We start from the raw sequence: 57,671 nt of genomic DNA, 5'->3' as shown, positions 1-57,671 counted from the left end.
GCATCTCACTGGTTCCCTCGTAGGTCAGCACCGATTCCAGATTGGTGGCGTGCCTGAGCGGCGAGTACTCGAGGGTTATTCCGCTGGCACCGAGGATGGTCCGGCATTCACGGGCGATGCCGATGGCCTCGCGGACACTGTTGAGTTTGCCGAGGCTGATCTGCTCGGGCCGCAGCTGCCCGGCGTCTTTGAGTCGGCCGAGACGCAGGGCGAGCAGCATGCCTTTGCCCAGTTCGAGTGTCATGTCGGCCAGCTTGGCCTGGGTGAGCTGGTAACTCGCCAGCGAGCGATCGAACACCTCGCGCGTGCTCGCGTACTCGATGGCGGTTTCCAGGCTGTCGCGGGCGGCGCCGAGCGCACCGAAGACGATGCCGAAGCGGGCTTCGTTCAGGCAGGACAGCGGTGCGCTCAGCGAATTCGCCTGGGGCAGTTGGGCCGACGCGGGCAGGCGAACGTCGTCCAGGATCAGTTCCGAAGTGATCGAGGCGCGCAACGAGAGTTTCTTCGCGATGTCGCGGGTCTCGAAGCCGGGTGTGCCGCGCGGGACGAGGAACCCACGGACGCCGTCGTCGGTCTGGGCCCACACCGTGGCGATATCGGCCAGGCCACCGTTGGTGATCCACATCTTGGTGCCGGTGAGAATCCAGTCGGTGCCGTCGCGCCGGGCCCGGGTCCGCATGCCCGCCGGGTTGGAGCCGAAATCGGGTTCCGTGAGACCGAAACAGCCGATCGCCTCGCCGGAAGCCAACCGGGGCAGCCATTCGTTCTTCTGTTCCTCGGAGCCGTAGCGATGGATCGAGAACATCGACAGCGAGCCCTGCACGGAAACGAAACTGCGGAAACCACTGTCGGCCGCCTCGAGTTCGAGGCATGCGAGGCCATAGCTGACCGCGTTCGTTCCCGCGCAGCCGTAGCCGTCCAGGTGCATACCGAGCACGCCGAGTCGCCCGAATTCGCGGGCGATCTCGCGGGGCAGGGTGGCCGATTCGAAGTAGTCGCCGATGTTCGGCCGCAGGTGTTCGCGGACGAATTCCCGCACGGTCACCTGGATGTCGCGCTCCTCGTCATCCAGCATCTCGTCGATGCCGAACAGCCCGAGCGGCGTGCTGCGGGCAGCCACGGTGGTCATGTCGAGTCTCCTGGTAGTTCTGCAACAAGGGAATGTAGTTCTGCGACAGGGCAAATGCCGTCAGCCGGTCGCGCGGATAAGACTCCACACGACCGGCAGACCACGGATTATGTGTGCCGCAGCGGTCCGGTTCGGTCGAATACGGACTCGGGGGCGGGGTCAGCCGAGGCTGAAGGGCTGTCCCCACAGCGTCACCCAGCTGGTGACGCTCTCGGTGACGATCTCGACACTGACGAAGGCCCTGGCTTGGGCGTAGCCGCCGCAGCCGGTCAAGCCGATCGTCTGATCGGCCCAGGCGACCGAGCCACTTCCGCCGGAGAACACGTTGTAGACCTTGTGCGACTCGTTGCCGAAGTCGTCGGCCTTTTCCCGATCGAGGATGTAGAACGACTTCGCCTGCCCCGGCCCGAGCGACAGTTCCCCACCGGTGCTCGCACCGACGCTGGCGTTACCTTCCCAGTCCGAGGCGCCTTCCACACCACCACCGGCGCCGCCACCGGCGATATTGACCTGGCAACCCACGGTATAGCCGGGCATGATGAGCCCGCCCGCTTCCGCGCCGGTGCCCGCGAGTTCGACCTGGGCGGTGCCCGAGACCCACGCATTGCGGTGCACGGGTGTGGCGCCCAGCGACGGATTGATGTTGGCGGACTCACCGACGAGCCGGACGGTCACCACGGTGCCGTCGGAGAGAGTCTTGACCATCTCCCCGCCCGGCAGCGGCACAAAGGTGTCGGCTCCGGCCGGAGTGGTGGCGAGAATGCCGAACGCCAGCGTGGCGACAGCGCCGGAACTCACACGTGCGAGATTCTTTCGGTTGAACATCGGGAAATACCTTCGGATTCGGGTTCGCAGACGCGAAGGAAAAAGGGATTCGAATGGGGCGATGGTCAGCCGATGCTGAACGGCGCGCCGTAGAGGGTGGTCTTGGAGTAGTGGTCGCCGATGATCTCGACGACCGTGTAGGCGCGGGCCTGGGCGTATCCCGCGCAGCCCTGGATCTCGATCTCCGCGTCCTGATACTCCACCGAATACCGGCCCGGCTTCAGAATGTCCTTGTAATCGATCTGGACGAATTTCACCTCGCCGGGACCGAGATTCACGCCGATCGAACCGCCCGCGCTCACCCCGCCGGTCGAGATGCCACCGGAAACTCCCGCACCGATCGCGTCATCGGCGATGCTCACCTGGCAACCGACGAGATAACCGGTGTTGAGCTGCGACGCGCCGTGGGTCGACGAATTGTTGCTGCCCGGGATGTTCGCCGGACCGTTGTTCGGACCGACCTCGCCTTCAGGGGTCACGGTGACCTCGGCGGCCGCGTTGCCCGACACCCACACCACCCGGCCCGCGCCGTTGGCGGCCATCGACGGCGAGACGATCGCGCGTTCGCCCGTGCGGGTCAAGGTCACGCCCGGCCCAGCCTTCGACCCGTCCGGCAGCGGCACGAACGTATCCGCACCCGCCGTGGCCGGCATCAGCGCACCGACGGCTACCGCGGCGACTCCGGATAGCCCGGCGACGGTGGCACAGCGACCTGATCGGACCCGGGTCCAACGAGAATTCATGACGATCAAATCTCCTTTTACATGCTGGACCGCCAGCCATTTCGGAAAGGGCTGCCGGAAAGAGAAGTCGGACGCCACTCGAAACGGCACGGAGCAGCCGTCGCAGCATCGCTCGACCCGTACGGCACTGCCGCGCGCTCCGCACCGCCTGGTCTGCCACTGACCGCTTCCGTATGTCGAGTGGCGTGCATCACTGTAGTGAGGCCTTCGGTTTCACACAACAGTTGTTGCGAAAATTAGTTGCGTCGGCCCCGGCGCGGGGACGGAGGAACCCGGCAACACATGGTCCGAGGTCATCTGCGCGGGTGAGGAGCCCGAGAGGGCTGTCCCGGTAGATGTGCAGGGTCGAACGGGGAATCAGCCGTGCATGATTCTCGCGTCGATCACCGACACGATCGGGTCGTCGCCGCCTGCGAGGATCAGCGTCGGCCGGCGAATCAGCGGCAGGAACGGCATCCGCGCGAAGGCCGAGTCCGGGTGATATCCGAAGCCGCGCGGCGAGGTTGCGCCCCCTGGTCGCGGGCGATCGGATCTAGCGCGGCAGTTGGTTCCCGGGCGGGTACTGGTACGGCCCCTGGCCGCCGGGGACTCCGGGTACGGGCGACGTTCGCGACGCCGCAGCGGCGACCGTCGCGAGGGTGGCGGCGAATGCGGCGAGCGCGCACGGGATGGACAACCAGAAGGTGTCCTCGAAGAGGAATTCGAATTGTGCGGCGCTGAGTACCGCTTCCACCATGCCGGACAGGAGCATGCCCGCGGCCACCGCGGCAAGCGCGCGCAGCACGGGATATCGCGCGCCCATTCCCGCGAGGGCGCAGATACCGGTGACGATCGCGAGCAGGATCATCAGCGCGAGCATGATGTCGGACCAGAGAAAGCGGGAACTCGAGGAGAACGCGTTGGCGGCGCGGAAGACGATGGCGAGCAACGCGGCGACCAGCAGCAGACCGCCTGCGACCCGCTCCATGACGCCGCCGCCAGCCGGTCGGCTAGGGGGACCGTAACCGGGCACGGGCGGCATCGGAGCGGGCGAGCCGGGCGGCGGTGTGCCGTAGGGATGCGGCTGACCGACGTAGGGATGCGGCTGACTCTGCTGCGGATTCACGTGCCCCTGAAACGGATTCGACTGGCCCGGCGGCCCGTAACCACCCGGCGGCATCGGATTCACCATCGGTAGTACTCCTCCCCGGCCGTCCGGCCGCACTCTCGAACCGCTACGACAAGGAACCTAGTGATTCCGGCCCGGTAGCGCCGCTTGGCGGCGAAGATTGAACATTTCCAGCCGCGGGCCGACCTCGCTCCGACTCGTAGCGAGACCGTCCTCCTACGTGGGCAAGCCTTGGGCCGACAGCGAGTCCATTCGCCCACGGTGGGCGAGCATTGGGCCGGAAGCGAGGCCCTTCGTCCAGAGTGGGCGAGCGTTTGGACCAGCAGGGGTCGCTCACTTCAGCCGCTGGGCGATCACGGTGGCGATTTCCTGCGCCGTGGCGCAGACGTCCCCCGCAACGCCGGGATTTCGAGGTGCGTACTCGAATCGGAACAGCCCGCCCGAGGGCACCGATACCGAGATCTGGCAGTTGCGGTGCCCGCTCTCCCTACGATCGTCGATCAGGAACGCCGGCCGCCCCGCGATGACGAGGGTCTGGAAATTCTTCTTCTCCTCGCCGGAGATGCGCTGGACGTCAGCATATTTCGCGTACGGGCTCGGTGCGAAATACATCGCCACCGGTTCAGGCGCGGTGTCGAGTGTGTGCCACCGGCAATAGGAGGGACCCGGCGGCACGTTCGACTCCCCCGGTCCCGCGAAACCGAGCCGGGCAAGATCATCCTGTCCGAGCACGGTGCACGGGTGATAGACGACCTGTCCCAGCGTCCACGGCGGACTCGGCGGCGGCGCGGTATCCGGGCCGAGGACGGCCGAGGCCGGACCGGGGGTAGCGGTTCCCGAGATCTGGCAGCCGGTCGCCGATATCGCCAGCAGCAAACCCAGAACGACCGCCCTGATCTCGCGGCCCCGAACAGCACGTTTCGCCATGATCACCCTCCCTGCAGACGATCACACCACACCATTCGCTGTGGCGCATCTCCCCCAGACCCCGCGATACCGCCGCCACCGCCGCCAACGGGAACCGGCCCAACCAGTGGCCCTGCCGGACCGGTGAGGTGGAGTGCTTGCTCCGCCGCCTCGACCCGATGGGAAGGGCCTTCCTTTGCCTCACCATTCCTGGATTGGGGCCAATTCGCGGCGTCGATAGCACCGACGCCGCGTGAACAGCCGGAAAAAGAGGACGTCTCCGAGCCGTGCCTCCTTGGGGTACCGCTCTATTAGCCCAGTGCTGTCCGGCGGCAGGCGTCGGCCCGTGCATTTTCGCAGTTCAGGGGTAATCGAGTGGCGTTAGGGTGAAAGGGGGGTAGTGCGAGGAGTCGAAAGATGAGCACCACCGTTCTGATCGTCATCATTGTTGTCGCCGTGGTCGTCTTGCTGGTCATCGCATGGGTGTTGATGCGCAGACGGCGCGAACACCAGCGGGTCGAGGCTCGGGCTCTCCGTGACCGCGCGTCCGAACACGCGGCCGAGGTCGCTCAGCGGGAGGCGCGGGCGGAGGAGACGGCCGCCAGGAGCCGGGCGGCGAAGGCGGAAGCCGAGGCCAAGGTGGCGCAAGCCGAGCAACTCGCTCAGCAAGCGCACATGCATCACAGTGAAGCGGCGGATTCGCGAACCGAGCTGGACAAGGAGTGGGAACACGCGGACAAGGTCGATCCGGACTCGAAGGCACGCGAGAAGCAGCCCGGGACCGACCCGCAACGGCCGTCGCCCGGCCCCTGATCGACTTCGAGAACTTTCTCGCTGAGCGAGGCGTGAGTGATGCTCAGCGGATGAATGCCTTTCGCAGTGCTGTCGCTGCTTCGGATCGCGCTTTCGCGCTGTCGTCGAAGGGGTGGCGGACGAATTCGTGGATCATTCCGGGATAGCGGCTGACGGTCACCGGGACGCCGGCCTGCTCGAGGCGCCGACCGTACTGTTCACCTTCGTCGCGCAGCGCGTCGTACTCGGCGGTGATGACGAGTGTTGGTGGGAGCCCGGACAAGTCGGGGGCGAGCAGGGGCGAGACGCGGGGGTCGAGCTTCTCCGCTTCGGCGGTCAGGTAAGTGTCCATGAACCAGTGCTGGGTGGCCACGCTGATGTTGCCGTACTTGCCCGCGTATTCGCGGATGGAGTAGTTCGTCCTCCGGAAATCGAGGTCGGGATAGATCAGTAGCTGGAAGACCAGGGCGGGCCCGCCGTTGTCCCGCGCCGTCAGCGCGACAACCGCCGCCAGATTGCCTCCGGCGCTGTCTCCACCGACGGCGATCCGGGTGGAATCCCCGCCGATGTCGGCCGCGTTCTCGGCAACCCACTGCGTCGCGGCGTAGCAGGCGTCGGGTGCTGCCGGAAACTTGTGCTCGGGCGCCCGCGGATAGTCGACGGAGACCACGATGGATTCGGCTCCGTTCGCGAGACTCCGGCACAGACCGTCGTGGGTATCCAGATCGCCGAGCACGAACCCGCCACCGTGGAAGAACACCAACACCGGGAGCGGGCGATCACCCGCCGGAGTGTAGATCCGGACCCGCAGGTCCCCTTCCGCCGAACGGATCATGCGGTCCTCGACGGCGGCAACACCTTCGGGCTCGCCCAGGAGCGCGACTCCCCTGCGGACCCCTTCGCGCGCCAGCTCGAGGGGAAACGTATGCAGCTCACCGAAGCCGAATTGGGCGAGCCGCGCCAAATATGCCTCGACCTGCGGATGCAACGAGATCTGGCCTTCTGTTTCTTCGATCATGCGCCTATCGTGCAACTTGAATCGCAGTTCAAGTCAAGGAGCAATCGGGCATGACATCGTTGGATATCGCCGAAGTCGCCGAGCGGGCCGGGTTGGCTCCGTCCGCGTTGCGGTTCTACGAGAAGCGTGGCCTCATCGAGCCTGACGGCCGCAATGGTCTACGCCGTACCTACCACCCCGATGTGCTCCCCCGACTGGCTCTGGTGAGCTGCGCGCGCTCGGCCGGTTTCACCATCGCGCAGATCGCGAGGTTCCTGACAGCCACCCCCGAGGACGCCGAACTACGCTCCCACTTGGCCAAGCGGGCGAACCAGCTCGACGAGGACATCGCTCGCCTCACCAGAATGCGGGACGGCCTCCGCCACACCGCGACCTGCACCCATCGGCCGCTGGTCGACTGCCCGGAATTCCAGAGCATTCTCGCCAGTCCGGAAGCCGACGCGAACACGTCGGCGTAGCCGAATCCACCCACGGTCGGGTCGCCGTATCCACCCACGGGCGGTGGTTCGGCGGCCATCCGGCGAACTATCGTGGCGGTATGCCTGTTACCGCCGGTACCGCGACCGAACCGCCAGTCATTCCCGGTGTGCGCCGATCGTTCAGCACCGGCCGTGGCGTTCGATTCCACGTCACCGAAGCCGGGCCGGTCGACGGCCGTCCGGTCGTGCTGCTGCACGGCTGGCCGCAGCACCACTACGCCTATCGGGATCTTCTCGCCGACCCGCCCGAGGGTCTCCGGATCATCGCGCCGGATCTGCCGGGCTACGGCTGGTCCGGCCCGCCACCGCATCGATGGGCGAAGGACGACGTCGCCTCCGACGCGTTCGCGCTCCTCGATGCGCTGGACCTGAAGCGCGTGCTGCTCGTCGGACACGACTGGGGCGGTTACGTCGGCTACCTGATGGTGCTGCGCGAGCCGGAACGTTTCGACGGCTATCTCGCACTGAACATGGCGCATCCCTGGGTACCGGCGACAACGGTGTTGCGACATGTCTGGCGCTTCCTCGTCTATCAACCGCTGCTGGCCGTCGCGGGCGTGCCGCTGCAACAGCGCACGCGCCTGCTCGAACGACTCATACCCGCCGCGATCACCGATCGCAGCGCCGTCGATCCCGAGGTGGTGCGAATCTTCGCCGACCGCTTCCGCGATCCGGTCTGCGCCCGCGCCGCCACCGACACCTACCGAACGTTCTTGCTGCGCGAAGTCCCCGATGCCGCCCGCCATCCCGAGCGCCGCCGCGCCACCGTTCCGATCCGCGCACTGTTCGGTGTGAATGATGCCGCCCTGCATCCTTCCCTCGCCGCGCCCGAAACCGCCCGCGCCGACGACTACACCTTCGAACCCGTCAGCTGCTGTGGGCATTTCATCGCCGACGAACGCCCCGACTTGGTCCGGGCCCGTCTGATCGAGCTCGCGGCGGCCACGGCATAGCTAGCGAGTCGTCTTCGCCGATTCTTTCCGCGATGCCGCGATCCATGCCGCGACCTGCGTGCGAGAGGTGAAACCCAACTTGGTCAGCAAGTGCTCCACGTGTCCCTGGGCGGTGCGCGGCGAAATGACGAGCCGGGTGGCGATCTCCCGATTGGTCAGCCCTTCGGCGATCAGTTCGGCGACTTCGCGCTCCCGTTTGGTCAGCTTGCGACCGGCGACGTCCGGTGCCGAAGGGGCGTTCTCGCCCAGCGCATAGGCGATCGCGGCGTCGAAGCCGAGCGCGGCGCCTTCCCGCTGAGCCGCGGTGTATGTCCGCTCGCTCAGTGCTTCTCGAGTCCGGCGCTCACACTCTTCCTCGTAGACCAGCAACTCGGGGAACCACATCGACGAAGTGCCCACCGACCGGCCGATCTGCTCGGCGGCTGCCATCAATACGACCGCCCGCTCAGCGTTGTCTTCTTCGGCGGCGATCCACGCCGAAACTCGTAAGCACATGCTCGCGTCCGTCCGGTCGTTCACCGTCCGGCTCACCCGCAGAGACTCGGCGAGCAACCGAGTCGCCCGCGCGCGATCTCCCTGCCGCCACGACAGGACGGCCAGCGACCAGAGCACGTAGGGCCGGTACAGCGTTTCCCCACACTCGTCGGCGAGCGCGAGCGCGTGCTCGTAGTACTCGACGGCCTTCTCGAAGTCGTGACGCAGTTCGTGGGCGACCCCCAGGTTCGTCACGGCGTCGATCCGGAAGAGCGCGTCACCGTACTTCGCGGAGACCTCGACGGCGTTCTCGAGGTATGGGTGGGCGGCCGAGGGATCCCCGCCGAACAGCGCGAGGACTCCCTCCGCAAAGTCGATGCGCGCGCGGGTAAGCGGGTCGGTCGACTCCTCGACCAGTGCTCGCCCTTCGCGCACGAGGCGGGCCGCCGCGGCGAGGTCGCCTTGTACCGCCGCCATCAGGGAGGCGGCGTAGAACGCCACGGCCTGATCGACAGTGAGTCGTCCGGTGCGGCGTGCCAGCAGCCGATCCAGCCAACGGCGCCCCTCGCCGAGCGAGCCTTGGACGAACCAGAAGGGCCACACAGCCGCGGCGATCCGAATCCCTACTTCAGGATTGTCGGACACACTGAATTCCAGCGCCTGCCGCAGATCCGGCTGCTCCCGACGCAACCTGCCGACCCAGTAGAGCCCGCGGGCACTGGCCAAACCGGCCTCCGCATCCAGTGCCAGCTTTTCGTACCAGTCGCGGTAGCGGCGGCGGACCTCGACGTATTCGCCTGTTTCCCTGAGCTTTTCACGACCGTAGTCGCGCACGGTGCCGAGCATTCCGAACCGCACCGCAGAACCCGCCTCCTCCCGTACGAGGATCGACTTGTCGACCAGGGAAGCCACCGTGTCCAGCAGGTCCACTGCGGGATCGTCGCCGCAAATATGTTGCGCGGCATCGAATTCGAAGCTTCCGGCGAACACCGACAGCTGCGCCCACACCCGTTGCTCGTCCGGGGTGCACAGCTCGTAGCTCCAGTCGACGCACATGCGCAACGTCTGCTGTCGCGGCGGGGCGCTCCGGCTGCCGCGCGTCAGCAACGCGAACCGGTCGGTCAACCGCTGCAAAATCTGCTCCGGCGACATCACCCGCAGCCGGGCCGTCGCCAGCTCGATCGGCAACGGCAAGCCGTCCAGCCGCCGGCAGATCCGAGCGATGGTGACCTTGTTGTCCTCGGTGATCTCGAACCCCGCGACAGCCGCGGCAGCTCGCTCGGCGAACAACCTCATCGCGTCGTTCCGCGCCAAGCTCCGCGGCAGCCGGTCCGGATCCGGGACGGCGAGCGGGTTGATCGGCAAGACCACCTCGCCATCGAGCCCGATCGGCTCCCGGCTCGTCGCGAGAATCCGCAACCCGGGACAAGCGCGAAGCAGCGAGTCGGCGAGTTCGGCCACCGCGTCCACCATCTGCTCGCAATTGTCCAATACCAGAAGCACTTCCCGATCGGCGAGGAACTCCACGAGCACCTCACGCAACGGCCGCACCGACCGGTCCCGCACTCCCAGCGCACCCGCCACGATGCTCACCAGCAGCGACTCGTCGCGCACCTCCCCTATATCCACGAACGCCATGCCCCCGGCGAACCCGCCCTCGGCATTGTCGGCGACCCGCACCGCCAGCCGCGTCTTGCCCACCCCGCCGATCCCGGTCAACGTCACCAACCGCGCGGCCGACAAGGCATTCGTCGCTTCGGTCAGCTCCGTGCGTCGATCCACGAAACTGGTCAGCTCCACCGGGGTCCTACCCGGCCGAGAAGTCTGCGGCGGCCGACGCTCCCGCACTCCGGTCGTGGACGGCTTCTTCCGTTCGGCCTGCGTCTCACCCCCGGCTTGCGGCGGGATGTGCAGCGCCATCGCATCGACCGACAACCCTTGCTCGCGTTGCGATTCCTGGAGCTGCTCACCCAGTTCGGCGGCCGAAGGGCGGCTGCCCGGGTCGCGACCCATGGCGCGTTCGACGACGGCACTGACCTCCTCGGGGATGCCCTGCTCCCGCAGATCCGGTACCGGCTCGGACGTGATCCTGACGAATTGAGCCACCACCTGCTCACCGCTGCGGCGTTCGAAGGCGGCATGGCCGGTGATCGCGGCGAACAATGTCGCGCCCAGACCGTAGACGTCCGCTGCGGGGCTGGGCGGCTCTCCGGCTATCACCTCCGGAGCGGTGAAAGCCGGTGTGCCCGTGACGATTCCGGTGCCGGTAACGAACCCGCCCGCGAAATGCGCGATGCCGAAATCGACCAGCGTCGGCTCGTCGTAATCGGTGAACAGGATGTTCGCGGGCTTGACGTCGCGGTGCAGAATCCCGAACCGATGCGCCGTCTCCAGAGCCCCGGCCATCTTCACCCCGAGCCGCAGCGCTTCCCCGAGCTCCAGCGGTCCGTTGCCGCGGATCCGCGCGTCGAGGGAGCCGTGCGGGTAGTACGGCATGACCAGGAAAGGTCGACCGTTCTCGGTGACACCGGCGTGCAGGACATTGACGATATTGGGATGCCCGGTCAGCCTGCCCGCCGCCCGCTGCTCACGGAAGAACCGCTCCCGGTTGTCCTCGTCGAGGTCGGCGGTGAGCACCTTGACCGCGACCACCCGGTCGAGCGCGACCTGCCTGCACCGATACACAGCGCCGAAACCGCCGCGCCCGATCTCCACGGCGTCGTCGAACCCGGCCGCGGCCAGCTCCGCCACGACCGAACCGGACACGTCGCGCTGCGTCGCGAATGGATCGGCGCCGGTCATCGACCTACACCGATCCATCCGATCCAAGCCAGGGCGAATGCACCACTGATCACCTCTCGATGACGTATCCCCAGAATATCGCCGGATGGAGATCCCGCAGGTCGCCCGGCGCCTCCTGAACTGCTTTGCTTCGGCGGACAGCGGAATCCCGCCCTCCGATCGCGCTCTGCTGGCTACCGGCACGACTCTGTGTCGACGCGGCTGCCGATGCTGATTTTTCCCATGACAGATGTGCTCCTCGACACCGTTGCCCGGCCAGGGGCGACGCCGGTTACCTCAGTAGGGAACCGCAGGGTGACGGGGGGCCGCAGGTCCGCCCGGTGGACCGGTCGGCGAGAACGAGCTCGACTAGGGTCGCAGGGGCCCGTGATGGGAACGGGACGGGAAAGGGAGTGTGCGCCATGCCGCTGTTCGGGCGAGATACCGAGCTGAAGGATCTGGGCGCGCTCGTCGACGGGTCCGAGGATCGCGGTGGGATTCTGATTCGGGGTGAGGCCGGAATCGGGAAGTCGGCGCTGGTGGACGAGGCCGTCGCCGCGGCCGCCATCGCCGGCGTGCGGGTACTGCGTACCGCCGGGGTGGAGGCGGAACAGAACTACCCCTATGCCGGGCTTCATCGACTGCTGTATCCCTTGCGCAAGGAGCTGGACAGGCTGCCCGCACGGCAATACGCCGCTCTCGCAACCGCTTTGGGATTGTCGGACGGCGGCGATACACCGACCGCCTATTTGGTCGGGCTCGCGGCGCTCACCCTGCTGGCCGAGGCGGCGGACGAGCGGCCGTTGCTGATCGTCGCGGAGGATGTGCACTGGCTCGACCCCGCCAGCGCGGAGGTCTTGGCGTTCGTGGCCCGCCGCGTGGATTCCGAGCCGATCGTGTTGATCGCGACCCTGCGCGATGGCGCCGGCACTCCGCTCGCCGACGCGGGGCTGAGCCCCATGCGGCTCGAACCACTGTCCGATGACGACGCGGCCGCACTCTTGGACTCGGCCGCCCCGAGGCTGCCCGCCCAATTCCGTCAGAGGCTGCTGGCCGAGGCGCGCGGCAACCCGCTGGCACTGACCGAACTCCACACCGCGGTAAGCGATCTCGACGAGCTTCCGGCGGAACTGCCGCTGACCGAACGGCTCGAACGCGCCTTCTCCGCGCGCGGTACGACGCTGCCCGCCCCGACCGGGACCGCACTGCTCGTCGCCGCGCTCGACGACAGCGATTCGCTCACCGAAGTCCTCTCCGCCGCAAGCCTTCTCCTCGGCAGCCGAGCCGAGGCCGAGATCTTCACGCCCGCGCTCGAGCACCGGCTGCTCGTGCTCGGGCGCGACACCGTCACCTTCCGGCACCCCCTGATTCGATCGGCTCTCACCACGACGGCGACGTTCGAGGAACGCGCCCGCGCCCACCGCGCGCTCGCCGACGTCCTCGCCGGGCACCCGGTCCGGCGTGCCTGGCAGCGGGCGGCGGCCACGTCGGGCCCCGACGAAGAAGCGGCACGCGAACTCGAAGATGTCGCTGAACGCGCACGCCACCAAGGCGGCGCCATAGCGGCATTGGAGCGAGCCGCCGACCTCAGCGACGATCCAGGTCGGCGCGCGGACCGGCTGCTGCGCGCGGCCGAACTCGCCGTCGATTCCGGCCGCCGTGATACCGCCGAACGACTCGTCCTCGCCGCGCGCGCGCTTCCGACCACGCCCCGGCACGATGCCACCGCGGCCTGGCTGCTCAGCGGGTTCGACGACGGTGTTCGCGAAAACCCCTCGCGCATAGGGGAGCTGGCCGAGCTGGCGGCCTCCGTCGCTGCGGACGGGCACCCCGACGCGGCGATGCGGATCCTGTGGGGCGCGGCCATGCGCTGCTTCTGGTCCGAACCCGGCGCCGACGCCCGCCGCGCGTTGCTCGCTGTCGCCGACGAACTTCCCGTCGCCGACGATGATCCGCGCCTGGTCGCCGTCTCCGCGTACGTCGCGCCGTTCGAACGCGGCGAACGAGTCCTCGATCAGCTTCGCCTTCTGGCCTCGGACACCGGCCGCAACGCCGAGGTCGACAGATTCCTCGGCAGCGCGGCTCTTCAGGTGGGCGCCTTCGACCTCGCCGCGCACTTCTCCGCCGCCGCCGCGCCGGGTCTTCGCGCCGCCGGGCAGCTCGGACTGCTGCCGCGCGCGCTCACCGTGCAGGCGTGGAGTCTGGCCAGGCTCGGTGATCTCGCCGCCGCGGCGCCCACCGCGACCGAGGCAGCGGACTTCGCCCGCGAGACCGGGCAGCCGTTCATGCACGGGCTCGCCACCGCGGTCCAGGCCGAAATCGCCGCACTGCGCGGGGATTACGCGCAGGCCTCGGCCCTCGCGGGCGCGGCCGAACGAATCGGGCTCGCCTCCGGCGCACGTCCCGTCCTCGCCACCGTCCAACTCGCGCGCGGGCTCGCGGCCCTCGGTGCGGGGCGGTACGACGACGCCTTCGCCGATCTGCGCCGCATGCACGATCCGCGGGACCCCTCGTACTCCCCTGCCCTGCGCGCCTACTTCCTGGCCGAGCTCACCGACGCGGCGATTCGTGCCGGGCAGGCCGACGCGCTGCGGGAACTGCTGCGCGATATGGAGTCCGCCGTGGCGTCCACGCCGTCCCCCGCCTTGCACATCGGATGGCGATACGCACACGCCCTCCTGGCGACCGACGCCGCCGAGGCACACTTCACCGGTGCGTTGGCGGCCGATCTGACCGCCTGGCCCGCCGAGCGTGGGCGGCTGCACCTGTCCTACGGTGAATGGCTGCGACGGCAGCGCCGAGTCGTCGAGTCCCGCACCCATTTACGTACGGCCAGAGAGATTTTCGACGCGATCGGGTCGACCGCCTGGAGCGAACGAGCTCGGCTGGAACTGCGCGGTGCCGGTGAGTCCAGCCCGAACCGCGATCCCGACGCCCGCGATCGGCTCACTCCACACGAGCTGAGCATCGCCCGGCTGGCGGCACGCGGGCTGACCAACCGGGAAATCGGGCAGCGGCTGTATCTGTCGCATCGCACCGTCAGCACTCACCTGCATCGCATCTTCCCCAAACTCGGCGTCAGCTCACGCACCGACCTCGCGGCACTCCTACCGGCCGACGACGACACGATCGCGTGACGCGGGACGGGCTGCGGCCTGCTCGGCGTGGATCCCAGCCGTCGCGTCCGGATGACCGACAGTGCGTACGTCACTCGACGCTCGCGACGGCACTCGCGCGCTTCCTAGCGTCATCGGCGTGGCCGAAGTGGGCCCATACAGACACCGGTAGGAGTTGCGATGACCCTCAGCAGACGACGACTGTTCGGCGGAGCGCTCGCCGCGAGCGCCGCGGGCTTGGCCGCGACCTCGCTCGCCGCCTGCGCCACCGACCGCACCGCGGCGCCCGCGATCACCACCCCTGGCGCGGACCTGCGTGCGGGAGCGGGCGCGAACACCACCCTCGGACCGATCAAGCAGATCGACGCCGGTGTCCTGAACGTCGGATACGCCGAATTCGGCTCTCCCACCGGACAACCGGTCCTGCTGCTGCACGGCTGGCCGTACGATGCCTACAGTTACGCCGACGTCGGGCCGCTGCTCGCCGCGGCGGGTTACCGGGTGATCGTCCCGTACCTGCGCGGCTACGGACCCACCACCTTCCTGTCCGACCGGACCGTCCGCAACGGCCAGCAGACGGCCGTCGCACGCGACATCGTCGACCTCATGGACGCCCTGCGCATCGACAACGCCGTCCTCGGCGGATTCGATTGGGGCGCACGGACGGTCGGCGTCATGGCCGCGCTGTGGCCGCAACGCTGTAAGGCCATCGTGTCCGTGAGCGGGTATCTCGTCACCCAGATCGCCGCCAACCAGCAACCGCTCGCGCCGGAGGCCGAACTCGGCTGGTGGTACCAGTACTACTTCGCCACGGAGCGCGGACGGCTCGGGTACAGCCGCAACCGCCGCGATTTCAACGAACTGATCTGGCGGCGGGCCTCGCCGCAATGGGACTTCGACGACGCCACCTACGACCGCAGCGCCGCCGCCTTCGACAATCCCGATCACGTCGACATCGTCATCCACAACTACCGGTGGCGGCTCGGACTCGCCCCCGGCGAACCGGAATACGACGGCTACGAACAGCGACTCGACGGCGCGACGGTTTCCGTGCCCGCCATCACCATCAGCAGCGACTTCGACGGCGCGGCCAAGGACGGAAAAGCCTTCCGCGGCAAGTTCACCGGCAAATACGAGCACCGCGTCCTGGACGGCATCGGGCACAACGTCCCGCAGGAAGCGCCGCACCCGTTCGCACAGGCCGTCATCGACGCCGATCATCTGTGATCTCGCGGGGTCCTCTTCGCCAGTCCGAGTACCGATTACGTCAGCGCAGCGTCATCCGACGGATTCGCCGGGATGCCTCTGAAAGCGATGCTCGATGAGCCTCCGGAGCTGTGCAGACGGCGCCGGAACGGCAGACATCCATCGCTGAAGTCTCGAGGAGCATTTTCATGGCTACGGTCCGTTTCCAGATGCTGTCCACCCTGTCCCCCACCGAGCTCGTGCGGGTGCTCACCGACTTCGGGCCCACCCGCGCCCAGACGTGGCCGACCATCGACGCCGAGCACTTCGTCGTCCACGACCGCGGCGACACCTGGGCCGAGGTCACCGAGGGAACCGCGGCCGCGTGGGAACGCGCCCGCTACGAATGGGATCCGGCCGGCGACACCGTCACCATCACCACGCTGGACTCCAAGCTCTTCGGCGCGGGCGGCGGCTGGGTCTTCCGTGCAACCCCAGACCAGGGCGGCACCCGCGTGGACGTCGAACTGACCCGCACCCCGCGGACATTCAAGGGCAAGATCCTCGCGGCGCTGCTGCCCCTGGTCGGCCCGTCCTCGCTGCGAAAGTCTTTCGCGGGCCCGCTGAAGGCCGTGTGATGACCGCACCGCATGCTGTCTTCGCGGGCCCGGTGTCGCTGTGGCTCTGGGCCGAGTCCGCGGTCCTGCACGGCCGCGGACCGGCGGTGCCGGAGTTCACCGCACGGTCCTCGCGGCCGGTGGGCGTCGATCGTGTCGCTAGGTCTGTCGATGGGTGCCGAGCTGCCGCTGGTCTCGATAGGTTTCGAGCAGCCGCAGCCAGACCTCGCTGATGGTGGGGAACGCGGGCACCGCGTGCCAGAGCCGGTCCAGGGGAATCTCGCCGGTGATGGCGAGGGTCGCCGAGTGCAAGAGTTCGGCGACGCCCGCCCCGGCGAAGGTGGCTCCGACGACCACGCGGCGCTCGGGATCGATGAGGACGCGCGCCCGCCCGCGATAGGACGGATCGTGCTGAACAGCACCCGCGACCCGGCCGATGTCGTAGTCGACGACGTCCACCACCCGTCCGGTGCGGGCGGCGTCCTCGGTGGTGAGGCCGACGGCCGCGATCTCGGGGTCGGTGAACACGACCTGCGGCACGGCGAGCAGATCGGCGGTACCCGCGTGCCGTCCCCACGGGTCGGTGTCGAGGGCGCGCCCGCGTGCCCGGTCCGCGATGACGGCACCGGCGATGCGCGCCTGGTACTTGCCCTGATGAGTCAGCAGCGCGCGGTGATTGACGTCGCCGACGGCATACAGCCAGTCGCCCTCGATCGCGGTCACGGTGAAGGTGTCGTCGGTGGTGAGCCACTGCCCCGGTGTCAGGCCGACGGTCTCCAGTCCGATATCGCCGGTGCTGGGTGCGCGTCCGGTCGCGAGCAAGAGCTCGTCGGCGACGAGCCGGGTGCCGTCGCCGAGAGTCAGGTGGATGCCGTCGTCCGGTCCGCCCGGGCGTTCGGCGGCGATGATGGTGGTGCCGAATCGCAGGTCGACGCCCGCTTCCCGGAGTCGCCCGGCGACCAGGTCGGCGGCGAAATTCTCGACGCGGGCGAGCAACCGGGGTTCGCGGGCGACGAGCGTGACTCGCGCGCCGAGCGCCTGCCACGCGGTCGCCATTTCGGCGGCGACCACCCCGGCGCCGAGGATCGCCAAGCGGCCCGGTACCTCGCCGGCACTGGTGGCTTCGCGGCTCGTCCACGGACGCACCGCGTCGAGACCGGGCAGTGGCGGGAGGGCGGCGGAACTGCCGGTGCACACCGCGACCGCGTGGCGGGCGGTGAGCAGCAGAGTGTCGCCGTCGGGGGTCCGCACCGTCACCTGCCGTGGCCCGGCGAGCCTGCCGTGGCCGCGCACGAGTGCGATGCCCGCGGAGTCGAGCCAGTCGACCTGCCCCTGGTCGTTCCAGTCGGCGGCCATGCGGTCTCGGTGTTTCAAGACGGCGCGGGCGTCGAGCGGTCCGGTGACCGCGGCGTCGACGCCGGGGAATCGGGCGGCTTCGGCGTGCAGCAGGGCCGGGCGCAGCAGGGCTTTGCTGGGCTCGCAGGCCCAGTACGAGCATTCGCCGCCGACCAGTTCGGATTCGACGACGACGGTGCTGAGCCCGGCCGCGCTGGTGCGGTCGGCGACGTTCTCGCCGACCGGTCCGGCCCCGATGACGATGACATCGTAGGTGTGGTTCTTCTTGTCGGACACGGGGTTTGCTTTCGATTATCGGCTCAGCGGCCAGGTGCCCGCCGAGTGACTTCCTGGAGAAACCAGCCGTTGCCGTCGGGATCGGCGAAGGCGGCGAAGGAGCCGTAGCTGGCGCGATCCGGGTGCGGGCCCGCGACGCGGCCGACGGTTCCAGCGTGGTGGAAAACGCCGGTGGCGTCGCGGAAGGGCCCTTCGACCTCGATGCCACGTTCGGTCAGCTCGGCGACGGCCTTCTCGATGTCGGTGACGACGAGGTGCAGGCCGTCCAGCGTCCCCGGCGCCGCGGCGGTGACGCCGGTGCCGAAGATGATCGAGCATTCCGAGCCGGGCGGGGTCACCTGGACGACCCGGTAGCCGTCGTCGACCGGGAAGTCGGCGTCGAGGCGGAATCCGAGCCGCTCGGTGTAGAACGCTTTGGCACGGTCGACGTCGGCGACGGGCAGGACGACGACTTCCAGTTTCAAGTCCACGATCGTGTTCTCCTGTGCGGTTTTTCGCGGGTGGTCAGTGGGTGGCGCGGGCGGCCTGTTCGATGACGTCGGCGACCACATCGGGGTGTGAGACGGCGACGGAGTGCGAGGCGGCGACCTCGGTGACCTGAGCGTGCGCGCGGTCGGCCATGAACCGCTGGGCCGCAGCCGGGATGTTCAGGTCTTCGGTGGTGATGACGTCCCAGCTGGGCTTCTCGCTCCACGCCGCGACGGTGGCCTTCTCCTCCAGCGCCGACTGTGCGATCGGACGCTGAGCGGCGGCCATCAGGGCGGCGCGGTCGGCGGAGACGTCGGCGGCGAACTGGTCGTGGAACTTGTCCTGCCGGATGTAGAGGTCGGTGCCGGTGCTGCCGTCGGTACCGGTGAACGGCACCGGGTTCAGCGTGCCGGGCAGGGTGGAGCCCGGGTACTGGTTGGTCAGCCCGAGCGCGGTCTCGCCCGGCGCGGGCAGGAAGGCCGCCACATAGACGAGCCCCTTGACCTGGTCGTTCCCGGCCGCGGCCGCGCTGATGACGGAGCCGCCGTAGGAGTGCCCGACCAGGATCACGGGTCCGCCGACATTGCTGATGACGGCCCGCAAGGCCGCGGCGTCCGAGGCGGGACCGCGCAACGGGTTGGCCGCGGCCACCACCGGATAGCGGTCGGCGCGCAGCTTCTCGATCACATCGTTCCAACTGGACCCATCCGCGAAAGCGCCGTGCACGAGGACGACCGTCGGCCTCGGCGCGTCCTCGGTGGGGCCGGCGTGGGTGGTGGTGCTCGCGGTGCACGCGACGGCGAGGCCGCCCGCGGCAACTCCGGCCGCGATCGCCGTGGCCGCCTTGGTGATTCGCCGTCGCGCGCGGCCTCGTCCGGTGTCTACCATGTGATTCTTCCTTCGAGCGGGTGTTGTGCGTGTTGCCCGATCCACTGTCGTCCGCGCGGCGCCCCGCCACATCCGTCAGCTGACGCTGCGCGCGACGTAGTCCGGTCAGTGGTCGAGTTCCTCGAGTGCGCCGCGCCGGTGCAGGCGGCCGTCCGCGCCGAGTTCGACGATGGTGTCGATGCCGATCCGCGCCAGGAACGGATGATCGTGGCTCACGACGAGAATCGCGCCCCGGTAGTCCGCGAGCGCCTCGACGAGCTGCTCGACGCTGGCGATGTCGAGGTTGTTGGTCGGCTCGTCGAGGATCAGGAGCTGGGCCGGTGGGTCGGCCAGCAGCAGGCGGGCCAGGGAGACGCGGAACCGCTCCCCGCCGGACAGCGTAGCGACCGGCCGGTCCACGCTGTCACCGCGCAGCAGCAGCCGGGCCAGCTGATCGCGGATGGCGGCGGGCGGCGTGGCGGTCGCGACGGCGTGCACGTTCTCGACCGCGCTCGCGTTCTCGTCGAGTCCGTCCAGTCGCTGCGGCAGATAGCCGACGCGGTCGGTGCACAGAGTGGCCGTCGCGCGGCCAGGAGCGGAAGCTCTTGTGCCGAGCAGGTTCTCGATCAGAGTCGACTTTCCGGCCCCGTTGGGTCCGGTGAGCGCGACCCGCTCGGGGCCCTGGATGACGAAGGTGTGGTCGCCGTCGCGCAGTTCGGCGATACGCCTGCCGCGGGGCACGTCCGGGTCGGGCAGCGCCAGGTGAATGTGCTCCTCGCGACGAACGCGGGACGCGGCATCGTCGAGAATCCGTTGCGCGGTGCGGACTTTCGCGTCGAGGCCGGTGCGCATCGCACCCGCCGAGACCTGAGCCCGGCTGGCTCGGTTGCCCGCCAGGATGCGCGGGATGCCGCCGTGCTGTTGCGTCGCGCGTGCGGTGCGTTCCCGGCGCGCGAGTTTGGTCTCGGCCTCGACGCGCTGGCGCTTCTCGGCTTTCAGTGCCTGTTCGGCGGTGCGGGCCGCCTGCGCGGCCGCGGCCTGGCGCTCGTCGAAGTACTGCTTCCACGCGCTGTAGGGGCCGCCGAACACTTCCAGTTCCGCGGCGTGCAATTCCCCAGTGCTGTCCATGTGTTCGAGCAGTTCCAGGTCGTGGCTGACCACGACGAGGGTGCCCGGCCAGTTGTCGACGAACGCGCTCAGCTGTGCGCGCGTCGACCGGTCGAGATTGTTCGTCGGCTCGTCGAGCAGGGTGATCGGGGTGCGGCGAATCCGCAACCCGGTGATGGCGGCCAGCACCGCTTGCCCGCCGGATATTTCTCCGACGCGGCGGTCGAGATCGGCTGCGGTGAAGCCTATTTCGTTCAGCGACTCGTTCGCGCGGGCTTCGATGTCCCAGTCGTCGCCGATCGCTTCGAAGTGCCGTTCGTCGCTGTCTCCCGCTTCGATCGCGCGCAATGCGGTGAGCTTGTCGGCTATGCCGAGCAGTTCCGCGAGGGTTGTGTCGTGGCCGAGGGTCAAGGTCTGGGGTAGGTATCCGACCTCGCCCGCGACCTCCACGCGGCCGGAGCTAGGGGTCAGAATGCCCGCGATCAGCCGCAGCAGCGTGGACTTCCCCGCGCCGTTACGGCCGATCAATCCTGTTCTTCCGGTGCCGAAGACACCGCTGAGATGGGAAAGAGCGACGGTGCCGTCCGGCCATTCGAAGGTCAGGTCGTGCAGGGTGATGGAGGCGTGGGTGGACGTCGGCATGTGGTGTATCTCCTTGTGCCCGTGGTGGAAGCCTGCAGTACGGCCCGCAGCTGCGGACCGCGCGCGGCAGCGGGCGGCCGACGATCCCCGTGATATGTGTCGGAAGACGGAGCACCGCACGCGACTACCGCGTGAGAGAAAGCCGAAGGCTCGGGCGATGGGTAACGGTGCGCTGCGCGACCGATTCACGCTCTGGAACGAACGCGGGCACAGCGGACACAGTGAATTTCGCGCGGACGATCCGCACACGAATTCGGTGGTTCATCCGATGCGATGAACGCACAACCCGGAATCGCCGCCTTCGAACAGGCGGCTACAGTCTGTCGACCTCGATCAGCACCCGGTCACCCTATCACCGGCGGGACAGCGCCCTGGACGTCGGTCGCGGTCGTCGAAGCGGCGTGCGGCGAACATGGCAACCGGGCCGAAACCGCGCTTCGGCCCGACTTTCGGCAGCTTCCCTTGCAGGTGCGTTCGTAGCTTCGGCTGAACCAGCGCGGCCCGGGAGACCGCGACACCGGTGCGTCCACCGTCGATGTCGAGACCAGGTTTCATCGGGTCTCACGTCGGCTGAGGAGGCGTCGCCCGGCGCGGGGGTCGCCTACACTCACGCGGTGTCGTCGGTTTTCTCGGTCAGCCCAGCGATGGCGATAGCCGCTGTGCTGATCCAGCTACGCCTGCCTGCCGGAAGCGCGGTGCGGTGACCGGGACGATGCCGCGCTGGCTCGGCGGGGTGCTGTTCACCCCGGGCTTGATGGCCTTCACCGGCGACATCGGTGACACCGCCGCCCATTCCCATGCCGCCGTGCAGATTTTGCTCGTCACCGCGGGCGAGGTGACTCTGATCGACGCCGCCGGGCGCACCGCGACCGCCGAGGTGGCGATCATCCCGCCCGGTGTACGCCACGAAGTGCGCGCCACCCCGGGAGCCAAAGGGTTCCTCGCCTACCTCGACTCCGCCGGCCTCGTCGGCAACGCCGCACTCGCTCGACTGCGCGGCCTGCCTGTCGACGAGGTCACCAGCTGGATCACCGCGGCGATGCCGCGCACCACAGCCGCAGCGCCGCAACCGAATTCGACGTCACGGGCGCCGCGCCGGTCCACGCACCCGGTGGTGGCCGAGGCGCTGCGCGTGGCGGCGGCTTCCGCGAGCGGCCCACCGTCGCTCGGCGATCTCGCGGCCGCCGTCGCGATGTCGCCGAGCCGCCTGTCGCATCTGTTCACCGAGCACGTCGGCCTGCCGTATGCGGCGTGGCGGCGTTGGACTCGGCTTCAGCTGGCCGTCGGCACCGTGCGCGTGGGCGGCTCGCTGACCGAGGCCGCACACGCCTCGGGTTTCACCGACAGCGCTCACCTCACCAAAACCTGCCGCGACCTGTTCGGCATCACCCCCACCGAAGCTCTCGTCGCCACCGGCTGGCGACCGCTACCCGCCGCGCGGCTCAGCTGATTTCTACAAGCCTCGACCGGGATGCGGCGGCGACGCTGAATCCATGTCCACAATCGTTCACCCTCTGATCCGCTACGGCTACGCACCGCTCATGCTGCTCGGCATCAACGGCGCCGGGATCGCCTTGGCCGCAAGCGGAGCCAACAAAGCCTGGCTGCTGGCTCTGCTCGTCACCGCGATCGCGTTGTCGTTCGCCGTCGAACGCCTGCTGCCGTATCGGAGTGCCTGGAACAGCTCGCACGGCGATGTCGGTCGCGACACCGCGCACACCTTCGTCAACGAAACGCTCATTCTCACGAGTGTCGCCGCGATCCCGGCCTTGGCCGCGCTCGTACCCGGCGACGGGATCTGGCCTACCGGTTTGCCGTTCGTCGCTCAGGTACTGATCGCGATCCTGGTCGCCGACTTCGGCATCACCCTGACGCACTACGCCAGCCACAAGATCGGGCTGCTGTGGCGCTTTCACGCCGTGCACCACAGCGTCACCCGCTTCTACGGTCTCAACGGCCTGATGAAACACCCACTGCACCAAACACTCGAGATGACCGCGGGCGTCACCCCGCTGCTGTTGGCGGGGATCCCGGTGCCGGTCGCGGCGGCGTTGTCGCTGGCGGTCGCGGTGCAGCTGCTGCTGCAACACTCCAACGCCGACTACCGCGTCGGCCCCTTCAAGTACGTCCTGGCGCTCAACGAGGGCCACCGCTTCCACCACCTGAAATGGGCGGGCATAGGCGATGTCAACTTCGGTTTGTTCACCCTCGTCTGGGATCACCTGCTGCGCACCTACAGCTACGACCCCGCCCGCCGCTTCACCAGCGCCGACCTCGGTATGGCCGCCAAACCCGACTACCCGGTGGGCTACCTGGCCCAGCTCGCCGAACCCTTCACCCGCCACGGCGCCTGCACTGTCGCTTCCAGAAACGCCAGCGAAAAGCGGTCCGCCGCAACGGTTTCAGAGCGCGGTGAGGGTACCGTCCAGCCGATCAGCTGAAGGCGATCGCCGACGGCGGCAGGGCCCCGGCTCGACGCACCGGAACAGGCGTGCGTAGCCGGGTCCTACACCGAATCGCTGGATGAGACGCACCCCACAGCGGAGTGCTGTCACGGAACCGATGTCCGGCCGGTCCTAGGTACAGAGGACTCTCGAAGGGAGACGAAAGATGATCAATTCGCGCGAACGCCAGATCGCTACCTCGGTTCTCGTCATCGGCACCGGCGGTTCGGGCCTGCGTGCGGCGATCGAGCTGGCCGAGCGAGGCGTGGATGTGCTCCTGGTCGGCAAGCGGCCGAAGGCCGACGCGCACACCACGCTCGCCGCGGGCGGTGTCAATGCCGCGTTGTCGACAATGGACGCCGAAGACAGCTGGCAGCAACATGCGGCGGACACGATCACGGAGAGCTACCTGCTCGCCCGGCCGGACACAGTACAGACGGTGACCGAGAACGCCGCCCGCGGAATCGCGGATCTCGAACGGTGGGGCATGCCGTTCGCTCGCGAATCCGACGGACGGATCTCGCAGCGGTTCTTCGGCGCCCACACCTACCGGCGCACGGCGTTCGCCGGGGACTACACCGGTCTCGAAATCCAGCGAACGTTGGTGAACCGCGCCGTCCAGCTCGGCGTACCGATCATCGATTCCTGCTACGTGACCCGAATCCTGGTGCGCGACAATGTCGTATTCGGTGCGTACGGATTCGATCTCGAGGACGGCGGTCGTTATGTGTTCCGGGCCGATGCCGTGTTCCTCGCCGCCGGAGGGCATACCCGGATCTGGCGTCGCACGTCGTCCAGGCGCGACGAGAACACCGGGGACTCGTTCCGGCTGGCCGTGCTGGTGGGCGGCCGGATCCGAGATCCGGAACTCGTGCAGTTCCACCCCTCGGGGCTCATCGAGCCCGAGAATGCCGCGGGCACGCTGGTGTCGGAGGCCGCGCGCGGCGAGGGTGGCATGCTCCGGAACGCGCTGGGCGAGCGATTCATGAAGCGGTACGACCCGGCACGGATGGAACTTTCGACCCGCGACCGTGTCGCGCTGGCCGCCTATACGGAGATCAAGGAAGGCAGGGGCACCGCGAATGGCGGTGTCTGGCTGGATGTTTCGCATCTGCCGCGAGAGACGATCATGCGGCGGCTACCGCGCGTCTACCAGACGCTGCTGGAGTTGCAGATGCTCGACATAACTCGCGATCCGATCGAAATCGCGCCCACCGCACACTATTCGATGGGTGGCGTGTGGGTGCGTTCGGAGGATCACGGCACCGGTGTCGAGGGGCTCTACGCGATCGGCGAGGCGTCCAGCGGACTGCACGGCGCCAACCGGCTCGGCGGCAACTCCCTGATCGAGCTGCTCGTCTACGGCAGGATCGTGGGTGAGGCCGCCGCGCGCTACTCGGTCGAGCTGTCGGCCCAGCGGCGGTCGGAGGGTGCGCTCGCGGATGCCCGTGCCGAGGTCGACGGGCTCGTGACGGCCGACGGTCCGGAGAACGTGCGAGCTCTCCAGCGCGCACTGCGCAATACGATGACCGAGCATGCGGGCGTCGTGCGCGACGAGGGCGGGATCCGGGCGGGACTGTCCGAACTCGATGAGGTCGAGGATCGGATGAAGAACATCGGCGTGCACCCCGACGCCGCCGGGTTTCAGGATCTGGCTCATGCCTTCGACTTGAAGGCGTCGGCGATCGCGGCACGCGCTACGTTGGAGGCCGCCTTGGAACGCCGCGAGACCCGTGGATGCCACAACCGTTCCGACTACCCCGAGCTCGATCCCACGTTGCGGGTGAACTTCGTGTGGTCGGGCCCTGGTCGAATCGAGCGCGAGGAAATCCCTGAGGTGCCTGCCGAGATAGCGCGACTCATGCGCGATGTATCGACCGACGGGAAGTTGGTCGAATGATTCGGCCGTGGCCGACTACGGGCGCCGCGCCGCCGTCGGAGGCCAGATAGTCCTCTGACTCGCGGCGGTATCAACCGCCGAAGAACCACCGCTTGCGCGGTCGCGCCTGTTCGGTGCACGAACACCGTTGCGCCTTCGGCACATCGCCGAGCACCTGCTCGACGTGCTCGCCGCATCCGCTGTAGCCGGGCTTGCCGCACTGTCGGCAGGTGATTCGTTGGCACATCTCGTGTTGTTTCCTTTCTCGGAAGAGGACTTGGACTACCGGACGGCGGCGGTCGCGTCACGCCAGGTGCGATATCCACCGTCGAGGTTGATCGCGTCACGGCCGAGCTGGGTCAGCAAACGCGTCGCGGTATTGCCGCGCTGACCCACCTGGCAGAACACCAGGACCGGACCGGCGGGAATCTCGCCCGCCCGGTCGCGGAGTTCGTCCAGCGGGAGGTTGCGTGCGCCGGGTATGGACCCGGCGGCGAACTCCTCCGGTGATCGCACGTCGACCGCATGTGCGCCGGTGGCGATCATGTCATCGATTTCGTGCCACTGCACGGTCCGAATCGCTCCGGTGCGGAGATTGTCGGCCATGTAGCCGAGCATGTTCACCGGATCCTTGGCCGAACCGAACTGCGGTGCGTAGGCCAACTCCAGGTCCATCAGCCGGGAGGCCGGAATTCCGCCCGCCATGGCGGTGGCCAGCACGTCGATGCGTTTGTCGACGCCGTCGCCACCCACAGCCTGCGCGCCGAGGATCTCGTCGGTAGCCGGATCGACGAGCAGTTTCACCGACATCGCGCGAGCGTCCGGGTAGTAACCGGCGTGGGCGAACGGATGCGAATGCAGCACCCGGAACGGGCGTCCCGCCGCGCGCAGTCGCTTCTCGCTCCATCCGGTCGTCGCCGCGGTCAGGTCGAAGACGCCGAGGATCGCGGTGGCCTGGGCGGGCGGGTCGATGGCAGGCAGCCCGGCGATCACGTCCGCGACCAACCGCCCCTGCCGATTCGCCGCATTGGCCAACGGGACGAGCATCGACTGCCCGCTCACCGCGTCCCGCTTCTCCACCACATCGCCGACGGCATAGATGTGCGGCGCCGACGTGCGCAGCCGCTCGTCCACGACAATGCCACCGCCGGAACCGATTTCGAGACCGGCTTCGCGAGCGAGCGCGCTTTCCGGGCGCACCCCGATCGCCATCACCACGAGATCGGCCGGGATCACGCGCCGATCGGAAAGGGTCACCGAATCGGCGTCGACGCGAGTCAGCTCCGCACCCAATTCCAGCCGGACCCCGTGTTCACGCATCTCGGCCGCGACGGGAGCCGCCATCTCGACATCCATCGGCGCCAACACCTGCGTGCCGCGCTCGACCACCGTCGTCGAAACTTGCCGTCGCACAAGGTTTTCGGCCATTTCCACGCCGATGAACCCCGCACCGACCACCACCGCGGACCGCGCACCGCCGAGCGCCTCGGCGACCCGATCCACATCGGCGACATCGCGCAGCACCAAGGCGCGCTCGACCCCCGGCAACGGTGGGACGATCGCGGCAGCGCCCGTGCTCAGGACCAGTTCGTCGAAGGACTCGACATACTCGCGGCCCGAGTCCAGATCACGCACGGTGACGCTGCGCCCCACCGGATCCAGCGCCACCACTTCGTGCCGCACCCGCACGTCCAGCCGGAACCGCTCGGCGAGCGATTCCGGAGTCTGCAACAGCAGCGCTTCCCGCTTCTGGATCACCCCGCCGAGGTAATAGGGCAGGCCGCAATTCGCGAACGACACATGATCGCCCCGTTCGAGAACGACGATTTCCGCCGATTCCCGCAGCCGGCGCAATCGGGTGGCGGCCGACATGCCACCGGCCACTCCGCCGACGATCACAACTTTCATTCCGCACCTCCCAGTGGGCCACAGCATGCGCAAGAGACCCTCGTCATATACCCCCTGGGGTATTGTCCAGTTGGGCTCGAATATACCCCCGCGGGTATGTGGCGGAACTGTGACAACCACCTCGGCCCTCGATGAGGCCTACGACGAAAGGAACAAGCCATGGTCGGCAACGAAGAGACCATCGCCCAGGTGCTCAACCGGCTGCGGCGCGCACACGGGCAGCTCGCCGGAGTCATCTCCATGATCGAGCAGGGCCGCGACTGCAAGGACGTCGTCACCCAACTCGCCGCCGTCTCGCGAGCGCTCGATCGCGCCGGCTTCAAAATCGTCGCCACCGGCCTGCGCGAATGCCTCAGCGGCGACACCGCCGACGGCTCCGAACCGATGACCGAGGCCGAACTCGAGAAACTCTTCCTCGCTCTCGCATGACCTGCGCGAGCACCGCCCGTCTCCCGACCACCGCGACGGACCGACACCGAGAGCGAGCCGTCGTGCGGCCCGCCCCCGGACCGGCGACTCGTCAGTTGCCTTCCGGCGCCGACAAGGCGGATTCGGACGCCTTGGCGACCTCCATGTCGATCTCCTGGATCTGGATCGTCACGCCGTCCGGATCGACGACCCGCAGGCTGCGACCGAAGTCCTCGTCGAAGATCTCGTAGTCGTAGCCCTGCTCGCGTAGCCGGTTCGCCACCGCCTCGAGCTTCTCGTCGGTCGCGAACGCGAGCTCGACCGAACCGGCCGGACGTCCCTTGGAGACCGTGAAGTCGTGCAGCCCGAGGGCCCCGGCATCGGCCGAGAGTTGCGCCCACACATTGACACTCGCGTCCGCCTCGAACGCGAGACCCAGCCCGGCGTAGAACCTGCGGCACGCCTGCACATCCGAGACATACCTGATGGGCAGAACAGTCAACATTTCTTGTACCTCCTACTCGGAACGGACGAACCGAGTGTCAGGCGGCATCCGCGCGCAATGCCCCGTCCCGCCGTGGGACAGCCGGAATCCGACACGACAGCGCCCGACGAGACGGATACCGACACGCGACAACGCCACTCGACGTGCCCGCCCGCCGGCTGCCCGCGCGCCGAGGCGACCGCGAGGTTCAGCGACGCATGGTCGTCGCGCGCTCCAGCCGTGACAGTTTCCGCGGATTGCGCACGGAATAGAGCCCGGTGACGAGGCCGTCCTCGACATGTACCGCCACGACAGTGTCGATCTCGCCCGCGAGCCGCAGAATGAGCGCCGGGTACCCGTTGACGTCCGCCAGCTGCGGCGACCTCGCCGCGAGGTTGCCCAGCCCGGCGGCGAGTAGTTCGGCCACCGCGGCAGCCCCCACGATGGGTTCCAGCGCCGCTCGCGCGACCCCGCCACCGTCGCCGAGGAAGACGACATCCGGTGCGAGGATGTCGAGCAGGCGCTGCAATTCGCCCGTCTCGATCGCCCGCTGAAACGCCTCTAGGGCGCTGCGGGTCTCGGCCGCGGAAACGATCTTTCGTGGGCGCCGCGCAGCGACGTGTGTCCGCGCCCGGTACGCGAGCTGCCGTACGGCGGACGGGCTCTTGTCGACGGCGGTGGCGATCTCGTCGTAGCCCAGATCGAACACCTCGCGCAGCACGAACACCGCCCGCTCGATCGGCGCGAGGGTCTCGAGGACCAGCAGCATCGCCATCGAGACGCTGTCGGCCAGCTCGACGTCCTCCGCCACATCGGGCGTGGTCAGCAGCGGTTCCGGCAGCCAAGGGCCGACGTAGGACTCCTTGCGCCGCCCCAGCGCGCGCGCCCGGTCGAGCGCCTGCCTGGTGGTGATCCGGATCAGATACGCGCGCCGATCCCGCACGGCGTCGAGATCGCAGTGCGCCCACCGCAGCCATGTCTCCTGCAGAACGTCCTCCGCGTCGGCCGCCGAGCCGAGCATCTCGTAGGCGACGGTGAACAGGAGTCTTCGATGCGCGACGAACGCCTCGGTCGCGGGGTCCGGCCGGTGGTCCCCGGTGCCGCCGCCTCGGCCGGGCTCGATTCGCACCGCTCCGGTCATGGATGACTCCTGTTCGCTCGACTGTGTCGGTCACCAGATGCCGGGCCCGGTCATCTCGTGACAAGAGAACGGGAGTGTCTTGAGTCACACAGGGGTGGTGTTACGCGGATCGGACCGCCGCCGTCTCTTGGTCGTTCGATTCACCACCGCGAGTGAGGACCACATCATGGAACCCCGTTTCAACCTGAACGCCAACGAACTCGGCGCCAAGCTCGGCAAGCGGTTCGCCAACACCAGCCTGGCGATCATGCAGTCGTCGCTGCCGAGGACCCTGATCGAGCTCGTAGAGCTGCGCGCCAGCCAGATCAACGGCTGCGGGTACTGCGTCGACGCCCACGCCAAGGAGTTGGCAGCGGCCGGTGAACCCGCGGTGCGAATCAACCTGGTCGCGGCTTGGCGCGAGTCCACCGTGTTCAGCGAGGCCGAGCAGGCCGCGCTGGCGCTCGCCGAGGAGGGGACCCGTCTCGCCGATGCCAACCACGGCGTGTCCGACGACACCTGGGCCCAGGTGCGAAAGCACTACGACGACGACCAGATCGCCGCGCTGGTCTATCTGGTCGCCATGATCAATGCCGCCAACCGGCTCCTCGTGATCACCCGGACCAAGGGAGGTTCCTACGAGCCGGGCACGTTCGACAGCGCGGCGAGCTGATCCGCCTGACGACGGCGGAGGTCAAGGCCGTTCACCGCTCGGGTCTTCCGGTCCCGTTTGCACCGGCACCGTGTTGCTCTCGGGCGGTGTCGCGCCGGCGGACCAGTCCGGGCCGAGCCCCAGCGCGGCGGCCAAGGCGCCGCCGGCCACTGCCGCGGTGATGATCCTGGTGGACGTAGCGCGATTCGGCATCGAGGTCTCCAGTTCCGTCGAGGGCGGGAGGAAACAGCTACAACGCGAATGCACATTTTCGGCACGGCTAAACCCCCGCTACGGAAAATCGACCTATCCCCCCGTCCGGTCGCGGTGCGTCGGACGGGGGCCGAGGGCGGTGACCGTCCCGGCGACCCGACACGGACCGGATGGTTGGTCGAGATCCGCGCCATCCGTGGGTACGCTGTTGGCCGCTCGATGTGGTGAGTTCGCTACTTCTTGGCGAGACTGAACTGAACGACGTCGATGTAACCATCGCGGAAGAAACGACCGCAGCCGCTCAGGTACTTCGAATATGTGTCGTAAATTTCTTCCGAGGTCACCGCGATTGCCTCGTCGCGATGCTTTTCCAGCGCGTTCGCCCAATGCTCCAGAGTCGTCACGTAATTCGGGCCGAGCGAATGTGCCCGCTCGACATCGAAACCGGCCGCGCGCGCGTAATCGAGAACCCATTCCGGCAGCGGCAACTGGCCGCCCGGAAAGATCTCGCGGGCGATGAATCGGCCGAACGCCAGCACCTCGCGGTCGATCGGCAGCCCTTTCGCGCGAAGCTCCTGCCGGTTGTACTGCACGATCGTGTGCAGCAGCATCCGTCCGTCGGCGGGCAGAATGCGGTGACACTTGTCGAAAAACCATTCGTAGCGTTCGCGCCGGAAATGTTCGAACGCGCCGATGCTGACGATGCGATCCACCGGCTCGTCGAACTCTTCCCATCCCCGCAACAGCACCCGGCCTCGCCGTGGCCCGCGATGCGCTTCGAGCAGGCCTTCGACGTGCTCGTACTGGTTGCGGCTGAGGGTCAGACCGATCACGTCGACGTCGTAACGCTCCATGGCGCGCAGCATCGTCGAACCCCAGCCGCACCCCACGTCGAGCAATGTCATGCCGGGGCGCAGATCGCATTTGCCAAGTGCCAGATCGATTTTGGCCAGCTGCGCTTCCTCGAGGCTCATCCCCTCGCGTTCGAAGTACGCGCAACTGTAGGTGCGAGACGGATCCAGGAACAGTGCGAAGAAATCATCGGACAGGTCGTAATGCGACTGGACATTCGCATAGAACGGAGCCAACCCCTCCGTTCCCGTCCCTTTCTCCGGCAACATGGTCGTCCTCGCTGATCGGCTGGTGAAAGGTGCGTCGGTAATGAGGGCCAACCACAAATTACTCCGCGGCGAGCTGTCGCGGGTGCGATCGCGGGGAATGTCCGTCAGGCCGACATGGGTACGCGGCCGCCGACGGCGATCACGGGACCCGGCCCGCGCTCGCGTCGGCTACCGATGCGGAATGGTCTCGGGCCGCCCGAAGCGCTCGAGCGCTTCGGGGCCGAGGAGAAACCGGTTCGGTGTCAGTCGGTCCACAAGCGGGTGTCGTGGTTTTCGGTCAGGGCACGGATGCGGGCGACGGCGGTGGCGGTGGGTTGGGCGGGTAGGCGGCGGCCGTCTCGCAATCGGACGGCTACTTCGCCGTTCGCGTTCTCGGCCGGGCCGAGGATGAACTGATATGGCGCCGAATGGTTCTCGCGCACACGCGCCGCCAGGCTCCCGGACTCGGCGCCGATCACGCGGGCGCGCAAGCCCGCGTCGATACACCGGTCGCGGAGTTGGTCTGCGGCGGCTCGTTCGGCGTCGGAGATCGGCAGCACCGCGATCTGCAACGGTGCCAGCCACGCGGGTAAGGCGCCGCCGTGGTGTTCGATCAGGTGCGCGACCGCGCGTTCGACGCTGCCGATGATGCTGCGGTGCACCATGACCGGTCGGTGTTTGCCGCCGTCGGCGCCGATGTAGTGCAGGTCGAATCGCTCGGGCTGGTAGAAGTCGACCTGCACGGTGGACAGGGTGGATTCGCGCCCCGCGTGATCGGCGACCTGGACGTCGATCTTCGGGCCGTAGAACGCGGCCTCCCCCTCGACCGCCTCGTAGGACAATCCGGCCCCGTCGAGCACCTCGCGCAAAAGCTTGCTGGCGCGCAGCCACATATCCGGCGCCGCAACGTATTTCCCGCTCGCACCGGGCAGCGACAACCGGTAGCGTGCGGCATCGATCCCCATGGCGCGATACGCGGAACCGATGAGCGCCAAGGCGGCCGCGACCTCGTCGGCAACCTGGTCGAGGGTGCAGAAGATGTGGGCGTCGTTGAGTTGAATGGCGCGCACGCGGGTCAAACCGCCCAGTACACCGGACAATTCGGAGCGGTACATCGCCCCGAGCTCGGCCATCCGTAGCGGCAGCTCGCGGTAGCTGTGCGAGCGGGATCGGTAGATCACCGCGTGGCCGGGGCACAGGCTGGGGCGCAGCACCACCTGCTCACCGCCGATGTCCATCGGCGGATACATGTCGTCGTTGTAATGCGCCCAGTGCCCTGAGATCTCGTACAGTTCGCGCTTGCCGAGGACCGGCGAGTACACGTGCTGGTAGCCCGCCCGTCGTTCCGCGGCGCGGATGTACTCCTCGAGGGTGTGGCGCACGATCGCGCCGTCGGGAAGCCAAAACGGCAATCCCGCTCCGATCAGCGGGTCGGTGTCGAACAGGTCGAGTTCGCGGCCGAGTTTTCGGTGGTCGTACACGTGGGTCTCCTCCCAGTCGAGGGCGAATGACCACGCGAGAAAGCCCCGGGCATCCGCCCGGGGCTTCGATCAGAACAGGGTTCAGCGCGCCGGGACGTCGTCCGGCGTCGTCGTGGACTGAGCGCGCTGCATACCCCGCACGCTACTCCCGAAGCCCACTATCGAACAACGGGAATACCGCCTTACTGATCACCGTGCCGCGGCTCGCACGAAGTCGGCGACTTCACCGGGCCTGGACACCAGCGACGCGTGCGAGGCGTCGATCTCCTCAGTTCGGGCGTTCATCCGGTCCGCCATGAACCGCTGCGCGGCCGGTGGAATGGCACGATCCTGGGCCGAGACCAAGTACCAGCTGGGTGTCGTTGCCCACGCGGGAGCGCCGGAGGGTTCCAGGTTGGCCGACACCGCGAGCGAGCGCTGGTGCGCCAGCATCTCGGCGGCCGTGCCATCGCTGACATCTTGGGCGAAGACCTCGTGGAAACCGTCGGGTGCGATGTAGGCATCGATACTGCTTCCGGCGACCGGATCGTCGACCACCTTCACCTGAAGCACCGGAGGAAGCAGGCGGCTGCCGGGGAACCGAATCGGGTCGAGTGCCAGCTGATTGATCTCGCCCTGCGCGGGCGCGAAGGCGGCGACGAATACCAGCGCCCGCACCTTCGCGTCGTGCACCTGGGTGATGACCGATCCGCCGTAGGAGTGGCCGACCAGGACCACCGGACCGCGGACGCTGTCCAGCGTCCGCTGCACGGCGGCGGCGTCGTCGACCGGTCCGCGCAGCGGATTATCCGGCACCACAACCCGATAGCCGTCCGCGCGCAACAGTTCCGCGACCCCGTCCCAGCTGGTGGTGTCGGCGAAAGCGCCGTGCACCAGCACGATGGTGGGCGACGGCGGAGTGGCCACCGCGGGCGCGATCGCCACCGCCGGAAGCGCGGTCAGTGTCAACGCGACCGCCAGGCCGCGCAGATGGAGCGTCATTCGTTTCATTGCTTGTCCATTCGGGAGTGCTCGTATCGTGTCAGGCGAACCGCTGAACGAAAGACAGTGCGGTATCGCAGACTTCGCGCCAACCGGAGTCGATCGTCAGTGAATGACCGCGGCCCGGCATCTCGACGATCTCGGTGACGGCGTGCTCGTTGCGCGCTTGCTTCTTGTACGAGGCCTCGGCGATCGCCCACGGCACGGTGTTGTCCTTCTCCCCGGAGACGATCAGCAGCGGACCGCGCTGCGGACCGGTGCTGTCGACCTTGGTCTCGCTCCACGGGTTCAGATTGGCCGTGGCCGCCTGGAACAGCGGAGCGCCGGGCGCGGCCACCGCGAACGTCTCGTACAACTGCTCGGCCTCCGCCGCGTCGACCGCATTGGCGAAGGCGAACCGGAACTGCTCGAAGGTGAGCGGCACGGCTCGATGCCGGTTGGCGGGGTTGGTCAGGACCGGCGCCGAGGCACGCAGCGAGGAGATCGGCAGCGGCAACACGCCTTGGAACGGCGCGGGATCGATGGCCACCGTCGCCGCCGAAAGTCCACGCCCAGCGATGATTTGCGCGAGCAGGCCGCCGAAGGAGTGACCGATCACGACCGGCTTGCGACTCAACGCACCGATCAGCCCGGCGAAATGGTCGGCGACTCGGCCAACCGTCTTGCCCGCGAAGACCTCCGGATGAGCATGCGCTTCGGCGACCGTGCCGGGGTCGTCGGGCCAGCCGGGCAGCACCGGCGCATACCCGGCGGCGGCGAACACCTCCGCCCACCGATCCCAGCTCGACGGCAACAGCCACAGCCCGTGCACGAACACCGCGGGCGTGCGGCCGGAGGCATTGGCCTGTTCGATCTGCTCGATATCGTGCTCAGCGGACATCGTCGGACGTCCCTTCGGCGAACACCCCGCGCAGAAAGGCGGTGGCTTGGTCGATGGCGGCCCCGGCGGCGTGCGTGCCGCGCAGGGCGTTGAGCATGACGAAATCGTGGATGATGCCCTGGTAGCGGACCGCGACCACCGGCACACCGGCCTCGCGGAGCTTGTCGGCGTACGCTTCGCCTTCGTCGCGCAGCACGTCGGCTTCCGCAGTGATCACCAGGGCGGGCGGCAGTCCGGCCAGTTGTTCGCTGGTGGCCCGCAGGGGCGAGGCGGTGATCTCCGCGCGCTGCGCCGGGTCGGTGGTGTACTGGTCCCAGAACCACTCCATCGCATCGCGGCGCAGGAAGTAGCCGGTGGCGAACTGCCGGTAGGAGGCGGTGTCGAAGGACGCGTCGGTGACCGGGTAGAACAGCACCTGCCCGGCGAGTTCGGGCCCGCCGCGCTGTTGGACCAGCAGGGTGAGCGCGGCGCTCATGTTCCCGCCGACCGAATCGCCCGCCACGGCGATACGTGTGGGGTCGAGTCCGCGGTCGGCGCCATCGGTGACGATCCACTGCAGCGCGGCGGCGGCCTGCTCCAGCGCGACCGGGTAGCGGGCCTCCGGGGAAAGGCTGTAATCGACGAACACCACTGCCGCGCCCACACCCTTGGCCAGCTCGCGCGCGAGCCGATCATGGGTGTGGTTGTTGCCGAAAACCCAACCGGCGCCGTGGATGTAGAGGATCACCGGCAGCGGTCCGGACACGTCGGCAGGGCGGAAGATGGTCACGGCGGGATCGGACACGACTTCGCGTTCGGTGCCCGCCACCTCGATCGCGGGCGACTGGACCTCGTCGACCACCTTGCGGCCCTCGATCGGGCCGAGGTCGAACAAGTACGGGGGGTTGGCGGTGGCCTCCACGAAGGCCTGCGCCGCAGGCTCGAGTACGGGTTTGCTCATCGTCGTCCTTCTGCGGGAGCTGATATCGACATGACGACGATGCCCGTCCCGGCCGTTGCTCGAATCCTTGACAGTCCCTAGTCCCGGATGGGAACCCTTAGTCCCCATAAGGTTGCTCCCATGTATCTCCATGGCCGCGAATCCGAGTCGGCTGAGCTCGAAGGTCTGGTGCGCAACGCCGAGTCGGGGCTGAGCGCGGTGCGAATCGTCAGGGGACCTGCCGGAATCGGTAAGACGGCACTGTTGGAGGACGTGATCGCGGCCGCGTCGAGGCTTCGGGTGATGCGGGTTGCCGGGGTCGAGGTCGAACAGGAGCTGGGGTTCGCTGGCCTGCACCGGCTGCTGCTTCCGCTGCTGGGGGAACGCGGCCGGCTACCGGCGCCGCAACGCGCCGCGCTGGAGACGGCATTCGGCATACAGGCGGTCACCGCGCCGCCGGACCGATTCCTGGTGGGCCTGGCCACGTTGACCCTGCTCGCCGACGCCGCCGCGGACCGGCCGTTGCTGGCCGTCTGCGACGACGCACACTGGCTCGACCGGGAGTCGTTGCAGGTGCTGGCGTTCGTCGCACGCCGCTTGGACGCCGAGTCGATCGTGCTGTTGTTCGCCGCGCGCGACGACGACGCGGACGACGACCTGCACGGCCTGCCGGAATTGCGGCTGACGGGGTTGTCCGAGCCCGATGCGGCCGAACTACTCGCATCCTCGGTCACCGCCGACATCGACAAGGTGATCGCCATGCGGCTGCTCACCGAAACCGCGGGAAACCCGCTGGCCATCCTGGAGCTGGCACGCAGCTTCGGCGAGGGAGCCGCAGCCGAATCCGGGCTGACCGACCCGCTACCGCTGGACCGCAGACTCGAGGCGCGATTTCTGCGCCGCACGCGGGGACTCGACGAAGCCACCCAGGATCTGCTGCTGGTGCTGGCCGCCGATGCGGGCAACGACCCGGAACTCATCCGGCGCGCCGTCGGCAGCTTGACCACCGCCGCTTTCGACACCGCGCTGGAGCAAGCCCAACGCGCCGAATTGCTTTCTCCGACAACAAGTTCCGATCCGCTGCGCTTCCGTCATCCGCTGATCAGGTCGGCCGTCTACGGCGGTGCGTCCGCAGTTCGGCGTCGGCAGGTCCACGCCGCGCTGGCCGAGGCCGTCGACCCGGTCCGCGACGCCGACCGGCGCGCCTGGCATCGGGCCGCGGCCACCGACCGCCCGGACGAGGATGTCGCCGCCGAGCTGGAAGCCGCCGCCGCACGAGCCGGCGAACGCGGCGGCTACCTGGCACAGGCGGCGTTCCTGCACCGAGCGGCCGATATCACCCCGCCGGGCCCGCCACGCAACGGGCGGCTGCTCGCCGCGGCCGGCGCCGCGCTCACCGCCGGTGCGCCGCACCTCGCGGAACAATTGCTGGACAAGCTCACTCCGGACCTCGGCATCCCGATCCTGGACGCCTACGCGATGCGACTGCGCGGATTCCTGAACGTCATGCTCGGCCGCGAAGGAGCGGTGCCGCTGCTGTTCGAGGCCGCCCGGATCTTCCGTGACGCCGATCCACGCACCGCTCGCGACACACTGCTCGAGGCATTCGACGCGGCCATCGTGGTGGCCCGCATCGGCGACGGCATGAGCGCGCTGCGTATCGCGGAGGCCGCTCTCGACGTGCCACCGGTTCCCGGCGAACCCAGCATCGCCGACCTGTTGCTGAGCGCGCACGCGCAACTCGTCGGCCGTGACTACGTGTCGGCGGTGCCGCTGATGCGGCGCGGGCTGGCGGCGATGCTGACCGAACGCGCCGAGGACGGCGACGCCGCACGCTGGTTCTTGCTCGGTGTCCTGCTGGCGATCGAGCTGTGGGACATCGACGCACTGGGCAGGTGCGCGCAGCGCTACGGCTCGACCGCCCGCGGGCGCGGCGCATTGCGCATGCTCCAAGCGGCGACGCACGGAGCGGCCACCTACGAGCTGCTGTGCGGTCGCCTCACCGCGTCGACAGCGCACTTCGCCGAATTCAAGGACGTCGCCGCGGCCATCGGCGCGGACCTGCGATATGCCGACAGCAGCGACGTTCTGCTGCACGGCTGGCGCGGCGACGAGGCCCGCACAGTGGCCGCGGTCGCTATCCAGGCCGGACCCGACGCCGAGCGTCCCGGTGGTTTACAGGTCCAACTCGCGCGCACCGCGCTCGTCGTGCTGCGTCTGGGTCAATGCCGCTACACCGAAGCCGAGGAGACGGCCACGATCGTCTTCGACGAGGACCCACCGCATTTCGGCAATATCGTGCTGCCGGACCTGATCGAAGCGGCAGTCCGCAACAACAACGCCACCGCCGCCGACCGAGCTCTGACGCGTTTGACCGACCGCGCCGGCGCCAGCGAAACCCCTTGGGCGCTGGGCGTACTGGCCCGCAGCCGCGCCCTGCTTGCCGACGACGCCGCGGCCGAGAAGCTGTATCTCGAAGCGTTGTCGGTGCTGGAACAGACCCCGCTGACCACCGAGGTGGCACGCACCCACCTGCTCTACGGTGAGTGGCTACGGCGCCGACGTCGTCGGGGCGACGCACGCCACCACTTGCGCACCGCCCATGAATTGTTCCTGGACATGGGCGCCGCCGCCTTCACGGAACGAGCACGAACCGAGCTGGCGGGCGCGGGCGAACGCGCGCGGGAACGCACCCCGAGCAGTTCCTACGATCTGACTCCAAGGGAACTCCAGGTCGCCCACCTCGCCGCCACGGGCATCACCAACCAGCAGATCGCCGCCGAACTGTTTCTCAGCACCGCCACCGTGGAGTACCACCTTCGCAAGATCTTCCGCAAACTCGGCATCACCTCCCGACGTCAGCTTCCACACCGGATGTGAGCGCTCGGACCACTGATGCGCCGAAGCCACCGCCTGGCGTTCCGCCGGGTCAGTCGTCCGGTTCGGGCAACCATCGCGCTGTCGCCGCGGCATCGACGGCGACCAACTCCTGGTTACCGAGCCTGAACGGTCGAACCTCCGCGGAAGAGTTCGGCGTCGCCGAGGCGCTGTCCGCCGTCGATCACGAAGGTCTCCCCCGTCACCCAACTCGCGGCATCGGAGACGAGGAAGGCGATGGCGGAACCGATGTCCTCGGGTTCACCGATCCGCGACAACGCGGTGGCCGAATTCAATTGGCTCTCGCGTTGTTTCCAGAGCGCCTCGGTCCGTTGGGTTCGCACCACACCGGGCGCGACGGCGTTGACCCGCACCCGCGGCGACAGTTCGACTGCCAACTGCTTGGTGAGGTGGATCAGAGCGGCCTTCGACGCGTTGTACAGCCCGCGGTTCGCTTCGAAACCCATTCCACCGATCGAGGCGGTATTGACCACGGCGCCTCCGTGCTCCCCCATCCACGCGCGCGTGGCTAGAGAGGTCCACAGGATCGGCGCCCAGAGATTCACCCCGAAGATCTTCGTGAAACTCGCGTAGTCCTGGTCGATGACCGGACCGTAGGCGAGGTCGGTGCCGACGTTGTTGACGAGAATGTCTATGCCGCCGAACCTTTCGAGCGTCGCATCGACGCACCGCTGGGCGGCTTTCTCGTCGAAGACATGCGCGGCGATGCCGAGCGCGTTGCCTCGCACTTCGGCCGCGGCCGCCTCCGCCGCTTCCCGGCGGCGCGACGTCAGGACGACGTTGCCACCCGCGGCCGCGATCGCGTGCGCCGCCGCGAGGCCGATGCCGCGGGAGGCGCCGGTGACGATCGCGGTCCGGCCGGTGAGATCGAGTCGGCTCATGTCAGCGTTGATCCTCTGTTCGAAGTCGGACGGTGCGGCTCTCGCCTAGTCCGCGGAAACGAGTTCCTCGCGCGCGTGCCGACGTGCTCCAACGGGTCGGCGAGAACTAGAACTCGAATCGCATTCGAGTTTAGGAGTCCGAAGGCGACGCTGTCAACGATCGGCCCGGGCCGACGGCGTCAGTTTTCCGACGCGTACGTCTCCAGGTACGCGGTGACGAGACGCCGCGCTTCGTCGATCGTCGCGGCATCGCCGGACGGAGATCGACGGAAAGCCACGTCGAAGAGGCGGTCACCGGCCTCGTAGGCCAGTTCCAGGACGAATCGGGGGGTGTCGGCGCGGATCAGGTCGCGTTCGAGGAGGTAGCGCCAGAGCCGGGCCGCTTGCGAGATATCGAATTCGCGCGCCGTCTCGTCGAGCGTCGAGTCGCGGCCCCGGTACCAGAGCTCGACGAAACTCGGGTTCTCGCGAAAGTAGGCGAGCAGCGTGTCGATGACCAGGTCGCAGGCTTCGCGCAAGGTGCGCGCCTCGGCGCGGTCCAGCGCCGCGGTGAGACGCTCGTCGAGCGCGCCGATGTGGCGTCGCACGAGCTCGGCGTCGACCTGATGCCGGTCGGCGAAATAGTGGTACACGGACGCGATGGGGATGCCCGCCCGCTCGCCGATCGCCTTGAGAGTCGCGGCGCCGTAGCCTTGCTCACCGAGCAGCGCCTCGGCCGCGTCGAGGATGGCCTGCACGCGCTCGATTCCCCGACGCTGTACGGGCGCCGGGCGCGCCGACGTCCGAGTCGTCGCCTGCTTGTCGAACACGATTCGAAATCGTAACAGCCACCCATTGCCTTGCCAGGACTCGTCGATCAGCTTGGGGCCAGCACCCGTGGATCGATCTGATGACAGCGCCGCGGGCGCGCCGGGCAGGAACGGCAGAGCCCCGACGATTTGGCCGACCTCACCGCGGCACAGGCGCCCATCCGATGCCGTCAGCGTGGGCGCTTGAACCAAGCTCCCGAGGACTTCTGGGACAGCAGAATCACAATCGTGATGCCGACGATCGTGCCGAGCAGCCCGGGCGGTAGCTGTGCGGCAGTGGCGCCGAGGCCGCAGAGGCCTTGGATGCTCGCCAGCACGATCACCGTGACGCGGAGGACATTGCCGCCGCGCCCGAAACCGAGGGTGCATCCCGCGATGACGAACAGCAGCAGGAAGCCCGCCATGAGCTGACCGGCCAGCTCGGGATCGACGGCTACCACGACCGCGACCGTCATCAGCGCGATGCCGAGTGCGGCGGCGACAGCGCGAGCACCTGCGCGGCACGGACCGAGCTCGGCATCCTGGGCGGGTGCGAAACTTGTTGGGGCGCGGACGTGTTGGAGGACCGGGCTTGCGCCGTGGACTCCGTGGTCTCTATGCTCGACGCCGCGACCCGTCGCCGTAAGCGTTCACGTCAATCAACGCACCGATCCCGCCGACCGGTGGAATCGCTGCCCTTGACAACCTTACGGAGCGATCCATGTCCGAAACGACGACCGCCTCTCGCCCAGTCCGCAAGCTGCCCGCACGCTACGCGGCGGTGCTGTCGCCCATGCTGCTTTCGATTCTGATGACCTGCGTGGTCTCGCTGATCAGCACAGTGATCAGCGACGGCCTCGCGGTCGGGCAATGGCTGCGCGCGTGGGCGGTGTCCTGGCCGATCGCCTTCCCCACCCTCCTGCTGGTGCTCCCACTGGTCCGCAGACTCACCGCGGCGATGGTTCGCACACCGTCTTAGCCGTCGGACCGCTGCTCGGCGGGAGCCCGATCGACGCTCCCGCCAAGACGTTTGATTCCGCCGCACGGTGGTACCCGCCCGGCGTATCGGACCGACAGCGCGGTCGGCCCTGAGATCAACCGCAAAGGGGCACTCGATGTTCGGCGAAAGGCACACGACGCGAGCGTCCCTTCGCATGGCTGTTGTATCGCGGAGGAACATCGTGATGGACAATCCCACTGTGCGAAGCGGCGACGACCAGGACTTCGATCCGGTCGTCTGGCCCGACCCCAGCCCCCTCAGCTCCTGGTGGGCCGACATCATGTCCGGATCCACAGTCCGCCCCCGCACATCCGCCACCACCGCGAGCGCAGGCACGAGCTGACCGCTCGTCGGCGATCTTCGAGCGGAGTTCGCGATCTCGGTCACGCTACGGCACATTCCGAGCTACCGTAACCAGGCATGGACAACGTGGAGCTGGATCCGCCGGTTGTAGCTGCACCGAATCGCACCGGACTCGTTCTCGACGTGGCTACCGTCGGGCTGGTCAATCCGCTGGCAATCGGCGAGGAACCAACGCGCCCTTACATACAGTGCACCGATGAGCGCGTCTTCCTGCTCCCGACGGCACTTCGCGACTGGGCGATCGATGTGATCGCCCAGCACCACGCCTGCCTCTCGGCCGGAGACACGCCAATGTTCCCGCGGCAGATCGAATTCGGCGTCTTGGACGGGGGTCTGTACGCGGAACTGTTGTAAACCTTCCGCTGGTTCCGGTATTCGTGGGACCAAGGGATGATCGCGTGGCGGACGGCCTCGGCCACCGCGCACCAGCGGAAGGAAGACAGTGACGTTGTCGCGCCCGGCCGTCAGCCGCCGCACGCTCCTCGGCGCGGCCATCTTCTTGCCACTGGCGGCATGCGCGGCGGAATCGGCACCGTCTCCCCTGGCGTCGAGCCCGGCCCCGGCCGCCCCGCCCGAGATCGGACACGAGCACCTGATCGACTTGGAACGGAAGTTCGACGCGCGCCTCGGCGTCTACGCGCTCGCCACGGGCACCGGCGCCGTCATCGCCCACCGGGCGGACGAACGATTCGCGTTCTGTTCGACGTTCAAGGGCTTGGTCGCGGCGGCGGTGCTGCAGCGAAATCCGCTGTCGCACTTGGACACCGTCGTCTCCTACACCGAAGCCGACCTGCTGAAGAACGCCGCCGTCACGCCCAAGCACCTGGACACGGGCATGACGATCCGCGACTTGTGCGACGCCGCGGTCCGTTTCAGTGACGGCACCGCGGGCAACCTGCTGCTCCGCGACCTCGGCGGCCCGGCCGAGCTGACCGCGTACGCGCGCGGCCTCGGCGACACCGTCACCAGAATGGATCGCACCGAACCCACCATCACCCAGGCCATTCCGGGCGACCCGCGCGACACGACATCGCCACGCGCCTTGGGCACCGACTACCAGCAGATCGTGCTCGGTGACGCCCTCCCCGCCGACAAGCGCGCGTTCCTGCGCGACCTGCTCGAACGCAATACCACCGGCGCGCAACGCATCCGGGCCGGGGTCCCGCAGGGCTGGACGGTGGCGGACAAGACCGGCACCGGAGACTACGGCACGCTCAACGACATCGGCATCGTCTGGCCCCCGGACTCCGCCCCGCTGGTCATCGCCCTCATGTCCAGCAAGGCCACCGCGGATGCCCGCTACGACCAGGCCCTGCTCGCCGAGGCCGCCGCCTACGTCGTCGACACCCTCACCTGACGCCCGAACGCATTCGTCGCGGCGCCGGCGTCGGTAATGTGGCCCACGGCACTCACTGTGGCGTGCCGAGGGAGGTACATGGTGGCCGGTCGGGTACCGCAAAGTCGTTTCGGGCGAGGGAGCCGGCTGGGCCGGTTGGCGGCCGGGCAAGCCGTGCGCGGCGTGGGGACCCGGCTGTCGATGGTGGGCAGGACCGAGGACGCCCGGCGCATCCTGGCCGAACGGTCCACGCTGCAAGCCGCGCAGCAGATCGTCACGGTGCTGGGCGGCATGAAGGGCGCGGCGATGAAACTCGGGCAGATGTTGTCCGTACTCGACGTGGACCTCGTTCCAGAACCGCACCGGGAAATGTTCCGCGTCAAGCTGGCCGAATTACGGGACAACGCACCCACGGTCGAGTTCGCCGACATGCGGAAGGTGATCGAGAACGACCTGGGACCATTGGCGCGGGTCTTCGGTGATTTCGACGAGACTCCGGTTGCCGCCGCGTCGATCGGGCAGGTGTATCGCGCGAAGTTGCACGATGGGCGTTCGGTCGCGGTCAAAGTGAAGTACCCCGGCGTGGACGACGCGGTCGAAGCGGATATGCGAAATCTGGCGCTGTTGAGCAGACTCTGGAAATCGATTCTGCCCAGCGCCGCCGACGAGGCGGTGCTCGACGAGATCGCGCGCAACATCGCCAGTGAGCTCGACTACCCGCGCGAAGCGCGCACCCAGCACCGAGTCGCCCTGCGCTACCGCGACCATCCCTTCATCACGGTTCCCGACAGCATCGGCGAATACTGCGGCCATCACGTGCTGGTGACGGAATTCGTCGACGGGATGGCGTTTCGGGGATTGCGAGCGCTGCCGGACAGCGAGCGAGATCGAATCGGCGAGCTCGTCTATCGCTTCTACATCAATTCCCTGTTCTCCGATCACGAGTTCTGCGGCGATCCGCACCCGGGCAACATTCTGCTCACCACCGACGGTCGCGTCGCGTTCGTCGACTTCGGGCTCTACCACAGCATGGACCCGGCGCACGTCGCCTTCGAGCGCGACTGCCTCCGCGCCGCGGGCGAGCACAGGGCCGACGACCTGTATCAGGCGTGGGTGGATCGCGGCATCATCGACCCGGACGCCGGTGTGACCGCGCGGGAATGCCTCGACTACGTCTGGGCTGCCGCGGGCTGGCACTTGGTCGACGAGGAGCTCACGATCACCCCCGAGCTCGCGACGGGAGCAGTGGTACTCGCCATGGATCCCCGCGCCGCCGAGTTTCGCGGGATGCGACGCCAATCCCTGCCGCCGGAGCACGTCTTCTCGCGGCGCGCGGACCTGTTCACCTTCGCCGCGATCGGTCAGCTCGACGCGACCAACAATTGGCATCGGATCGCGCGGGAATGGCTCTACGACGAACCCGCGAGCACGGACATCGGCCGGGAGACGGCGCGGTGGCGAGACAGGACGCGCGAGCAGGATTGAATCAGGCCGGTTTGCGGATGCCGACCGCGGCCGCGCTGCGCGGCGGCCGAACCCCATCGGCGCGGGCGACCAATGCCGAACGCAACTGCCACAACCCGCGCGCATCGCCCGGATCGAAGCCTGTCAACTGCCCGATACGACGTAGCCGATAGTCGACGGTGTTGGCATGCACTCGCAGTCGTCGAGCCGCCTTCTGGCGGCTGAGATCGTTGGCGATGAACACTTCCAAGGTCTCGAGCAGATCCGGGTGTTCGTCCAAGGCGGCGAGCTTTTCGGCGAGGATATCGCGGCCGAGGCCGGGGCGATTCAGCTGGTGTTGCAGGGCGAGATCGGTGAAGCGGTAGAGCCCGGGCTCGAGGCCGAGATGTTCTGCGGTGTCGAGCAATTCGTGTGCTTGATTGGCCGCTGCGGAGACCTCGTCGGGACCGGCGACGACAACGGCCGCGGTGATCGGCACCCGCGCGGCTTCGGACAAGGTCTTCACGACGCCGGCGAGCTCGTCGTCGCCGCACAGCGTGCCGGCGAGGAGAACGGTGCCGCCGTCCACCGACAGCAGCGCCAGTGCCTGGTCACCGAAGAGGTGCGCGAGCGCGGCTTGCAGCCGACGGAGTTTGCGTCGCGCGACGACCCGTCCATCGACGGTGGGACGGCTCTCGTCGGGATGGGCGGGCACCGATACCGCGAGCACGAAGTACTCGTCCGCGATCCGTATCCCGCATTCGCGCGCCATCGCGGAGGTGGCATGACCGCCGAGCAGCGCGGAGGTCAGTGTGTGGATCGCACTGTGGTGTTGCGCCGCCAAGGACTTGTGTTCGCGCACATAGGCTTTCCCGACACCAGCCGTCACCAGCCGCAACAACTCCAGAGCGGTGAAGGCCGCCGCGACGGCGTCGCTGTTCGTCCGCGGGACGGACCTCGAAAGCAGCATGTCGATACCGGCTTTGAAGCCCTCGTGGACGACATGCAGGACGGTGTCGATCGGGATCCCCTCGCGCGCCCAACCCGCCGCGGCCACCTGGATACGCTCGACGCCTTCGGGCGGAGCCTGTCCGTTCAGCCGGTCGATCACCCATTCCAAGCAAGTCCGCACCACGCCCGTGAGCTCGCTGCCCGCGACCGCGCCCGGCAGCGTTTTGCACGGCATGACCGATTCAACCAGGTAGGCGATCAGGTCTCGGGCCATCCTGGCCACATCGTTCGCCGACGGCCGCTCACCGGAAACCACTTCGGGCCGGGCAATGGTTTCGATTGTCACTGGTGACCTCCCTGTCATAGAAGAGCCGCCACTGCACAGTAAGCCGAGTTTCCGCTCACCTTCTACTTCGCTTCACACTCGGTGGAACACGAGCCGCTTCAGCGCGTCTGCCTGCGGAAACGACTGTCCGCCACATCGGCTGACGGAGCCTTCCCGCCGCCGAACATGCTCGGGTGCTCATTTCTTGGACAGCACGCTTCCGGTGCACCGAACGCATCGCCCCAAGCGGTCGACCCAGCCCTTCGCAGTCGTCGCGGCTTCGTCGAAGGACCGGTCCGGTGGACGTTGACCGGGTTAAGGTGAGCAAAGCTCATTTTCGAGATCCGCAAGGCAGGAGTGCGTGATGCCGTCGAGAGTTGTCGGCCAGCGGCGCCGTCCGACACAGGAGCGCGCGAAAGCGACCAGGGAGCACATTCTCGACACCGCGGCGCGGTTGTTCGGGGACCGGGGAATCGCCGAGACCTCGACCAATCGGATCGCTGCCGAGGCGGGACTGAGCATCGGCACCCTGTATCGGTATTTCTCCGACCGGACCGAAATCGTCGAGGAGCTGCTGGAGCGGCTGCTGGTCAGCGTCGAACGCCGCTTCACCCAGCGGGTTTTCGATGCCACCCAGACCTCGGCGGAGCAGTTGGTGAGCGGCGTGTTGGGGGTGATCACCGACGAGCTGGTCGCGCAGGCCGACCTGGTGCGCGCGCTGGTGGCCGGTGTCCAGTTCTACAGCAGCGGAATTCCCGAGTTCGAACCGCGGCTGCGCCTGCTGGTCAAGGTTCTGATCATCCAGCTACTGGGTCCTGGCAACGATCACGAATACGACGTCATGACCTTCGTGGTGATCAACACCGGATTCGCGGCGGTGCTGCGCGCCTCGACCATCGAACTCGACAGCGAGCAACGCCAGGAAGCGATCGACATGACCGCCCGAATGCTGGCCGCCTGGATCGAGGCGCAACCCACCTACGTCCGCCGATAGCCGAACGCATGTGGACCGAATCGAGCTGAGGATCAGTCGTTTTCGTCGATTCCTCGACGGGGCGATGGTGCGCGGTCGGCATCGCCGCCGATGTCGAGTCCTGCGGCACGCAGCTTGTGCCGCATTTCCCGGGCGTTCAGGTCCGCCAGGTATCGGTTGTACGCGGCCAGCTCGATGTCGTCGGCGCTCGGCGGACGCGACCACGGCAGCGGCGGCAGGACAGTCGCAGCCGAGAGGTTCTCGTGGCGCGCGACCATCGATTCTCGCTCCAGCCGCCGGGCCCGGACCGCCGCGAAGATCAGGAAACCCGCGAACAGCGGCCACAGCAGCACGTAGCCGATGTTCTGATCGACGCCGAGCGCCGATTCCGTCCGAGACCAGTGCCACGCCCCCAGCACTACACACACCACCGCGGTGAGGACGAGCGGCAGCACCGCACGCTTGGAAAGGAATCTCGTAGTCACACCCAGTGTCTACTACATGCTCCGTAGACGCTGGGCGGCAGTGCTATTGGGGCGAGACCGGGGCGGCGAGGGCTTCGGTGTAGACCGCGAGAATTCCGGTGGTGTGTCGCGATTGGCGTGGTTCGTCGGTGTGCGCGGCGAGCGCGCGGCGCATGTCGTGCAGCCGGGTGCGGTCCTGGGTGAGGGAGTTCAGCACTGCGGCAAACGATTCCACCGACGGGTCGGCGGTGCGGATGCCGCCCTCGTGCGGAACGGTTTCGGAGAGTTCGGGGTCGCAGTAGAGGACCGGGAGGCCCATCGCCATCGCTTCCAGCAGCACCATGCCCTGGGTATCGCAGTCGGAGGTGAGCAGCAGCACGTCGTGGGTGCGCATGGCGCGTAGGCAGTCGGCTTGGTCGACTTCGCCGTGCAGGTGCACGCGATCGCCGAGGTTCGCCTCGGCGACTGCCGAGCGGGCCCGGTCGGCCAGCGCGCCGCTGCCGTAGATGTCCAAGGTGCAGTCTTCGACGAGGCGCGCCACCTCGATCGCCTCGAGCGGACGTTTCTCCACCGACAGGCGGCCGCACCACAGTGCTCGTAGCGGTGCGCCCGGATCCGTCACCGCACTCTCCGCGCGGACGCGGTCGAGCAGTTCGTCATCGATTCCGTTGGAAACCACGTGAATCGGCCGATCGACGCCGTGCCGGGCAAGGCGGCGGGCGAAGTGGTGGGTCGGGACGGTCACCCGGTCGGCCGCCTGCGCCTGCGCGACCAGCGGACGCCAGGCCAGCCGCGCGATTCGGCCGTCGCCGTCGTGCGCCTGTCGTCCACGTAATGGCACGAACCAACCGTGCGCCAACCGCATCGTCAATGCGGACAGATACGGTGCGGGCGAGTACTTTTCGATGACCGTGTCGTCACGGCTCTGCATGGTTTGGACGACCGGGATGCCGTGCCTGCGCGCGGCGCGCGCGCCGGAGATCCCGCAGCCGTAGGTGGTCAGCGTGTGCACGATATCGATCGGGCCGCGTTCGGCGAACGCGGCATCGATCAGGCGCTCGTTGGCCCGGGTCGGCAGCACGACGGGCAATCCGTTCGACATCGAGATCGGCAGCGCGCGGAGAATCACGGTGTCGGCCTCGGATGTCGTGTATCCCGGTGCCGGCGCGCAGAATACGGTCACGCGGTGACCGAGCCGCCGCAGACCGTCACACAGCGACCGCATCGCGGTCTGGACGCCGCCGAGCGTGTGCGGGTGGAAGTCGGTGAAGATCGCGACGTGCACGGAACCGACCACGTCTCAGGCCGACGCCGCGACGGCGAGACGCTCGACCGCGTCGGCCGTGGCGCGGACCCCGTTCTCGGCGGAGACGGCACGGCCCAGTTCCTTCGCCCGCCTGCTCGCCTCGGGCGTCAGCGTGCGAACCAGTGCGTCGTGCAGCCGGTCCTCGGTCAGCGACGGGTACGGGAAGTCGGCCCCGATGCCGAGCTCGGATATCCGCCAGCCGTAGAAGAACTGGTCGCTGTGCACGCCGATGATCACCGCGGGCAGACCGGCGCGCAGCACGTCGTGGGTGTTGCCGCTGCCGCCGTGATGGACGACCGCGCGGCACCGCGGCAGAACACGGTCGTAATCGAAGGAGTCCAGGACGAACAGCTTTCGGTCGTACCCGGCACCACGGGGGAACCCGTCGCCGCGCACGGTCACCAGGGCGCGGGCGCCCAGCCTGCGGCACACGGCGGCGATGAGATCACAGCAACCGGCGGGATCGAGGATCGGCATACCGGTCATGCAGAAGTAGATCGGCGGCTCGCCCTCGTCGAGCCATTCGGTCAGCGCCGGATCGACCATCGCCTCGCCCCATGCCGCACGCTGCCGCGCGGGCATGATCGGCGCGCCGACGACGGTCGAACGATCGGACCAGTCGGCCGGTTTCGGCAGCAGCACCGGACTCACCATGTGCACCAGCGGAATACCGTCTTCACGCATGCGCCGGAACGGATTTCGCGGCTTGCCGGGCAACTCCATCATCTCGCGCACCCGCCGATCCACCCGGTGATACGCCAGGCCGTACGCCATTTCGAACGCCGAGTAGCTGGCCAGCCGTAGTCGCCGCGACGAGATCATCCGCTTGACCATGAACGACGACGGGAACTGTCCGGTGCGCTCCAGCGGGTACGGCAGACAGCCCACCACGGTCTGACCGGTCTTCTCGGCACGCTCCATCGCCCAGGGCAGCGTGGAGGCGCACGAGACGATCACATCGGCCGATTCGCAAGCGCCGCTGAGCGCTTCGTGCATCCGCTCGCCGCGCTCCCCCGCCATGATCTTGACCGTGTCGAGCATGATCCGGACGAACGGCAGCGTCTTCCCCGAGGAGAGTGCTCGCTTGGCCGCAGGCGTTTCCAGCAGTTCGGCGGAATTGAACGGGATGACGTGCGGTTCCAGACCCGCGCGACGCACCACGTCGGCGTAGTTCTCGGTGGCGGTCATCTCGACGTCGTGTCCGCGCGAACCGAATTCGTCGGCCAGTGCCAGATACGGCTGGTGATCGCCCCGGGTTCCGGCCGTCAACAACGCGATTCGCATACTCTCGGCTTCCGTTCGTTGTTCTTCATGGGCGAGATACGCCCGCGCTGGGTGTTCGTCCGGCCCTCGGAGCGGCCAAGCCGCCGCGCGGTGCCGATGTTAATGTCTGCTGGTGACCGAAGACACGCGGCTCCGGATCGGGATTCTCGGGGCTGCCCGCATCGCGCCGGCGGCCATCGTCCAACCGGCCGGGCGCAACCCGGAGGTCGTCATCACGGCGGTGGCCGCACGGGATCGGTCGCGAGCGGAGCTGTTCGCCCGCAAGCACGGCATCCCGCGCAGCTACGACAGCTACCAGGCGCTGATCGACGCCCCCGATCTGGACGCGGTCTACATCCCGCTGCCCAACGGCTTGCACGGCCGTTGGACCCGCGCCGCCGTCCAAGCCGGCAAGCATGTGCTGTGCGAGAAGCCGTTCACCGCCAACGCTGACGAAGCGCGCGAGATCGCCGATCTGGCGGACGCTTCCGATCGCGTGGTCATGGAAGCGTTCCACTATCGCTATCACCCGCTCGTCTCGGCCGCCGAGAAGATCATCGCCTCCGGCGAATTGGGAACGCTGCTGCGTGTGGAAGCCGCGCTGTGCTTCCCCCTGCCGAAGTTCTCCGACATCCGCTACGACTACGACCTCGCGGGCGGCGCCCTGATGGACGCGGGCTGCTACGCCGTGCACATGGCTCGCGTGCTCGGCGGCGAGAACCCGGAAGTGGAAGCGGCGCAGGCGAAGTTGCGCGGTGTCGACATCGACCGGGCGATGACTGCCCAACTGCGCTTCCCGTCGGGACACACCGGCCACATCCGGTGCTCGATGTGGTCGGCCGACGTGCTGCGCGTCGGCGCAACCGTCATCGGTGAACACGGCCGGATGCGACTGATCAATCCCGTGCTCCCGCACCTGGGACATCTGCTCACGGTCCGCTCGGAGAGCGGCAGACGGGTGCGGCGCTTCGGCAATCGGCCCTCCTACGACTACCAACTCGACGCCTTCGCGTCCGCCGTGCTGCGCGGCGAGCCGGTGCCGACCTCGCCGGACGACGCCGTGCAGACCATGACCGTCATCGATGCCATCTACCAGTCCGCGGGCTTGCCGCTACGCCGACCGAGCTGAGGTCTCGTCGAGGAAGTCGACGATGTGCCCGAACACGTCCAGCGCGGCGCCGCGGCCGATGAACGTGTCCAGGTGCCCGTAGGAGGGAATCTCGGTGTAGCGGACGTCGAGTCCCGGGTTGCGCGCCGAAAGCACCTCGCAGCACAGCTTGTTGGAATCGAGCCACGCCTCGTTGCGGCTGCCGGACAGCAGCAACACCGGACAGTCGATGCGGTCGGCGTGATCGAGAGCGTTCTCCGGCAGCGCGGCGTAGCGGTCGTCGTCGACGTTCCATCGGACCACGGCGTGCGCCAATTCCATCTGGCGCAGATGCGGCAGCACCGAAAGCGGTATCGCGCCGAACAATTCGGCCAGCCGGTTGTGTGTGCGCGGGTCCAGGTGGTCGTGCTCGAACAGCTTGGCGCCCATACCCCAGCCGTGGTGCACCATTCGGCAGGTGGGGTCGGGGCAGTCGCCTTTGCGCGACAGCGCGGCGTACAGCAGGGTGCGCCGGGACCAGAGCCCGACCTTGCGGAAGTCGGATTCGATGTGGCTGACGCGCGAACCGAGCAATTCACTGCCGAGCAACACGCGCACCCGAGCCGACGTGCTGACCTTCGGTGTCAGGAAGACGCCCTGCGCGACGACGCCCGCCAGACCCGGCAGCAGTCCGGCCGTCATGCTCAGCGAGAGGGCCAGCGCGCCGATGCAGTGCGCGACCACGAACAGCGGACGCTCTCCGATCCGGTCCCTGATCCGCGCGACCGCCTCCGGTATGTCGTAGAGCGCGACATCGTCGAAGGTGTAGGGCGAACCGGATTCGTTGTAGGGCAGGCGGCAGCTGCCACGCCAGTCGAGCAGCCACGACTGGTAACCCGCGTCGGCCAGTACATCGGTGATATTGCGAATCTCGGGCAGCGCGAACATCTCCGACGACACCCCGTGCCCGTGCACCAGCAGCACCGCGGGCGCGTCGACCGGTCCCACTCGGCGCAATCTCAGGTCGACGCCGTCGGCGGTACGGAAGGAAAACGTCTCTGCGGCGTCGAGTTCCGGTGTCGAGCGAAGGTCGGTCATCGGCGGTGCTCCTTACGCATGGCTCGGCGCAGATCGAGCAGATCGGTCCCGACCCGCAGGATGGGTTCGACCAGGCTCTTGCCGAGCTGTCCGCCGAACCAGCTGAGCCACAGCATCTTCGCCAGGCGCCGTTGCCGTTCGGATAGTCGTGGATCGATCTGAATGCCGTCGATCTGGTCGGGCAGGTAGGTGTGCATCGGCACGGCGACCTCGCCGGTGTAGGACGCGGGCTCTCCGGCGCGGCCGAGTTCGATCACCTGTGTGCCGAGCTGTCGCACGAGGCGTCGCCGCGCCGCGGCGAACTTGTATCCCTCCAGCCACCACTCGCCGCCGGACGCATCGCGCAGCGTGAGGCGGTAATGCATGATCGGATGCCGCGCTTCGTGGCGGAGCGGTAGTCCGTCGTGCGGGCGCACCGTCGCGGCGCCCTCGACGGTGAGCGGCTCGTCGTGCACACCAGCGCAGGTGAGTTCGCCGGTGACGTCGAGTGTGCGCGCGGTGAACACCTGCGCGCTGCTCGCGACGGACAGGGTCAGGCGCAGATCGCAGGGGATGTCGGCGGGCTCGCCGATCGGGCCGATCATCCCGGTGAGCGTCTCGTTGAACCGCAGGTAGGGCTGTTCGTCCGTCTGCGGCCCGAGCCCCGTCATGGCCGCGAGCATCCGGCCGCGCGCCGCCGGCCCGGGCGTGGCGGGTGCGGGCAGGCCGTTGGCGGATACGAAGGCCTCGGTGCGTGCGGCCGACGCTGGCGGCGCGGTGACCATCGCCGCCAGCTGCCGACGGGCGACCGGACTCTGCAACACCTGCGCCAGCGATTCCAGCTCCGGTACCGGTTCCTCCCTGATCCGGCGGACGACGTCGTCGCACCACTGTTCCCAGTGCTGCACGCGAATGCCGATGCCGCCCAACGTCGTTTCGGCGACGATACGATCGAGCGAGGTGGGCGCCGCCGTGAGGTGATAGGTGTGCCCCCAGGCGCTCGGCGTGCCGACGATCTCGGCGGCCACCCGGCTGACCCAGTCCACCGGGGCGGCATTGAGGTACCGGAATCCCGGCGCGGTGCGAAACCGCATCAGCGCCGCGGTGATCCCGGCGTTGAGGTCGCGCGGATTGTGCGCTCCGGTCTCCGGGTGGCTGCCGATGCCGCCCGGCCGGAGGACGGTCACCACGAGCCCGTGTTCGCCCGCCCGCCGCAGCATTGCCTCGGCGGCCCATTTCGACCGGTCGTACCCGATGGGCAGCGCGGCGACGTTGGCGGTCGGGTCGTCCTCGCCCAACACGGTGGCGTCGGCTCCGTTGAACACCGCTAACGAGGAGATGTGGTGCAGCGGTTTCGGTTTGCCGGTGCCGGCCAATTCGGCGAGGGTCAGCGGGCCGAGGACGTTGGTCCGGCGCAGAGACGGGTAGCCGCGCAGGAAGTCCACCGCCGCCCCGGCGTTGACGATCGAATCCACCTCGGCGGCCAGGGTTTCCCAGCGCTCGTCGGAGAGGCCGAGTCGCGGTTCGCGCAGATCCCCGGCCAGTGGTGTCACGCGCCGCAGCACCTCCCGCGACCAGGGCAGCATGAAGCGCCGCACGGCGTGCTCCAGCCGTTCGGCGGCGGCCTGATCGTCGGCGGCGCGAACCAGGCACACCACGTGGGCCTCGCTGTGCCGCAAGAGATCCAGCAGCAGGTGACTGCCGAGGAAGCCGGTCGCGCCGGTCAGCAGGATGCGGCGCGGCGCGACCCGCTCCGGCGGCGCCACGAGCGGGAGTCGGTCGGCGCCCGCGAGATCGGCGAAGAGCTGGGCCAGATCGTCGGTATCGGCGTCGTCTTCCGTGTCCGGCGGGGGCGCGGCTTTCGGATGGTCGGCCAGCCAGCGGTGCGCCAGCCTGCGCGGACGCGCGTCGAAGAAGACCGTGTCGAGATCCAGATGGATATCCAGCTCGCGCGCCAGCGCGGCGACGAATTCCACCGCCGCGATGGAGGTGCCGCCCGCGTCGAAGAAGTCGGTGTCGGGGTCGATGGTTGTTTCGGTGAAGCGGTTCGCCAGGGCGGTCACCGCCTCGACCACCGCGTCGGTGTCCGTGGGCCGCGCGACAGCGTCCGTCAGCAGTGCGGCGGGTGCGGGTTCGACCTGCGGCACAGCACCGGAGCCCCGGGGCGAGTCGCCCAAACCTGCGGCGGTGGGTCCGTGTTCGATGAGCGGCGCATCACCGATCTCTCGAGCCGAGTTGTCGAGAGCGTGGTTGTTCGCTGACGTTTCACTCAGCAAAGATGGTGCGGCGCCCGGCTTTTCGACGACCGAAGCGCCACCCGTACGAGCGAGCAAAGCGGCGACATCCAGCCCTCCGGCGCCCCGTTCGAGTGCTTCACCTCGCACACGACGATCGACAGCCGGATTGCGAACCGTCGTCCGCTGGTCGGAATCGGTCACCGGTCCACGTCCTCTCCTCGCGCCGCGGCATCCCAGGACCGGAACTCCCGCAGTCGCTGGGGAGTCACCGACACATCCAGTCGCTGGTCGGCGGATCCACCGATCAACCGTGCGGCCAACCGCCGAGCGGGTTCGTTCCGGGCGGTGCGCTCGACCGACATGCGTACCGTCGAGCGGCCGAGAGCGTCGGCCCGATCCGCCACCCAAGCCAGCAGCCGTTCCTCGACGCCGCGACCGAGAGCGCGGCAGCTGAGTTGCCAGCCGCGAATCCGGAGCCCGTCCGGCTTCGCCCGGAGTGCGAGCACCGAGATCAGGCCGTAGTCGCCGAAGCGGTCGCGCGCCGTCGCCGTCCACACCTCGCCTTCGGCGCGCCACCTGTCGAGATCGTCGGTGGTCACTTCGGCGAGGGTGAACTGATTGGTCCGGCGGACGAGCTGTCGAGCACGCGCCAGGGTGTCGTCGGTCAGCGGCTCGATATCGACCTCGAGGTCCAGCCCCGCGAGGAATTCCGCGAATTCCGTGGTGGCGCGGACGCTGTCGCGTTCGCCCTCTTGCCGATAGAAGTCGGCCCGCGCACGGTCTTCGGCCGTCGCCGCGACCGGAACCATCGGCCACAGTCGCGACAGGAACGGCTCCAGTTCCTCGGCGGGCGGACACGTCACCGACAGCACCTCGGGCAGCGCCGCGCGCATCCGCGCCACTTCGACCGGGTTGTCGTCGAGGTAGCAGAAGCTGTCGAGCCCCAGCCGCAGTGTGCGTGCGATCTGTTCCAGCCGCTCGGGCTTACCGTCCCAGCCCGCGGACACGGCGGCGAAATGCGCACGGCCCAGCGGGCTGTCGGGCCGGTCGAGGATCGCGTGGACGATGTCCTCGCCGTTGTTGGACACCAGCGCGAGCAGTGTTCCCGCCGAGCGCCATTCCAGCAGCCGCCGAGCCAGGGCTTGCCGCGCTTCATCGAAAACGACAGCGCCGGAGCCGATCTCACCTGCCGTACCGCTCCACAGCGTGTCGTCGCCGTCCACGGCGATGACCTTCGGCGCGGGCTCTGTCACGGCGGTCGCGGTCGCGACCAGGGTGAGGGCCACCGCCGCCTGGAATTCGGGTGTGAAGGGCAGGTGCGCCAGGATCTCGGTCCGGTCGTCGAAGGGGTTGTCCACCGGGTGATAGCGAGTCCACTCGTCCGCTTCCAGCACCGCGACGCCGGGGCGATCGCGCAAGCGTCCGGCGACCGACCGCTCCCATTCGAGCAGCCGCTCCGCCGAACCGGCCGAAGGCAGGATGCCGACGATGATCGGCCGACGGGTGCGTTCGACCACGTCGAGCACGGCCGCGGGATATTCGGCGGCGAGCTCGGCGAGCAGGTCGTCGGAGATCTCGCCGAACCGTTCCAGGTCCGCCGCGCGCAGCAGCATGATGCCCACGTCCGTCGACGGCTGCGCGAAAACGCCCGACGGGTCGCGCAGGCAGGACAGCACATGGTGATACGGCGCCTCCACGATGGTGATCGCCGTGGCGTCGGAGGCCGCCGTAACCAGCTCGGGCAGCCTGCCGAGCGCGAAGGTCGCGCCCACCGCCGCACGGATTCCGGAATCCGAGTGCGGCCCAGCGGTTTCGGGCCGCGCCGCCGCACCGGGGTCGGCGACCACCGCCGCGACCGTCTCCAGATAGTCCCTGCCGAATTCGGCGCACGTCCGCGCGTCGATGATGTCGCTGTTGTAGGTGAACCACACCTGGCCGGTGTCGGGCAGCACCGCGACCATGAGATCGAGATCGGAATACCCGGTGCTCACCGGAACGACCGCCGCGGGGGCGACGGCCGAATTGGCGCGCAGGTAATTGAAGTACACCTCGATCATCGGCGCGTTGTCGCGGTGGAGCCCCTCGGCGGCCAGCGCGGCGAGCACCTCGGCGAAACCCGCGCCGGGCGCAAGCAGATTCCGCAGCCGCTCGCCCGTACGCCGCAGCACGTCGGTGACGAGTTCACCGGCCGCCGCGGCGGCCGGGAAGGGCACGGGCACACCGAAGTACCCGACGGCATCGGTCGCGTCGGCGTGCATGCGGGTATCCACCGGAACCGCCAGCGCGAACCGGTCCACCTGCTGCCGACGTGCCAGCGCAATGGTCAGCGCGCCGAGGAAGACCGCGGCCGGGGTGATGCCCAGGTCTCGAGCTCGGTCCGCGACCCGGTCGTGCAACCTGGCGGGCATGTCGAGCGCGATCGACTCCGCGCCGTAGCTCCGCCGGGCCGGACGCGGATGCGCGAACGTCAGTTCGAGCCTGCGCGATCCGGAGAACGCGTCGCGCCACCGAGCGATCGCGGGATCCGCCTCGGCGCGGCCGCTGGACTGCGCGGCCAGCAGCTGGTGCATGTCGCGGTTCGTCACGGTGTCGCCGAGCTCGACGCCGGACAGTTCCGCGGCGAGCTCGCCGGCGACCAGCAGCATCGACTGCACATCGCTCATGCTGTGGTGTGCTCCGAAAACTACTGCCTGCTCGCCAGTTTCGGCATTGAGCAGTTCGAAGCGCCAGAGCGGACCCGTCTCCAGATCGAACGGCCGCGCCATCAGCTCTCGGAAACACCGCTCTATCACGGCGTCGTCGAGCCGATCGAGATCGCGCCACGCCGCCAGCTCCCCTGGTTCGCGATGGACCGCGAGCTGGCGACCGTGCTCGGCGCTGGGCCGAATAGTGGTGCGCAGCGCGGCATGTCGGCGGGCCAGCCGCGCCAGCGCTTGCTCGAGACCAGGCCGGGTGACCGGCGCGGCCAGCCGCACGGCGACGCCACCGGTCTGCGCGGCGCTCGGGATGCCGAGTTGCTCGGTTCGCAGCAGCCGCATCATGTCCCTGGTCACCGGAAGCACTTCGACCTCGGGCACCTCGGCGACCGAGTCCGTTCCGGCGGAATCGGCCTGCCGCAGAACTTCTTCGACGAGGTAGCCGGCGAGGTCGGCGAGACTCCGCTCGGCGAGAATCGAGCCGAGCGGCACGGCGATCCCGGTGTGCTCGCGCACCTTGTTGCGCAGTTCCACCGCCATCAAGGAGTCGAGGCCCAGGCTTTGGAAGCTCTGCCCGGGCGCGACCGTTTCTGCGTCGGTGTGGCCGAGCACGTCCCCGGTCCACTCGGTGACCGCGGCGATCGCCAGGGTCGTCGCCTCCGCGCGCGGCAGCGCCCGCAGTTGTTCGGCGAAACGCGATCCCGCCGCCGCGTCGACGGACGCACGATCGGCCGCGGCCCGCCGGGGCGCGCGACGCACGAGTCCGCGCAGCAGCGGCGGGACGGCCGACGCGCGGCGCAGCACCTCGGTGTCGAGCAGCAGGGGAACCAGCATCGGATCGCCAAGCCGCAGCGCGGCATCGAAACAGGCCATGCCCTCGGGCACCGAGAACGCGCGGATGCCCGCTCGCGCGATACGCCGGATGTCGGCCTGCGCCATGTGGTCGTGCATGTCGACCTCCCACGCGCCCCAGGCCAGCGACTGCGCGGGCAGACCGAGCGACCGGCGACGCAGCGCCAGCGCGTCGAGGTAGGCGTTGGCCGCCGCGTAGTTGGCTTGGCCCGGTGTGCCGAACAGGCCGCCCGCCGCGGAGAACAGCACGAACATCGACAGATTTCGGTCCGCCGTCAGCTCGTGCAAATGTTGTGCCGCATCGACTTTCGGGCGCAGTACGGCGGCCAGCCGGTCGGGCGTCAACGCGCCGAGCGTGCTGTCGTCCAGCACGGTCGCCGCGTGCACCACACCGGCGAGCGGCATGCCGTCGAGCAATCG

General features: G+C 68.3%; 48 protein-coding genes and 1 pseudogene (2 of these 49 only partly in view). 18 read left to right on the top strand and 31 right to left on the bottom strand.

Annotated elements, in window-relative coordinates; genetic code table 11:
* The 5 genes from FB390_RS32445 to FB390_RS32425 all read right to left on the bottom strand — a co-directional run.
* Positions 1-1,129: the 5' portion of an acyl-CoA dehydrogenase family protein gene (locus tag FB390_RS32445; RefSeq protein WP_141812963.1), read on the bottom strand. Its footprint begins 50 nt before the window's first position; the window shows 1,129 of its 1,179 coding nt (coding positions 1-1,129); the start codon lies at positions 1,127-1,129; its stop codon lies beyond the left edge, outside the window.
* Between the two features lie 159 nt (positions 1,130-1,288).
* Positions 1,289-1,954 (bottom strand): MspA family porin, encoded by a 666-nt coding sequence (locus FB390_RS32440; RefSeq protein ID WP_141812962.1) that lies wholly within the window; start codon positions 1,952-1,954, stop codon positions 1,289-1,291.
* A gap of 65 nt (positions 1,955-2,019) precedes the next feature.
* A complete protein-coding gene (locus FB390_RS32435) occupies positions 2,020-2,697 on the bottom strand; it encodes an MspA family porin (protein ID WP_141812961.1) in 678 nt (225 codons plus the stop codon).
* Between the two features lie 532 nt (positions 2,698-3,229).
* Positions 3,230-3,868 carry a hypothetical protein gene (locus FB390_RS32430; RefSeq protein WP_141812960.1) on the bottom strand — a complete coding sequence of 213 codons (639 nt, stop codon included), beginning with the start codon at positions 3,866-3,868 and terminating at the stop codon, positions 3,230-3,232.
* A 270-nt stretch (positions 3,869-4,138) separates the two neighbouring features.
* A complete protein-coding gene (locus tag FB390_RS32425; protein WP_141812959.1) occupies positions 4,139-4,732 on the bottom strand; it encodes a DUF3558 domain-containing protein in 594 nt (197 codons plus the stop codon).
* A 396-nt stretch (positions 4,733-5,128) separates the two neighbouring features.
* Between FB390_RS32425 and FB390_RS32420 the strand changes: the two genes are divergently transcribed.
* Complete coding sequence (locus FB390_RS32420) at positions 5,129-5,524, top strand: hypothetical protein (RefSeq protein WP_141812958.1); 396 nt, start codon at positions 5,129-5,131, stop codon at positions 5,522-5,524.
* Between the two features lie 43 nt (positions 5,525-5,567).
* On the opposite strand, the gene FB390_RS32415 is transcribed toward FB390_RS32420, so the two are convergent.
* Positions 5,568-6,521, bottom strand: coding sequence for an alpha/beta hydrolase (locus tag FB390_RS32415; RefSeq protein WP_221639450.1), 954 nt, complete (start codon positions 6,519-6,521; stop codon positions 5,568-5,570).
* A 50-nt stretch (positions 6,522-6,571) separates the two neighbouring features.
* On the opposite strand from FB390_RS32415, the gene FB390_RS32410 reads away from it, so the two are divergent.
* A complete protein-coding gene (locus tag FB390_RS32410) occupies positions 6,572-6,979 on the top strand; it encodes a MerR family transcriptional regulator (protein ID WP_141812957.1) in 408 nt (135 codons plus the stop codon).
* 80 nt (positions 6,980-7,059) lie between these two features.
* On the top strand, positions 7,060-7,953 hold the full coding sequence (locus FB390_RS32405; RefSeq protein WP_141812956.1) for an alpha/beta fold hydrolase: 894 nt from the start codon (positions 7,060-7,062) through the stop codon (positions 7,951-7,953).
* Here the strand turns inward: FB390_RS32405 and FB390_RS32400 are convergent, their stop codons facing one another.
* Positions 7,954-11,229, bottom strand: a complete 3,276-nt coding sequence (locus FB390_RS32400) for a protein kinase domain-containing protein (protein WP_141812955.1) — start codon at positions 11,227-11,229, stop codon at positions 7,954-7,956.
* A gap of 401 nt (positions 11,230-11,630) precedes the next feature.
* Between FB390_RS32400 and FB390_RS32395 the strand changes: the two genes are divergently transcribed.
* The 3 genes from FB390_RS32395 to FB390_RS32385 all read left to right on the top strand — a co-directional run bounded on the left by FB390_RS32395 (position 11,631) and on the right by FB390_RS32385 (position 16,147).
* A complete protein-coding gene (locus FB390_RS32395) occupies positions 11,631-14,345 on the top strand; it encodes an ATP-binding protein (RefSeq protein ID WP_141812954.1) in 2,715 nt (904 codons plus the stop codon).
* 159 nt (positions 14,346-14,504) lie between these two features.
* Positions 14,505-15,551, top strand: coding sequence for an alpha/beta fold hydrolase (locus FB390_RS32390; RefSeq protein WP_141812953.1), 1,047 nt, complete (start codon positions 14,505-14,507; stop codon positions 15,549-15,551).
* Between the two features lie 167 nt (positions 15,552-15,718).
* Positions 15,719-16,147: an SRPBCC family protein gene (locus FB390_RS32385; protein WP_141812952.1), complete on the top strand. Its 429-nt coding sequence runs from the start codon at positions 15,719-15,721 to the stop codon at positions 16,145-16,147.
* 138 nt (positions 16,148-16,285) lie between these two features.
* Here the strand turns inward: FB390_RS32385 and FB390_RS32380 are convergent, their stop codons facing one another.
* The 4 genes from FB390_RS32380 to FB390_RS32365 form a co-directional block, all read right to left on the bottom strand.
* Positions 16,286-17,758 carry a dihydrolipoyl dehydrogenase family protein gene (locus FB390_RS32380; RefSeq protein ID WP_141812951.1) on the bottom strand — a complete coding sequence of 491 codons (1,473 nt, stop codon included), beginning with the start codon at positions 17,756-17,758 and terminating at the stop codon, positions 16,286-16,288.
* A gap of 23 nt (positions 17,759-17,781) precedes the next feature.
* Complete coding sequence (locus FB390_RS32375; protein ID WP_141812950.1) at positions 17,782-18,228, bottom strand: VOC family protein; 447 nt, start codon at positions 18,226-18,228, stop codon at positions 17,782-17,784.
* Positions 18,229-18,262: 34 nt separating this feature from the next.
* On the bottom strand, positions 18,263-19,114 hold the full coding sequence (locus FB390_RS32370; RefSeq protein ID WP_141812949.1) for an alpha/beta fold hydrolase: 852 nt from the start codon (positions 19,112-19,114) through the stop codon (positions 18,263-18,265).
* A 105-nt stretch (positions 19,115-19,219) separates the two neighbouring features.
* Positions 19,220-20,842, bottom strand: a complete 1,623-nt coding sequence (locus FB390_RS32365; RefSeq protein ID WP_141812948.1) for an ABC-F family ATP-binding cassette domain-containing protein — start codon at positions 20,840-20,842, stop codon at positions 19,220-19,222.
* A gap of 700 nt (positions 20,843-21,542) precedes the next feature.
* Here FB390_RS32365 and FB390_RS32360 point away from each other — a divergent pair.
* From FB390_RS32360 to FB390_RS32350, 3 genes are all read left to right on the top strand, one after another.
* A complete protein-coding gene (locus tag FB390_RS32360) occupies positions 21,543-22,292 on the top strand; it encodes an AraC family transcriptional regulator (protein WP_246124520.1) in 750 nt (249 codons plus the stop codon).
* Between the two features lie 43 nt (positions 22,293-22,335).
* Positions 22,336-23,283: a sterol desaturase family protein gene (locus FB390_RS32355; protein ID WP_141812947.1), complete on the top strand. Its 948-nt coding sequence runs from the start codon at positions 22,336-22,338 to the stop codon at positions 23,281-23,283.
* 169 nt (positions 23,284-23,452) lie between these two features.
* Positions 23,453-25,186 carry an L-aspartate oxidase gene (locus tag FB390_RS32350; RefSeq protein ID WP_221639448.1) on the top strand — a complete coding sequence of 578 codons (1,734 nt, stop codon included), beginning with the start codon at positions 23,453-23,455 and terminating at the stop codon, positions 25,184-25,186.
* A gap of 70 nt (positions 25,187-25,256) precedes the next feature.
* On the opposite strand, the gene FB390_RS33850 is transcribed toward FB390_RS32350, so the two are convergent.
* Positions 25,257-25,412 carry a hypothetical protein gene (locus tag FB390_RS33850; RefSeq protein WP_185757371.1) on the bottom strand — a complete coding sequence of 52 codons (156 nt, stop codon included), beginning with the start codon at positions 25,410-25,412 and terminating at the stop codon, positions 25,257-25,259.
* Positions 25,413-25,447: 35 nt separating this feature from the next.
* Positions 25,448-27,073: an FAD-dependent oxidoreductase gene (locus tag FB390_RS32345; RefSeq protein ID WP_141813235.1), complete on the bottom strand. Its 1,626-nt coding sequence runs from the start codon at positions 27,071-27,073 to the stop codon at positions 25,448-25,450.
* Positions 27,074-27,232: 159 nt separating this feature from the next.
* Between FB390_RS32345 and FB390_RS32340 the strand changes: the two genes are divergently transcribed.
* Positions 27,233-27,502 (top strand): metal-sensitive transcriptional regulator, encoded by a 270-nt coding sequence (locus tag FB390_RS32340; RefSeq protein ID WP_141812946.1) that lies wholly within the window; start codon positions 27,233-27,235, stop codon positions 27,500-27,502.
* Between the two features lie 91 nt (positions 27,503-27,593).
* Here FB390_RS32340 and FB390_RS32335 read toward each other — a convergent pair whose 3' ends face one another.
* The gene (locus FB390_RS32335) at positions 27,594-27,986 is read right to left on the bottom strand and encodes a VOC family protein (RefSeq protein WP_141812945.1); all 393 of its coding nucleotides are present in this window, start codon (positions 27,984-27,986) and stop codon (positions 27,594-27,596) included.
* Between the two features lie 187 nt (positions 27,987-28,173).
* Positions 28,174-29,106: an RNA polymerase sigma-70 factor gene (locus FB390_RS32330; protein ID WP_141812944.1), complete on the bottom strand. Its 933-nt coding sequence runs from the start codon at positions 29,104-29,106 to the stop codon at positions 28,174-28,176.
* Between the two features lie 166 nt (positions 29,107-29,272).
* Between FB390_RS32330 and FB390_RS32325 the strand changes: the two genes are divergently transcribed.
* Positions 29,273-29,758 carry a carboxymuconolactone decarboxylase family protein gene (locus FB390_RS32325; protein WP_141812943.1) on the top strand — a complete coding sequence of 162 codons (486 nt, stop codon included), beginning with the start codon at positions 29,273-29,275 and terminating at the stop codon, positions 29,756-29,758.
* Between the two features lie 21 nt (positions 29,759-29,779).
* Here the strand turns inward: FB390_RS32325 and FB390_RS33845 are convergent, their stop codons facing one another.
* The 6 genes and pseudogenes from FB390_RS33845 to FB390_RS32300 form a co-directional block, all read right to left on the bottom strand.
* Positions 29,780-29,950, bottom strand: a complete 171-nt coding sequence (locus FB390_RS33845; protein ID WP_185757369.1) for a hypothetical protein — start codon at positions 29,948-29,950, stop codon at positions 29,780-29,782.
* 233 nt (positions 29,951-30,183) lie between these two features.
* Positions 30,184-31,071: a cyclopropane mycolic acid synthase family methyltransferase gene (locus tag FB390_RS32320; protein WP_141812942.1), complete on the bottom strand. Its 888-nt coding sequence runs from the start codon at positions 31,069-31,071 to the stop codon at positions 30,184-30,186.
* A gap of 242 nt (positions 31,072-31,313) precedes the next feature.
* Positions 31,314-32,534, bottom strand: a pseudogene (gene thrS, locus FB390_RS32315) (threonine--tRNA ligase); the annotation flags it as partial.
* A 186-nt stretch (positions 32,535-32,720) separates the two neighbouring features.
* Entirely contained in the window at positions 32,721-33,521 is an 801-nt protein-coding gene (locus FB390_RS32310) for an alpha/beta fold hydrolase (protein ID WP_141812940.1), read from the bottom strand.
* Between the two features lie 31 nt (positions 33,522-33,552).
* The gene (locus FB390_RS32305) at positions 33,553-34,392 is read right to left on the bottom strand and encodes an alpha/beta hydrolase (protein WP_141812939.1); all 840 of its coding nucleotides are present in this window, start codon (positions 34,390-34,392) and stop codon (positions 33,553-33,555) included.
* The gene (locus tag FB390_RS32300; RefSeq protein ID WP_141812938.1) at positions 34,382-35,332 is read right to left on the bottom strand and encodes an alpha/beta hydrolase; all 951 of its coding nucleotides are present in this window, start codon (positions 35,330-35,332) and stop codon (positions 34,382-34,384) included. Before FB390_RS32300 ends, FB390_RS32305 begins: the two co-directional genes overlap by 11 nt.
* A gap of 120 nt (positions 35,333-35,452) precedes the next feature.
* On the opposite strand from FB390_RS32300, the gene FB390_RS32295 reads away from it, so the two are divergent.
* Positions 35,453-38,191, top strand: a complete 2,739-nt coding sequence (locus tag FB390_RS32295; RefSeq protein WP_185757367.1) for an ATP-binding protein — start codon at positions 35,453-35,455, stop codon at positions 38,189-38,191.
* 113 nt (positions 38,192-38,304) lie between these two features.
* On the opposite strand, the gene FB390_RS32290 is transcribed toward FB390_RS32295, so the two are convergent.
* From FB390_RS32290 to FB390_RS34550, 3 genes are all read right to left on the bottom strand, one after another.
* Positions 38,305-39,090: an SDR family oxidoreductase gene (locus FB390_RS32290; RefSeq protein ID WP_141812936.1), complete on the bottom strand. Its 786-nt coding sequence runs from the start codon at positions 39,088-39,090 to the stop codon at positions 38,305-38,307.
* A 179-nt stretch (positions 39,091-39,269) separates the two neighbouring features.
* Positions 39,270-39,899, bottom strand: coding sequence for a TetR/AcrR family transcriptional regulator (locus tag FB390_RS34555; RefSeq protein WP_246124519.1), 630 nt, complete (start codon positions 39,897-39,899; stop codon positions 39,270-39,272).
* Between the two features lie 170 nt (positions 39,900-40,069).
* Positions 40,070-40,354: a hypothetical protein gene (locus FB390_RS34550; RefSeq protein ID WP_246124517.1), complete on the bottom strand. Its 285-nt coding sequence runs from the start codon at positions 40,352-40,354 to the stop codon at positions 40,070-40,072.
* A 245-nt stretch (positions 40,355-40,599) separates the two neighbouring features.
* Between FB390_RS34550 and FB390_RS32280 the strand changes: the two genes are divergently transcribed.
* From FB390_RS32280 to FB390_RS32265, 4 genes are all read left to right on the top strand, one after another.
* The gene (locus tag FB390_RS32280) at positions 40,600-40,857 is read left to right on the top strand and encodes a DUF2798 domain-containing protein (RefSeq protein ID WP_141812935.1); all 258 of its coding nucleotides are present in this window, start codon (positions 40,600-40,602) and stop codon (positions 40,855-40,857) included.
* Positions 40,858-41,298: 441 nt separating this feature from the next.
* Positions 41,299-41,595, top strand: coding sequence for a hypothetical protein (locus tag FB390_RS32275; protein WP_141812934.1), 297 nt, complete (start codon positions 41,299-41,301; stop codon positions 41,593-41,595).
* A 94-nt stretch (positions 41,596-41,689) separates the two neighbouring features.
* Positions 41,690-42,598: a class A beta-lactamase gene (gene bla, locus FB390_RS32270; protein WP_221639469.1), complete on the top strand. Its 909-nt coding sequence runs from the start codon at positions 41,690-41,692 to the stop codon at positions 42,596-42,598.
* Between the two features lie 81 nt (positions 42,599-42,679).
* Positions 42,680-44,062 (top strand): ABC1 kinase family protein, encoded by a 1,383-nt coding sequence (locus FB390_RS32265; protein ID WP_185757425.1) that lies wholly within the window; start codon positions 42,680-42,682, stop codon positions 44,060-44,062.
* 1 nt (position 44,063) lies between these two features.
* On the opposite strand, the gene FB390_RS32260 is transcribed toward FB390_RS32265, so the two are convergent.
* Positions 44,064-45,317 (bottom strand): PucR family transcriptional regulator, encoded by a 1,254-nt coding sequence (locus FB390_RS32260; protein ID WP_246124516.1) that lies wholly within the window; start codon positions 45,315-45,317, stop codon positions 44,064-44,066.
* A 343-nt stretch (positions 45,318-45,660) separates the two neighbouring features.
* On the opposite strand from FB390_RS32260, the gene FB390_RS32255 reads away from it, so the two are divergent.
* Positions 45,661-46,290, top strand: a complete 630-nt coding sequence (locus FB390_RS32255) for a TetR/AcrR family transcriptional regulator (RefSeq protein WP_141812930.1) — start codon at positions 45,661-45,663, stop codon at positions 46,288-46,290.
* Positions 46,291-46,322: 32 nt separating this feature from the next.
* Here the strand turns inward: FB390_RS32255 and FB390_RS32250 are convergent, their stop codons facing one another.
* The 3 genes from FB390_RS32250 to FB390_RS32240 are packed head-to-tail and all read right to left on the bottom strand — an operon-like array spanning position 46,323 to position 49,323.
* Entirely contained in the window at positions 46,323-46,754 is a 432-nt protein-coding gene (locus FB390_RS32250) for a transcriptional regulator (protein ID WP_141812929.1), read from the bottom strand.
* A gap of 43 nt (positions 46,755-46,797) precedes the next feature.
* Positions 46,798-48,018 carry a glycosyltransferase gene (locus tag FB390_RS32245; protein WP_141812928.1) on the bottom strand — a complete coding sequence of 407 codons (1,221 nt, stop codon included), beginning with the start codon at positions 48,016-48,018 and terminating at the stop codon, positions 46,798-46,800.
* A gap of 15 nt (positions 48,019-48,033) precedes the next feature.
* Entirely contained in the window at positions 48,034-49,323 is a 1,290-nt protein-coding gene (locus FB390_RS32240; RefSeq protein WP_141812927.1) for a glycosyltransferase, read from the bottom strand.
* 109 nt (positions 49,324-49,432) lie between these two features.
* On the opposite strand from FB390_RS32240, the gene FB390_RS32235 reads away from it, so the two are divergent.
* The gene (locus FB390_RS32235) at positions 49,433-50,431 is read left to right on the top strand and encodes a Gfo/Idh/MocA family protein (protein ID WP_425465946.1); all 999 of its coding nucleotides are present in this window, start codon (positions 49,433-49,435) and stop codon (positions 50,429-50,431) included.
* Here FB390_RS32235 and FB390_RS32230 read toward each other — a convergent pair.
* The 3 genes from FB390_RS32230 to FB390_RS32220 form a co-directional block, all read right to left on the bottom strand.
* Positions 50,414-51,487 (bottom strand): alpha/beta hydrolase, encoded by a 1,074-nt coding sequence (locus FB390_RS32230; RefSeq protein ID WP_141812925.1) that lies wholly within the window; start codon positions 51,485-51,487, stop codon positions 50,414-50,416. The genes FB390_RS32235 and FB390_RS32230 overlap by 18 nt on opposite strands.
* Entirely contained in the window at positions 51,484-53,613 is a 2,130-nt protein-coding gene (locus FB390_RS32225) for a thioester reductase domain-containing protein (protein ID WP_246124514.1), read from the bottom strand. Before FB390_RS32225 ends, FB390_RS32230 begins: the two co-directional genes overlap by 4 nt.
* A gap of 287 nt (positions 53,614-53,900) precedes the next feature.
* On the bottom strand, positions 53,901-57,671 hold the 3' end of the coding sequence (locus FB390_RS32220; protein ID WP_141812924.1) for a type I polyketide synthase. 6,315 nt of this gene lie beyond the right edge of the window; 3,771 of the gene's 10,086 nt are visible here — the last part of the coding sequence; its start codon lies beyond the right edge, outside the window; the stop codon is at positions 53,901-53,903.

The sequence above is a fragment of the Nocardia bhagyanarayanae genome (genome assembly GCF_006716565.1).
Classification (GTDB): Bacteria; Actinomycetota; Actinomycetes; order Mycobacteriales; family Mycobacteriaceae; genus Nocardia; species Nocardia bhagyanarayanae.
Note: the sequence above shows the minus strand (reverse complement) of the source record. Positions and strands in the feature narration are given on the sequence as shown.

Coding starts and splice junctions, on each gene's coding strand:
- FB390_RS32320 (WP_141812942.1), bottom strand. CDS start 31,071: ATGTTGCCGGAGAAAGGGACGGGAACGGAGGGGTTGGCTCCGTTCTAT.
- FB390_RS32290 (WP_141812936.1), bottom strand. CDS start 39,090: ATGAGCCGACTCGATCTCACCGGCCGGACCGCGATCGTCACCGGCGCC.
- FB390_RS32310 (WP_141812940.1), bottom strand. CDS start 33,521: ATGAAACGAATGACGCTCCATCTGCGCGGCCTGGCGGTCGCGTTGACA.
- FB390_RS32240 (WP_141812927.1), bottom strand. CDS start 49,323: ATGCGAATCGCGTTGTTGACGGCCGGAACCCGGGGCGATCACCAGCCG.
- FB390_RS32395 (WP_141812954.1), top strand. CDS start 11,631: ATGCCGCTGTTCGGGCGAGATACCGAGCTGAAGGATCTGGGCGCGCTC.
- FB390_RS32425 (WP_141812959.1), bottom strand. CDS start 4,732: ATGGCGAAACGTGCTGTTCGGGGCCGCGAGATCAGGGCGGTCGTTCTG.
- FB390_RS32370 (WP_141812949.1), bottom strand. CDS start 19,114: ATGGTAGACACCGGACGAGGCCGCGCGCGACGGCGAATCACCAAGGCG.
- FB390_RS32345 (WP_141813235.1), bottom strand. CDS start 27,073: ATGAAAGTTGTGATCGTCGGCGGAGTGGCCGGTGGCATGTCGGCCGCC.
- FB390_RS32435 (WP_141812961.1), bottom strand. CDS start 2,697: ATGAATTCTCGTTGGACCCGGGTCCGATCAGGTCGCTGTGCCACCGTC.
- FB390_RS32400 (WP_141812955.1), bottom strand. CDS start 11,229: ATGACCGGCGCCGATCCATTCGCGACGCAGCGCGACGTGTCCGGTTCG.
- FB390_RS32300 (WP_141812938.1), bottom strand. CDS start 35,332: ATGAGCAAACCCGTACTCGAGCCTGCGGCGCAGGCCTTCGTGGAGGCC.
- FB390_RS32275 (WP_141812934.1), top strand. CDS start 41,299: ATGGACAACGTGGAGCTGGATCCGCCGGTTGTAGCTGCACCGAATCGC.
- FB390_RS32405 (WP_141812956.1), top strand. CDS start 7,060: ATGCCTGTTACCGCCGGTACCGCGACCGAACCGCCAGTCATTCCCGGT.
- FB390_RS32340 (WP_141812946.1), top strand. CDS start 27,233: ATGGTCGGCAACGAAGAGACCATCGCCCAGGTGCTCAACCGGCTGCGG.
- FB390_RS32365 (WP_141812948.1), bottom strand. CDS start 20,842: ATGCCGACGTCCACCCACGCCTCCATCACCCTGCACGACCTGACCTTC.
- FB390_RS33845 (WP_185757369.1), bottom strand. CDS start 29,950: ATGCCGAATCGCGCTACGTCCACCAGGATCATCACCGCGGCAGTGGCC.
- FB390_RS32305 (WP_141812939.1), bottom strand. CDS start 34,392: ATGTCCGCTGAGCACGATATCGAGCAGATCGAACAGGCCAATGCCTCC.
- FB390_RS32330 (WP_141812944.1), bottom strand. CDS start 29,106: ATGACCGGAGCGGTGCGAATCGAGCCCGGCCGAGGCGGCGGCACCGGG.
- FB390_RS32295 (WP_185757367.1), top strand. CDS start 35,453: ATGTATCTCCATGGCCGCGAATCCGAGTCGGCTGAGCTCGAAGGTCTG.
- FB390_RS32385 (WP_141812952.1), top strand. CDS start 15,719: ATGGCTACGGTCCGTTTCCAGATGCTGTCCACCCTGTCCCCCACCGAG.
- FB390_RS32280 (WP_141812935.1), top strand. CDS start 40,600: ATGTCCGAAACGACGACCGCCTCTCGCCCAGTCCGCAAGCTGCCCGCA.
- FB390_RS32440 (WP_141812962.1), bottom strand. CDS start 1,954: ATGTTCAACCGAAAGAATCTCGCACGTGTGAGTTCCGGCGCTGTCGCC.
- FB390_RS32420 (WP_141812958.1), top strand. CDS start 5,129: ATGAGCACCACCGTTCTGATCGTCATCATTGTTGTCGCCGTGGTCGTC.
- FB390_RS32230 (WP_141812925.1), bottom strand. CDS start 51,487: ATGACCGACCTTCGCTCGACACCGGAACTCGACGCCGCAGAGACGTTT.
- FB390_RS32325 (WP_141812943.1), top strand. CDS start 29,273: ATGGAACCCCGTTTCAACCTGAACGCCAACGAACTCGGCGCCAAGCTC.
- FB390_RS32410 (WP_141812957.1), top strand. CDS start 6,572: ATGACATCGTTGGATATCGCCGAAGTCGCCGAGCGGGCCGGGTTGGCT.
- FB390_RS32430 (WP_141812960.1), bottom strand. CDS start 3,868: ATGGTGAATCCGATGCCGCCGGGTGGTTACGGGCCGCCGGGCCAGTCG.
- FB390_RS32350 (WP_221639448.1), top strand. CDS start 23,453: ATGATCAATTCGCGCGAACGCCAGATCGCTACCTCGGTTCTCGTCATC.
- FB390_RS32335 (WP_141812945.1), bottom strand. CDS start 27,986: ATGTTGACTGTTCTGCCCATCAGGTATGTCTCGGATGTGCAGGCGTGC.
- FB390_RS32355 (WP_141812947.1), top strand. CDS start 22,336: ATGTCCACAATCGTTCACCCTCTGATCCGCTACGGCTACGCACCGCTC.
- FB390_RS33850 (WP_185757371.1), bottom strand. CDS start 25,412: ATGTGCCAACGAATCACCTGCCGACAGTGCGGCAAGCCCGGCTACAGC.
- FB390_RS32390 (WP_141812953.1), top strand. CDS start 14,505: ATGACCCTCAGCAGACGACGACTGTTCGGCGGAGCGCTCGCCGCGAGC.
- FB390_RS34550 (WP_246124517.1), bottom strand. CDS start 40,354: ATGACGGTCGCGGTCGTGGTAGCCGTCGATCCCGAGCTGGCCGGTCAG.
- FB390_RS32415 (WP_221639450.1), bottom strand. CDS start 6,521: ATGATCGAAGAAACAGAAGGCCAGATCTCGTTGCATCCGCAGGTCGAG.
- FB390_RS32255 (WP_141812930.1), top strand. CDS start 45,661: ATGCCGTCGAGAGTTGTCGGCCAGCGGCGCCGTCCGACACAGGAGCGC.